49 protein-coding genes and 1 tRNA gene (1 of these 50 running past the window's edge) are annotated in these 57,671 nt (G+C 61.0%); 18 read left to right on the top strand and 32 right to left on the bottom strand.

The features are described from left to right. Window positions 1-226: the start of a precorrin-2 dehydrogenase/sirohydrochlorin ferrochelatase family protein gene (locus tag AC1DWZ_RS23015; RefSeq protein ID WP_477171293.1), read on the bottom strand. The gene continues 698 nt to the left of window position 1, outside the view; 226 of the gene's 924 nt are visible here — the first part of the coding sequence; its start codon is at window positions 224-226; the stop codon falls past the left edge of the window. Window positions 227-434: 208 nt separating this feature from the next. On the opposite strand from AC1DWZ_RS23015, the gene AC1DWZ_RS23010 reads away from it, so the two are divergent. Beyond that, window positions 435-920, top strand: coding sequence for a transcriptional repressor (locus AC1DWZ_RS23010; RefSeq protein ID WP_477171292.1), 486 nt, complete (start codon window positions 435-437; stop codon window positions 918-920). Here AC1DWZ_RS23010 and AC1DWZ_RS23005 read toward each other — a convergent pair. Both AC1DWZ_RS23005 and tmpA read right to left on the bottom strand, forming a co-directional pair. Next, window positions 917-1,459 carry an HD domain-containing protein gene (locus tag AC1DWZ_RS23005; protein WP_477171291.1) on the bottom strand — a complete coding sequence of 181 codons (543 nt, stop codon included), beginning with the start codon at window positions 1,457-1,459 and terminating at the stop codon, window positions 917-919. The genes AC1DWZ_RS23010 and AC1DWZ_RS23005 overlap by 4 nt on opposite strands. Next, window positions 1,456-2,613, bottom strand: a complete 1,158-nt coding sequence (tmpA, locus tag AC1DWZ_RS23000; RefSeq protein WP_477171290.1) for a 2-trimethylaminoethylphosphonate dioxygenase — start codon at window positions 2,611-2,613, stop codon at window positions 1,456-1,458. Before tmpA ends, AC1DWZ_RS23005 begins: the two co-directional genes overlap by 4 nt. 100 nt (window positions 2,614-2,713) lie before the next feature. Here tmpA and AC1DWZ_RS22995 point away from each other — a divergent pair, with 100 nt between their 5' ends. Continuing rightward, a complete protein-coding gene (locus tag AC1DWZ_RS22995; protein ID WP_477171289.1) occupies window positions 2,714-3,661 on the top strand; it encodes a LysR substrate-binding domain-containing protein in 948 nt (315 codons plus the stop codon). Here the strand turns inward: AC1DWZ_RS22995 and phnY are convergent. From phnY to AC1DWZ_RS22980, 3 genes are read right to left on the bottom strand one after another with little or no spacing between them, the layout of a single operon-like run. Continuing rightward, on the bottom strand, window positions 3,627-5,054 hold the full coding sequence (phnY, locus tag AC1DWZ_RS22990; protein WP_477171288.1) for a phosphonoacetaldehyde dehydrogenase: 1,428 nt from the start codon (window positions 5,052-5,054) through the stop codon (window positions 3,627-3,629). The two genes, AC1DWZ_RS22995 and phnY, sit on opposite strands and share 35 nt — an antisense overlap. An 11-nt stretch (window positions 5,055-5,065) precedes the next feature. Continuing rightward, window positions 5,066-6,316 (bottom strand): phosphonoacetate hydrolase, encoded by a 1,251-nt coding sequence (gene phnA / locus AC1DWZ_RS22985; protein WP_477171287.1) that lies wholly within the window; start codon window positions 6,314-6,316, stop codon window positions 5,066-5,068. Window positions 6,317-6,327: 11 nt separating this feature from the next. Next, window positions 6,328-7,458: a 2-aminoethylphosphonate--pyruvate transaminase gene (locus AC1DWZ_RS22980; RefSeq protein ID WP_477171286.1), complete on the bottom strand. Its 1,131-nt coding sequence runs from the start codon at window positions 7,456-7,458 to the stop codon at window positions 6,328-6,330. Between the two features lie 110 nt (window positions 7,459-7,568). Here AC1DWZ_RS22980 and AC1DWZ_RS22975 point away from each other — a divergent pair, with 110 nt between their 5' ends. From AC1DWZ_RS22975 to AC1DWZ_RS22960, 4 genes are all read left to right on the top strand, one after another. Beyond that, window positions 7,569-8,462, top strand: coding sequence for a LysR substrate-binding domain-containing protein (locus AC1DWZ_RS22975; RefSeq protein ID WP_477171285.1), 894 nt, complete (start codon window positions 7,569-7,571; stop codon window positions 8,460-8,462). Beyond that, the gene (locus AC1DWZ_RS22970) at window positions 8,449-8,922 is read left to right on the top strand and encodes a hypothetical protein (RefSeq protein WP_477171284.1); all 474 of its coding nucleotides are present in this window, start codon (window positions 8,449-8,451) and stop codon (window positions 8,920-8,922) included. Before AC1DWZ_RS22975 ends, AC1DWZ_RS22970 begins: the two co-directional genes overlap by 14 nt. Before the next feature lie 108 nt (window positions 8,923-9,030). Further along, window positions 9,031-11,361, top strand: coding sequence for an aminotransferase class III-fold pyridoxal phosphate-dependent enzyme (locus tag AC1DWZ_RS22965; protein WP_477171283.1), 2,331 nt, complete (start codon window positions 9,031-9,033; stop codon window positions 11,359-11,361). A 216-nt stretch (window positions 11,362-11,577) separates the two neighbouring features. Further along, a complete protein-coding gene (locus AC1DWZ_RS22960; RefSeq protein ID WP_477171282.1) occupies window positions 11,578-13,599 on the top strand; it encodes an SPFH domain-containing protein in 2,022 nt (673 codons plus the stop codon). Window positions 13,600-13,692: 93 nt separating this feature from the next. On the opposite strand, the gene AC1DWZ_RS22955 is transcribed toward AC1DWZ_RS22960, so the two are convergent. From AC1DWZ_RS22955 to tpiA, 5 genes are all read right to left on the bottom strand, one after another. Then, the gene (locus tag AC1DWZ_RS22955) at window positions 13,693-14,862 is read right to left on the bottom strand and encodes an acyl-CoA dehydrogenase family protein (RefSeq protein WP_477171281.1); all 1,170 of its coding nucleotides are present in this window, start codon (window positions 14,860-14,862) and stop codon (window positions 13,693-13,695) included. 107 nt (window positions 14,863-14,969) lie between these two features. Continuing rightward, window positions 14,970-15,815: a 3-deoxy-8-phosphooctulonate synthase gene (gene kdsA / locus AC1DWZ_RS22950; protein ID WP_477171280.1), complete on the bottom strand. Its 846-nt coding sequence runs from the start codon at window positions 15,813-15,815 to the stop codon at window positions 14,970-14,972. Between the two features lie 105 nt (window positions 15,816-15,920). Then, entirely contained in the window at window positions 15,921-17,549 is a 1,629-nt protein-coding gene (locus tag AC1DWZ_RS22945; RefSeq protein WP_477171279.1) for a CTP synthase, read from the bottom strand. A gap of 80 nt (window positions 17,550-17,629) precedes the next feature. After that, window positions 17,630-18,037, bottom strand: a complete 408-nt coding sequence (gene secG, locus AC1DWZ_RS22940; RefSeq protein ID WP_477171278.1) for a preprotein translocase subunit SecG — start codon at window positions 18,035-18,037, stop codon at window positions 17,630-17,632. A gap of 79 nt (window positions 18,038-18,116) precedes the next feature. After that, window positions 18,117-18,896, bottom strand: coding sequence for a triose-phosphate isomerase (gene tpiA / locus AC1DWZ_RS22935; RefSeq protein ID WP_477171277.1), 780 nt, complete (start codon window positions 18,894-18,896; stop codon window positions 18,117-18,119). Between the two features lie 202 nt (window positions 18,897-19,098). On the opposite strand from tpiA, the gene AC1DWZ_RS22930 reads away from it, so the two are divergent. The 3 genes from AC1DWZ_RS22930 to AC1DWZ_RS22920 are packed head-to-tail and all read left to right on the top strand — an operon-like array spanning window position 19,099 to window position 23,082. Continuing rightward, entirely contained in the window at window positions 19,099-20,985 is a 1,887-nt protein-coding gene (locus AC1DWZ_RS22930) for a peptidylprolyl isomerase (protein WP_477171276.1), read from the top strand. 28 nt (window positions 20,986-21,013) lie between these two features. After that, a complete protein-coding gene (trpE, locus tag AC1DWZ_RS22925; protein WP_477171275.1) occupies window positions 21,014-22,528 on the top strand; it encodes an anthranilate synthase component I in 1,515 nt (504 codons plus the stop codon). A 20-nt stretch (window positions 22,529-22,548) separates the two neighbouring features. Then, window positions 22,549-23,082, top strand: coding sequence for a PAS domain-containing protein (locus AC1DWZ_RS22920; protein ID WP_477171274.1), 534 nt, complete (start codon window positions 22,549-22,551; stop codon window positions 23,080-23,082). Between the two features lie 7 nt (window positions 23,083-23,089). Here the strand turns inward: AC1DWZ_RS22920 and AC1DWZ_RS22915 are convergent, their stop codons facing one another. Genes AC1DWZ_RS22915 through AC1DWZ_RS22905 form a run of 3 tightly spaced genes read right to left on the bottom strand, consistent with a single transcriptional unit; the run spans window position 23,090 to window position 26,786 of the window. Continuing rightward, window positions 23,090-23,611 carry a GNAT family N-acetyltransferase gene (locus AC1DWZ_RS22915; RefSeq protein ID WP_477171273.1) on the bottom strand — a complete coding sequence of 174 codons (522 nt, stop codon included), beginning with the start codon at window positions 23,609-23,611 and terminating at the stop codon, window positions 23,090-23,092. A gap of 14 nt (window positions 23,612-23,625) precedes the next feature. Beyond that, the gene (locus AC1DWZ_RS22910) at window positions 23,626-24,918 is read right to left on the bottom strand and encodes a divergent polysaccharide deacetylase family protein (RefSeq protein WP_477171272.1); all 1,293 of its coding nucleotides are present in this window, start codon (window positions 24,916-24,918) and stop codon (window positions 23,626-23,628) included. A 2-nt stretch (window positions 24,919-24,920) separates the two neighbouring features. Continuing rightward, window positions 24,921-26,786 carry a hypothetical protein gene (locus tag AC1DWZ_RS22905; RefSeq protein ID WP_477171271.1) on the bottom strand — a complete coding sequence of 622 codons (1,866 nt, stop codon included), beginning with the start codon at window positions 26,784-26,786 and terminating at the stop codon, window positions 24,921-24,923. Window positions 26,787-26,897: 111 nt separating this feature from the next. Between AC1DWZ_RS22905 and AC1DWZ_RS22900 the strand changes: the two genes are divergently transcribed. Genes AC1DWZ_RS22900 through AC1DWZ_RS22880 form a run of 5 tightly spaced genes read left to right on the top strand, consistent with a single transcriptional unit; the run spans window position 26,898 to window position 31,059 of the window. Beyond that, complete coding sequence (locus AC1DWZ_RS22900; RefSeq protein WP_477171270.1) at window positions 26,898-27,500, top strand: anthranilate synthase component II; 603 nt, start codon at window positions 26,898-26,900, stop codon at window positions 27,498-27,500. Beyond that, window positions 27,497-28,543 (top strand): anthranilate phosphoribosyltransferase, encoded by a 1,047-nt coding sequence (gene trpD / locus AC1DWZ_RS22895; RefSeq protein WP_477171269.1) that lies wholly within the window; start codon window positions 27,497-27,499, stop codon window positions 28,541-28,543. The genes AC1DWZ_RS22900 and trpD overlap by 4 nt, the downstream gene beginning before the upstream one ends. Beyond that, window positions 28,540-29,364 carry an indole-3-glycerol phosphate synthase TrpC gene (gene trpC, locus AC1DWZ_RS22890; RefSeq protein ID WP_477171268.1) on the top strand — a complete coding sequence of 275 codons (825 nt, stop codon included), beginning with the start codon at window positions 28,540-28,542 and terminating at the stop codon, window positions 29,362-29,364. Before trpD ends, trpC begins: the two co-directional genes overlap by 4 nt. Window position 29,365: 1 nt before the next feature. Next, window positions 29,366-29,842, top strand: a complete 477-nt coding sequence (gene moaC, locus AC1DWZ_RS22885) for a cyclic pyranopterin monophosphate synthase MoaC (RefSeq protein WP_477171267.1) — start codon at window positions 29,366-29,368, stop codon at window positions 29,840-29,842. Further along, window positions 29,842-31,059, top strand: a complete 1,218-nt coding sequence (locus AC1DWZ_RS22880; RefSeq protein WP_477171266.1) for a molybdopterin molybdotransferase MoeA — start codon at window positions 29,842-29,844, stop codon at window positions 31,057-31,059. The genes moaC and AC1DWZ_RS22880 overlap by 1 nt, the downstream gene beginning before the upstream one ends. A 9-nt stretch (window positions 31,060-31,068) precedes the next feature. On the opposite strand, the gene AC1DWZ_RS22875 is transcribed toward AC1DWZ_RS22880, so the two are convergent. Then, window positions 31,069-31,539, bottom strand: a complete 471-nt coding sequence (locus AC1DWZ_RS22875) for an aminoacyl-tRNA deacylase (protein ID WP_477171265.1) — start codon at window positions 31,537-31,539, stop codon at window positions 31,069-31,071. Between the two features lie 370 nt (window positions 31,540-31,909). On the opposite strand from AC1DWZ_RS22875, the gene lexA reads away from it, so the two are divergent. Further along, complete coding sequence (gene lexA, locus AC1DWZ_RS22870; protein ID WP_477171264.1) at window positions 31,910-32,650, top strand: transcriptional repressor LexA; 741 nt, start codon at window positions 31,910-31,912, stop codon at window positions 32,648-32,650. Here the strand turns inward: lexA and AC1DWZ_RS22865 are convergent. Then, window positions 32,607-34,934 carry a ComEC/Rec2 family competence protein gene (locus AC1DWZ_RS22865; RefSeq protein ID WP_477171263.1) on the bottom strand — a complete coding sequence of 776 codons (2,328 nt, stop codon included), beginning with the start codon at window positions 34,932-34,934 and terminating at the stop codon, window positions 32,607-32,609. The two genes, lexA and AC1DWZ_RS22865, sit on opposite strands and share 44 nt — an antisense overlap. 153 nt (window positions 34,935-35,087) lie before the next feature. On the opposite strand from AC1DWZ_RS22865, the gene gltX reads away from it, so the two are divergent. Then, on the top strand, window positions 35,088-36,488 hold the full coding sequence (gltX, locus tag AC1DWZ_RS22860; RefSeq protein ID WP_477171262.1) for a glutamate--tRNA ligase: 1,401 nt from the start codon (window positions 35,088-35,090) through the stop codon (window positions 36,486-36,488). Between the two features lie 7 nt (window positions 36,489-36,495). After that, entirely contained in the window at window positions 36,496-37,176 is a 681-nt protein-coding gene (locus tag AC1DWZ_RS22855; protein ID WP_477171261.1) for a hypothetical protein, read from the top strand. A gap of 62 nt (window positions 37,177-37,238) precedes the next feature. Here AC1DWZ_RS22855 and gabD read toward each other — a convergent pair whose 3' ends face one another. The 6 genes from gabD to AC1DWZ_RS22825 form a co-directional block, all read right to left on the bottom strand. Further along, a complete protein-coding gene (gabD, locus tag AC1DWZ_RS22850; RefSeq protein ID WP_477171260.1) occupies window positions 37,239-38,726 on the bottom strand; it encodes an NADP-dependent succinate-semialdehyde dehydrogenase in 1,488 nt (495 codons plus the stop codon). A 107-nt stretch (window positions 38,727-38,833) separates the two neighbouring features. Then, window positions 38,834-39,613 carry a GNAT family N-acetyltransferase gene (locus tag AC1DWZ_RS22845; protein ID WP_477171259.1) on the bottom strand — a complete coding sequence of 260 codons (780 nt, stop codon included), beginning with the start codon at window positions 39,611-39,613 and terminating at the stop codon, window positions 38,834-38,836. Then, window positions 39,610-40,860 (bottom strand): hydroxysqualene dehydroxylase HpnE, encoded by a 1,251-nt coding sequence (gene hpnE, locus AC1DWZ_RS22840; protein ID WP_477171258.1) that lies wholly within the window; start codon window positions 40,858-40,860, stop codon window positions 39,610-39,612. The genes AC1DWZ_RS22845 and hpnE overlap by 4 nt, the downstream gene beginning before the upstream one ends. Next, window positions 40,847-41,683: a presqualene diphosphate synthase HpnD gene (hpnD, locus tag AC1DWZ_RS22835; protein WP_477171257.1), complete on the bottom strand. Its 837-nt coding sequence runs from the start codon at window positions 41,681-41,683 to the stop codon at window positions 40,847-40,849. The genes hpnE and hpnD overlap by 14 nt, the downstream gene beginning before the upstream one ends. Beyond that, window positions 41,680-42,534 (bottom strand): squalene synthase HpnC, encoded by an 855-nt coding sequence (gene hpnC / locus AC1DWZ_RS22830; protein WP_477171256.1) that lies wholly within the window; start codon window positions 42,532-42,534, stop codon window positions 41,680-41,682. The genes hpnD and hpnC overlap by 4 nt, the downstream gene beginning before the upstream one ends. Beyond that, complete coding sequence (locus AC1DWZ_RS22825; protein WP_477171255.1) at window positions 42,531-43,763, bottom strand: glycosyltransferase; 1,233 nt, start codon at window positions 43,761-43,763, stop codon at window positions 42,531-42,533. Before AC1DWZ_RS22825 ends, hpnC begins: the two co-directional genes overlap by 4 nt. 292 nt (window positions 43,764-44,055) lie before the next feature. Here AC1DWZ_RS22825 and AC1DWZ_RS22820 point away from each other — a divergent pair, with 292 nt between their 5' ends. Next, a complete protein-coding gene (locus AC1DWZ_RS22820; RefSeq protein WP_477171254.1) occupies window positions 44,056-45,267 on the top strand; it encodes a PAS domain-containing sensor histidine kinase in 1,212 nt (403 codons plus the stop codon). Between the two features lie 69 nt (window positions 45,268-45,336). Here AC1DWZ_RS22820 and rpoC read toward each other — a convergent pair whose 3' ends face one another. The 10 genes from rpoC to AC1DWZ_RS22770 form a co-directional block, all read right to left on the bottom strand. Next, complete coding sequence (gene rpoC, locus AC1DWZ_RS22815; RefSeq protein WP_477171253.1) at window positions 45,337-49,506, bottom strand: DNA-directed RNA polymerase subunit beta'; 4,170 nt, start codon at window positions 49,504-49,506, stop codon at window positions 45,337-45,339. 64 nt (window positions 49,507-49,570) lie between these two features. Next, window positions 49,571-53,761 (bottom strand): DNA-directed RNA polymerase subunit beta, encoded by a 4,191-nt coding sequence (rpoB, locus tag AC1DWZ_RS22810; RefSeq protein WP_477171252.1) that lies wholly within the window; start codon window positions 53,759-53,761, stop codon window positions 49,571-49,573. 286 nt (window positions 53,762-54,047) lie between these two features. Continuing rightward, window positions 54,048-54,419 carry a 50S ribosomal protein L7/L12 gene (gene rplL / locus AC1DWZ_RS22805; RefSeq protein ID WP_374308942.1) on the bottom strand — a complete coding sequence of 124 codons (372 nt, stop codon included), beginning with the start codon at window positions 54,417-54,419 and terminating at the stop codon, window positions 54,048-54,050. A gap of 64 nt (window positions 54,420-54,483) precedes the next feature. Next, window positions 54,484-54,999: a 50S ribosomal protein L10 gene (gene rplJ, locus AC1DWZ_RS22800; protein ID WP_477171251.1), complete on the bottom strand. Its 516-nt coding sequence runs from the start codon at window positions 54,997-54,999 to the stop codon at window positions 54,484-54,486. A 249-nt stretch (window positions 55,000-55,248) separates the two neighbouring features. Next, window positions 55,249-55,950 carry a 50S ribosomal protein L1 gene (gene rplA / locus AC1DWZ_RS22795; RefSeq protein WP_477171431.1) on the bottom strand — a complete coding sequence of 234 codons (702 nt, stop codon included), beginning with the start codon at window positions 55,948-55,950 and terminating at the stop codon, window positions 55,249-55,251. Next, window positions 55,947-56,381 (bottom strand): 50S ribosomal protein L11, encoded by a 435-nt coding sequence (rplK, locus tag AC1DWZ_RS22790; protein WP_477171250.1) that lies wholly within the window; start codon window positions 56,379-56,381, stop codon window positions 55,947-55,949. Before rplK ends, rplA begins: the two co-directional genes overlap by 4 nt. A gap of 124 nt (window positions 56,382-56,505) precedes the next feature. After that, window positions 56,506-57,036 (bottom strand): transcription termination/antitermination protein NusG, encoded by a 531-nt coding sequence (gene nusG, locus AC1DWZ_RS22785; RefSeq protein WP_320502490.1) that lies wholly within the window; start codon window positions 57,034-57,036, stop codon window positions 56,506-56,508. A gap of 5 nt (window positions 57,037-57,041) precedes the next feature. Continuing rightward, complete coding sequence (secE, locus tag AC1DWZ_RS22780; RefSeq protein ID WP_477171430.1) at window positions 57,042-57,239, bottom strand: preprotein translocase subunit SecE; 198 nt, start codon at window positions 57,237-57,239, stop codon at window positions 57,042-57,044. A gap of 83 nt (window positions 57,240-57,322) precedes the next feature. Next, window positions 57,323-57,398, bottom strand: a tRNA-Trp gene (locus AC1DWZ_RS22775). A 125-nt stretch (window positions 57,399-57,523) separates the two neighbouring features. Next, window positions 57,524-57,671: EF-Tu C-terminal domain-related protein (locus AC1DWZ_RS22770; protein WP_477171429.1), on the bottom strand; the 148-nt coding region annotated here is incomplete at its 5' end.

Genomic DNA, 57,671 nt, shown 5'->3' with positions numbered 1-57,671 from the left:
CCAGATTGTGGCCGACGATATCGGTGGCAACGAAGTCCCTTGATTGCCAGTCCAACTGACCATCGGCGATCAGCACAGCGATCTCCGGTACGACCGCAGGCGAAACCAGTGTCACAGCGGCATGGGCCGACAGCAACAGGCGCAATTTCGCCGCGGCCATCTCACCGCCGCCGACCAGCAAGACGGGTCGCTTCTCAAGCCGCACAAAGAGCGGAAACGCACGCATCTTGGGCCTATTCACACAAGTGAAGTGGGATATATCCAGACTTCTTCTGGATTGTTATTGCCTGATATATACCGCTGTCCGACACCGTCAACGCAATTCTACACTGTAAAATTATTATTCACACTAGTGTGAGATATTTTAACACCGCGACCACCTGAACCCAAGCCGCTATAATAGTATCTGACTCGACCGAATGGACGTTGCGAAGATGGACAGATCAGCCAGCCGTGCCACGGCGCCCCACGACCATGCGCATTGCCAAAGCGAAGCCCTCTCGCGCGCGGAAACCCTGTGCGATGAGCGCGGCGCGCGCCTGACCCCGCTGCGGCGGAAGGTGTTGGAGCTGATCTGGAACAGCCATCAGCCGATCGGCGCCTATGCCATTCTCGATCATCTGCGCGAGGGCGACCGGGGTGCGGCACCCCCCACCGTCTATCGCGCCCTGGATTTCCTGATGGAACAAGGGCTTATCCATAAATTGGAAAGCCTCAACGCGTTCATCGGCTGCGATCATCCGGAAAACCGGCATGTGAGCCAATTCCTGATCTGCACCAAATGCCATGGCGCCGTAGAACTCCAGGACCAGGGGATCTCGTCCGCCGTCAAGAAGAGTGCCGCCACGGCCGGTTTCACCGTCAGCCGCCTCACCATCGAATTGCAGGGCCTGTGCCCCAATTGCAGCAAGGCCGCCTAAGCGTTGCGGCACTGCTCGATGTAAAGGTCGAAATGGCTGAGGTCGGGTACTGCCATGCCTGCGATCTTGCCCTCATCGTCCCAGCGCCGCAGCTGAATGCCGTCGCGATAATAGGCTTCTCGCTCGAAGGCTGCGATCTCAGCCTCGTTCATCAGCCAGCCTTGCAGCTTCAGCGATAGCACCGAGGCTTCGGAAAGCAGCTCGAAATAGCCCTTCTCCTTCGTGGCGAGATAGCGCTTGGCCGGCACATGGAGGCGGACGGGTTCTGAAACCTCCGGCCCGAAATGCTGGGAGAGCCAGGCAGAGCCCAGGCTCTCATGCTGCGTATCGACCCCGTGATCTGCGATGTCGTCCGGGAGGTCATGCAGCATGTGGCCGATATCGTGCAGCAAGGTCGCAACCACCATCGCCGGTGTTGCCGCGTCGCGCTCGGCGCACAGGCCACATTGCAGGGCATGGTCGAGCTGGCTGACGCCTTCGCCATAACTGTCCTGGCCCCGCTTGTCGAACGCCGCGCGAATGGCCCGCATCGTGTTCATGCGGCAACTTCCTTTTGCTCGGCGAGACGCCGGCGCAGCACCCGTGCCCGGCTGTCCATACCGTCCTTGTCGACATAACATCCCTGCAAATGACGGCGGCCGCGTGACGGATCGAAGGCGGTCCGGCCATGCAGCGCGCGATCATTCTGCATCACCACGCAATCTCCGGGCTCCAGGCGGAAGATGAGTTCACCCTCCGGCCTGTGCAAAATGTCGGCAAGCTTGCGATAGGCCGCAAACCAGGGCTCGACCATCTCCGACGGTGCATCCAGCCAATCCAGCGAACGGTTGTTGAAGTGAACGCCGACAATGGCGCCATCCTCATCGACCGAGATCAAGGTCTGCCTGGCATTGAGTTCGGCATCTTCGGCACGGAAGCGAAAATTGACCGGGATCCTGGTCAGCAGATCGAAGGCAGCCGGATCTTCACGGCGCAGGATGGTCGCTGCGTTAAAGCCGTCGACCAGCAACGTGTCGCCGCCCGGCGCATCCGATTCCAGACAATGCAGCAGCTGCACGCCCGGCGTCGGATCGCGATAGGGATTGTCGGAATGAACACCAAGGCCTATGGGCGTGAAGGCTAGGTTGTTGGGGTTGGGCACCGACATCACATCGAACAGCGCGCCGTAATTGGTGACGCGCACGAAGCCCAGATGATTGCCGATGGCGAGCACGGTTTCCGGCACAGTCGGCGCATGGCGGATGAGACCGAACCCATGGGCGTGATAGGCATCGAGAAACGCCAGTTCAGCAGCAGGGTTGGTCACCATCTGCCGCCAATCGCCGACCGGCTTGGCGTTACCGATGCTCTTGTTCCACAGAGTCGGCTTCTTCTTGCGCGCCTTGCGGGCCGCGGCCGAGAGATCGTGCTCGACGAGCCAAGCCTCCGAGAAGCTCGTCACGTGATTGTCCGGCGCCCAAACGATCTTGATGCCGCCGTCACTCTGACGGGTGGCCTCCTCGATCTTCAGGGTAGCCGGCAGATCGGTGATTTCGTAAAGCCGCTGCCCGTTGCCGGGATGCCGGCAGACGGCGCAACGGCAATTGTCGCGCAGCCAGATCGCGGGAAAGGTGACCGTTTCGCCGCCTTGCCAGGTGACGGTCAGCGCCGCACCGGTATTCGCCAGATTCGCGATCATATCCGCCCCGCTCATGCCAAGTTCTCGCAACATGATGATCAAGATTGCCGCATCAGACAAATGAGCCTAACTTGGTCCATCATTAAGTACCACTAATAGATAATCCTATCCGTACATGCGCCCTGCCCCACCCCCTTTCCCCTGGTTGCGCGCCTTTGAGGCCACTGCCCGCCATCTCAGCATGACGCGGGCGGCGGCCGAGCTCAATATCAGCGCCTCGGCCGTGAGCCAGCAGATCACGTCGCTCGAAGCCTATCTCGGCCGCGCCTTGTTCAAGCGCGCCAACCGGCGGCTGACATTGACCGCCAGTGGTGCGCTGATGGCGCCGAAACTGACCAACGCCCTTACCCTGCTGCATGAGGCTATTGACGATTCCCTCCCATCGCGCCGCGGCCAGACGTTGAATGTGAAGGTGACGACCTCCTTCGGCAGTCAGTGGCTGATGAACCGGCTGGATGGCTTCCGCGCGCATCACCCGACTCTCACTGTGCAGGTGTCGGCAACGGCGGAACCTATTGAAAGCGACCGCTCGACCGCCGAAATCGAAATTCGCTACGGCAGCGGCGATTGGCCATATCTCGACGCCACCCTGCTGGTCGCGGAGCGGATCTTTCCGGTCTGCCACCCGGACCTCCTCAAACGCAAGCCGGCCCTCAAGACGCCCAAGGATTTGGCGCGACACGATCTCATCGACGTGCCGGGCTATGCCCAGGGCTGGTCCGACTGGCTGACGGCGGCCGGCATTGCTTTCGACTGGATGCAGCATCGGATTGCCGTCGATCAGTCGGTGATGGCGATTCAATTGGCATTGGAGGGTCGCGGCGTGGCGCTCGGCCGTTCACCCCTCATAGAACGTGAGCTGGCGGATGGCAGGCTGGTGGCACCGTTCCCGCAGCAAGTCACCACAGGGGCCGGCTACTGGGTGGTGCACCGCAAGCGCAATGCCGAGGCGCGCAAGGTACTGGCCTTCAAGACGTGGTTGCTATCGCAAATCACGCCCCAGCTTGCCAAGCCTGCCAGGGCCCAGATTACCAAGGCAGGGAGTAAGTCTTCACGTTCGTGAAGCACTTCATCGCCTCGATGACGCCTTCCTTGTAGCCAAGGCCAGAATCCTTGATCCCGCCGAAGGGCGACATTTCGATGCGGTAGCCCGGCACTTCACGCACATTGACCGTGCCGACTTCAAGCTCCTTCACGAAGCGCGTGACATAATCGAGACGGTTGGTGCAGACACCCGATGAGAGGCCATAGGCGGTCGAATTGGAGACGCGAATGGCATCGTCGATATTCTTCACGCGAATGACCGGCGAGACCGGACCGAACGTTTCGATACGGACCAGGTCGCAATCATAGGGCACATGATCGACGACGGTCGGCGAATAGAGCGCGCCTTTGCGGATGTTGCCGTAGAGCAGCTTCGCCCCATGCATCACCGCATCGTTGACCTTTTCTTCGCAATATTTGGCAGAAGCCTCATCGATGACGGTGCCCATATCCGTCTCCGGATCCATGGGATCGCCATATTTGATCTTCTTTGTCTTCTCCAGCAGCAATTCAACAAAACGATCAGCGACGCTTTCTATCACGATCATGCGCTTCACGGCCGTGCAGCGTTGGCCGGAATTCTTATAGGAACCGGCAACCGCCAGGGTCGCCGCTTCTTCGAGATCGGCATCCTCCATGACGATCAGCGGATCATTGCCACCCAGTTCCAGCACCGCACGACGATATCCCATGGTCTTCGAGATATACTTGCCGACCGAAACGCCGCCGGTAAAGGTGATGAGATCGACGTTGGGATCGACCAGCAGCGCATCCGCAATCTCGCGCGGATCGCCGGTGACAACCTGGAACATTTCCTTCGGCAAGCCGGCGTCGTAAAGCACGTCCGCCAGCACCAAAGCAGTGAGCGGCGTCTTTTCCGAGGGTTTCAACACCATGCGGTTGTTGGTGGCAATCGACGGCGCCACCTTGTGTGCCACCTGGTTGAGTGGGTGATTGAATGGCGTGATCGCCGAAATGGCACCCAGCAACGGGTCACGCTGGGTATAGATGCGGCGCTTCTTGCCATGGGGCGTGATATCGCAAGAGAAGATCTCGCCATCGTCTTTCAGCACCAGGCTGGACGCCAGATGGAACACATCATAGGCGCGGCCGACTTCGTAGAGCGTGTCCTTGATGCAGAGGCCGGATTCCGCCGTGATCAGCTCGGCAATTTCCTGCCGGCGGCTGACCAGGATGTCGGCCGTCTTGCGCAGGATCTGGCTGCGTTCTGCACGGCTTAAGCTCGCTTTGTAGTTCTTTGCCGTCTTGAACGCGGCTGCGATATCGTCAAGGCTCGCCTTCGGGCAAGTGCCGATGACATCGTTGGTATAGGGATTGAAGATCTCAAAATGACGATCGCCCGAGGTCGAGCTAGCGACCATCCGCATCTTCTCTTTGCGCAGGATACCCATGATCCGTTTCCTCAGATGGCTTTCTTCTGCGGCTGAACCGCGGAGATGGCATAGTTGCAGGCGAGGTCAAAGGCGCTGAAATTGCGCAGGCGATAGCCGGCCGGCAGCGCTTTGAGCTTGCGGTTGACGATGACCGGCACCTGCTGCTCGGTGAGGCCGCCATGCGAGCGGAGCGGCACCGTGAGACCGGACAGATCATGCTTCGTAACCGCCGTGCCCAAGGCGAAGTTCTTGGCTGACACGGCAATGACGTCGCCGACCCGGTCTTCCGGCAATTCGAAGCGGCGGCAGCCGTCGGCCCGGTCCACCACCAGTTCCATGCCCGGCAGTTTGGCGAGACGCGCGATGATGCCCTTTTGATCGACAGTGTCCGGCAAATAGATCGTCGCGAACGAACCCAGGGCGCCGTGATGCACCACATAGGGGTCGGTGATCGGCAGGATCACGCGGGCAACACCGGCACCCAGCCACTCATCCAGCGTATCCTGCAGATAGATCACCTGCGGCTGCCCGTCGGCACCGTGCTTATCGTTCATGCCATGGTCTGCGGTGAAGACGATGGTGGCGCCCATGGCTTCGATTTGGCCGAGATAGCTGTCCATCATCCGGTAGAATTCATTGGCGACCGGTGTGCCTGGAGCATGCTTGTGCTGGATGTAATCGGTGGTGGAGAGATACATGATATCCGGCTGCTCGCTCTGCATCAGCTTGACGCCGGCGGCAAAGACGAACTCCGACAGGTCCGCGCTATAGACCGACGGCAAAGGCAGGCCAACAAAGGTCAGGGCATTGTCGATGCCATGATCGGCTTTTGTGGTCTCATTGGCCTTTTCGGCTGAGAAACAAATGCCCTTCAGGCCCTTACCCAGCAGCAGCCGCAGTTTGTCCTTGGCGGTGATCACCGCGACCTTGGCGCCCTCACGTGCAAAGGCCGCGAGGATCGTGTCGGCGCGCAGGAATTTTGGATCGTTCATCATCACCTCTTTCCCGCTCTCACGGTCGAAGAGGTAGTTGCCGCAGATACCATGAACAGATGGCGGCGCACCGGTGACGATCGACAGATTGTTGGGATTGGTGAAGCTCGGCACCACGCAGTCGCCGATGAGGTCGCTGCCCATGGCGATGGCGCTCTTCAACCAGGGCATGACGCCGGCCTTCAAGGCTTCCTTGAGATAGTCTGGCTCGCAGCCATCGACACAAACGACGACGATCGGTTCCTGCGGCCAGGCATAGTTCTTCCCGTTGACGGTGATCGATTTCATAAGTTCAGTCCTTATTCCGCCGCTTTGCGGGCAGGTGCGCCGCTGGCGACATTCATGTCGGCAAGAACGGCGGTCACAGCCGCCAGGAAAGCTTTCATCTCAGTTTCTCCCAGACGGCCGATGCACCCGATGCGGAAGGAGTCTGCCACGGTGAGCTTGCCTGGATAGATCACGAAGTTCCGCTCACGCAGCTTGTCGTAGAAGGTCTGGAAGACGAAATTCGCGTCGGCCGGCATATGGAAGGTGACGATGATCGGCGCCTGCAAATGATCCGGCAGCAGGGTTTCGAACCCCATGCGGCGCATGCCGTCGACGAGGATCTTGCAGTTGTTACGGTAACGACCGCCACGGCCGGCAACGCCACCCTCTGCTTCATGCTCGGCCAACGCCTGGTCGAAAGCGACGATGCAATGGATGGGCGGTGTGAAGCGATACTGCTTGGTCTTCTCGATATTCTGCCATTGATCGAAGAGATCGAGGGTCAGCGCATGAGCATTGCCCTGGGTCTTCTCCAGGGCCGAAATGCGGCTCAAGACGAAGCCCAGGCCCGGCACCCCCTCGATGCATTTGTTGGAGGACGCCGCCAGCGCATCGTACTGCACCTTGCGGCTGTCGAGGTCCAGGGCGCCAAAGGCACTCATCGCATCGACCAGCATGCGCTTGCCGGCGTCGGCCACGATCTGCGCCACTTCAGCGACCGGATTCAAGACACCCGACGTGGTTTCACATTGAACGATGGCGACATGGGTGATGTTGGGGTCGCGGGCGAGCGCCAGTTTTACCAGATTGGGATCGACCGGCAGGTCCTCCGCCCACTCCAAGGTTGCGTGAGAACGCTTCGCAACCGCACAGATTTTCTCCATGCGTTTGCCATAGGCGCCGTTGATAAGGATCAGCAGCTTGTCCTTGGGGCCGATGAAGGTGCCAATCATGGCTTCGACCGCGAACGTCCCGCTGCCCTGCATCGGCACGGTCGTAAAGACGCCCTCACCGCCGATGAGCGCCACCAGGCGCTGGCGCATATGGTCGTTGATGGCGATGAAACCGGCATCACGCGATCCCCAATCATGGAGCATCGACTGCTTGACGGTCATGGAGGTGGTGAGCGGGCCAGGGGTCAGCAGCCAGGGATCTTGGGCCATATCGAACGTTCCTCGAGCAAAGGTGGCGAAAGCATACGCCGATTTGTGTTGCAGCAGGATGGCCCGGGCCCTAGCATAAGTCCAATCGCTATATACGATCCGACCTATAGATGACATCAATAAGTCACTCAGCCCTGCGGGCCTTTCATGCGGTTGCGACCGACGGCAGCTTCACCAAAGCCGCCCGCACCCTCAATGTGACTCAGCCGACCCTCTCCGGGCAGGTCAAAGGCCTGGAAGAACAATTCGGCGTCCGCCTGTTCGACCGCAGGAAGCGCAAGATCGAACTCACCGACATCGGCCGCAATCTCCTCGACATCACCTGGCGCCTCTTCGGGCTGGAGGCGGAAGCGGAACAGGTGCTGACCGCCGCCAAGGGCCTGAAGCGCGGGCATCTGCGGATCGGGGCCGACGCGCCCTACCATTCCATCCCGTTCCTCGCCGCCTTCAACCGGCGCTACCCCAATGTCCGGCTTTCCATGTCGATCGGCAATTCGGCGGGGCTTAAATCGGACCTCATCGACCAGCGTTTCGATGTCATCATTGCGGCCGACATCGGCGGCGACAGCAAGCTGTTCGCCTTCCCTTTTCAGGAAGACTACCTCATCGCCTTCGTCGACCGCGCACATCCCTGGTCCAGGAAACGCAGGATCCGCCTGGAAGAGCTCGCGGGCCACCGTCTGGTCCTGCGCGAGCCAGCCTCGACCACAAGGCGCGCCTTCGATGCGGCTATCCTCAAGGCCGGTATCCAGACCGGCGAGGTGCTGGAGATCGGCAGCCGCGAGGCGATCCGTGAAGGCGTTGCCGCCGGCCTTGGCATCGGCATCGTTGCACGCTCGGAATTCGGCGATGATATGCGGCTGAAAGCGCTGGAATTCGAAGGCCCGCGCATCAAATCGACCGAATTCGTTGCCTGCCTCACCGACCGCCGCACGACACCGCTGGTCAAGGCCTTCCTCGAGGTTGCCAAGGAGACTGCCGGTGATAGCCGTGGCACGCTTTAGTTTCCTGCTCGCCCTGCTGCCTTTCCTGGCACAGCCTGCCGCTGCCCAGGACGCCGCGGAATGGGAACGCAACAGCGACAAGAACGTCGTCTATGCAAATCTGGTGACCGGCAAGAACGAGCTCTTTGGCTTTTTCTGCCGCAAGACCCAGACCGGCTATGTCGGCGGCATTGTCATGCGCATGCCGAGTTTCCGCATCCTCATCCGCGATGACGAGCATTATTCCCTCAATATCGTCATCGACGGCAGTCGCGACAGCGTCACCCTGAAGGCGAAGGATGTCGATCTGTGGTTCGAGGCCACCGACCTCAATCAGCAGATGGCGCTCGGCCGCATCTTCGACAGCGTCAAGGCAAGCCATCAACTGGAAATGGCCATCTCCGCCATCGGCTGGCGCGAACGCTATACCTTCTCGGATGCTGCCACAGCCTTGGATGGGCTGATGGAGCATTGCCTCTAAGTCAGGACGCCGCCATGCGTTCTGATCCCACCCCCTCCCACACTCCCATACATTGACGCTGCCGGGGGCGGCCCCTTAGGCTGCGCCGCCAACCGGGAGTATCCAATCATGAAGTTCCTGCGCGCCAATGCGCCGCATTTTCCGATCACTGCAATCGAGCAACTGGCCCAGCAGCATTTTGGCCTGACGGGCATGCTTGAGCCGCTTTACAGCGAGCGTGACCAGAACACGCGCCTGCGCGAGGCCAATGGCAAAGCCTGGGTCGTAAAGATCGCCAATGCGGCGGAAGATCCGGCCATCATCGATTGCCAGATAGAGACTTTGCTGCATATCGCCAATGTCGATCCCGACCTGCCGGTACCACGGGTGCGCCGCACCACAAGCGGCGCCACTCACGTCCACATCCAGGCAGCAGACGGCACGACGCACCTCTTCCACGTCCTCTCTTTCCTGGAAGGCCAGATCGCCGGCACGGCCACACTGGATGAAGTGCTCTATGGCAAGATCGGTACCATCGTGGCGCGGCTGGGAAAAGCCATGCGCGGCTTCTTTCATCCGGCGGCTGGTGGCCGCGATTTGCTGTGGGACGTGCGCATGGCGCCGCGCCTGCTGCCCCATGTCGATCTGCTCAAAGGCCGGGAACATCCTGAGATCGCCCGTGACATCCTCACTCATTTTGCCGAGAAGGTCCTGCCCCGCCTCCCCCATCTCCGCGCCCAGCTCATTCATGGCGATGTCCACGAACATAATCTGATCCTCACCCATGCGGCACCGCTCGAGATAGCCGGCATTATCGATTTCGGCGATATGATCCACGGGCCGTTGATCATGGATGTCGCGGACACGGTCGCTGACTTTGCCGTCAACCCCGCGAAGGTTCTCGACGTCCTGCATGCCATCGTCGCCGGCTATCACGCCGTAACCCCGCTGGAACCGGCCGAAATCGAGCTTGTCTATGATCTGGTCCTCACCCGGCTGCTGCTGACGCCGCTCACCAACGCGGTGCGCGCCAAGGAAACGCCGGACGAGCCCAATTACATGGCTGAGTATGGCGAGGCTGGCCTCGAGGTCTGCGCGGAAATCCGGCGCATCGGCCGCGACGCCTTCACCGATGCCGTGCGTGCGGCTTGCGGGCTGCCTGCCCGCCGCAACGCGGCCGATAGTGTCGATACCCTCATCGACCGGCGCAAGGCTGCGATGGGATCGCGTCTCTATGTCTTCTACGATCCGCCTCTGCACATGGTGCGCGGCGAAGGTGTGTGGCTGACCGATGCCGGCGGCCGCCGCTATCTCGATTGCTACAACAATGTACCCCATGTCGGGCATTGCCACCCGCATGTGGTCGAGGCCCTCACGCGCCAGATCCGGACGCTCAACACCAATACGCGCTATCTGGGCGAACAGGTACTGGACTATAGTGAAAGGCTGGGCGCCACCCTGCCTGGCAAACTCAAGGTCTGCGCCTTCGTCAATTCTGGCTCCGAAGCCAATGACATCGCCTGGCGCATGGCCAAGGCCTATACCGGCAACCCTGGCGGCCTCACCATGGAATATGCCTATCACGGCATCACGGAGGCGATCGACGCCTTCTCGCCGTCGGGCAGCCTCACCGGCAAGCTCGCGCCGCATATGCGTACACTCGTGGCACCCGACGGCTATCGCGGCGCGCATCGTTACGGCACGCCGGACCTTGGGCTTCGCTATGCGGCCCATGCCGACGAAGCCATTGCCTCGTTGGCCGCTGCGGGCATGAAGCCTGCCGCTTTCATGGTCGATTCCGCCTTCATGACCAATGGCGTGCTGGAGCCGCAGAAAGACTATCTCGCCACCGTCTTTGCCAAGGTGCGCGCTGCCGGTGGTCTGTGCATTGGCGACGAGGTGCAATCCGGTTTCGGCCGCATGGGCAGCTTCATGTGGGGCCACACCCATCATGGCGTCGTGCCGGACATCGTCACCATCGGCAAGCCGGCCGGAAATGGCCATCCGCTCGGTGTCGTCATCACGACGCCTGAAATCATGGAATGCTTCCTCAAGGAAACTTCCTTCTTTTCCACCTTCGGCGGTAACAATGTCTCCTGCGCCGCCGGCCTGGCGGTACTGGATGTCATCGTGGGCGAAGGCCTGATCGCCAATGCCAGCTCAACCGGCGACTATCTGAAGCAAGGCTTCAAGGGGCTGATGGCCAAGCACGACCTTATCGGCGATGTGCGCGGAACCGGCCTGGCACTCGGCGTCGAGCTGGTCACCGACCGCAAGACCCTGGCGCCGGCAACGGCCGAGACCAAGCGCCTCCTCAACTTGATGCGCGACGAAGGCATCCTCATCGGCAGCGAAGGTGTGCTGGGCAACATCCTGAAAATCCGCCCGCCGATCGTGTTCCAACGCGAGCATGCGGATCTGGCGGTGTCTGCATTGGACCGCGCCTTAGGCAATTTGTAGCCGCCGGAAGCACAGGCCCAAGCGGCCAACCCTCGGGATATTGCAACGCAGTCGCAGTCGCAAAGATTGCTGTTCTTTCGTTACGTAAAATTATGGATACACCGTATTGAAGCGTGGGGTTGAGTATCCCAAATCGAATTCTCACCCCGGGCGAGTGCCTGTTGAGCACACGCCCTTCCGTCGGGCCGGATTTTGCCCCCTGAGGTTCCTTCTATCATGAACGAACTAATTCCCTACGTGCCCGGCTGGCTGCTGCCCGCCGGTGGCGCAGTGCTTGCACTCATCTTGATCAGCGTGGCGGGCGTGGTCCGCTATATTCCGAACAACGGCATCGCCATTGTCGAGAAGCTATGGAGCATCAACGGCTCAGTCGAATCCGGCTTGATTGCGCTGAATGGCGAGGCGGGTTATCAGCCGCTGGTCCTGCGCGGTGGTTTCCATTTCTTCCTGCCGTTTCAATACCGTCTGCATCATGTGCAGCTCGTAACGATCCCACAGGGCCAGATTGGATATGTCTTTGCGCGCGATGGACAATCATTGCCTGCGACCCAGACTCTGGCCAGCAACGTCGCCGCCGACAACTTCCAGGACGCTGAACACTTCCTGGCCAATGGCGGCCAGAAAGGGCCGCAGCGCAAGATCTTGCGAGAAGGCACTTATGCCATCAATCTTGCACTGTTCATCATTCTTACACATGACAAGGTCTATGCGCTTGAACTGGAAGCGCGTGAAACTGAACTGTTTGATCGCATGCGTGCGTTGCTCGACGAGCGCATTGGTTTTGAGCCCGTCGTGATCAAGGACGCAAACGACGCGATCGGCGTTGTCACCGTCCATGACGGCCCGGCTTTGCCGGCCGGCCAGATCATCGCGGCAACGGTTGGCGACAATCAGGCGGACCCAGCCACGTTCCACAACAATTTTCAGGACCCGGAACGATTTTTGGCGGCAGGTGGCTGCCGTGGTCGCCAGCTACAAGTCCTGGTCGAAGGCACCTACTACATCAATCGACTCTTTGCCACTGCCGAGCGCATATCCAAGACCGTGATTGAAGTTGGCCATGTCGGCGTCGTCGTTTCTTACACCGGTGACGACGGCCTGGACACGTCCGGCACCGAGTATCGTCACGGCGAACTGGTCGACCGTGGCAAGCGAGGCGTTTGGAGCGAGCCGCTCCTGCCCGGCAAATACGCTTTCAATACTTACGCCGGTAAGGTGTTGACCGTGCCCACGACCAATTTCATCTTGAAATGGGATCATGCCGCGACCGGCTCGCACAAATATGACGAAAATCTCGCAGAGGTTTCGTTGATTACCCGAGATGCATTCGAACCTACGCTGCCACTGTCCGTGGTCGTTCACATCGACTATCGCAAGGCGCCGCTCGTCGTGCAGCGTTTTGGCGACATCAAGAAGCTTGTCGAGCAGACGCTGGATCCCATGGTTTCCGCCTATTTCAAGAACGTGGCGCAGACCAGAACCCTGATCCAATTGCTGCAGGAGCGCGCAGAAATCCAGCAATCATCGGGCGCCGAGATGAAAAGCAAATTTGCGCAATACAATCTCGAACTTCAAGAGGTGCTGATCGGTACGCCGGCCGCCGGTGCGACCGGGGGCGAACAGATTGAGCGAATTCTCATTCAGCTTCGTCAGCGGCAGATCGCCGATGAACAGGTTGGCACATATGAGCGGCAAGCGATCGCAGCGCAGAAGGAGCGTGAATTGCGTGAAGCCGAAGCACGAGCAAAACAGCAAACCGAAATTACGCAAAGCGAACTCTCGATCAAGATCCAGGAGAACCAGGGTAAAGCCAGCCTTGCCCGCTCGCAGCAGGAGGCGGACCAGACTCGTACTCTGGCACAAGCAGAGGCGGACCGAATCAGCCTGTTGGGCGAAGGTGAAGCCAAGCGCGTTGTCGCAATGGCCAGCGCAGAAGCTGAGCGCGTAACACGCGTAGGCTTGGCCGAAGCGGAGGCGATCGCCAAACAGGTCGAAGCATCTGGCGGTGCACGTTATCAGCTCAGCCGTCAGATCGCTGACCGGTTTGCCGAGGCGCTGGAGAAATCGGGCGTCGATATCGTGCCGCGTATCGCCATCAATGGCGGCGAGTCCGGCGCGGGTGGTGGCAACGTCATGCAGGCCTTGCTTTCCGTGCTGCTCGCCGAGAAGGTGGGCGAACCGACCGCTTCGCTGACCGCCGATCATGCGAAGACAAACGGCGGGCGTAACGCCGCCTGATAGTGTCAGCCTGAGAGATCGCCGGATTGATATGCCATCAGATGATTTTTCATCCGATGCAATCGATCCGGCGAGGCGGGCGCGACCGCCAGTCTACTCCCCCCATCCCGTATAGATCCCCAGCCCGCGCTTCTTGATCTGGCCCGCGATGATCACGCGCTGGATTTCCGAGGTGCCTTCCCAGATACGGTCCACGCGGACGTCGCGATAAAGGCGTTCAACCGGATTCTCGCGCATATACCCGCGACCACCTAGAATCTGCAGCGCCTTGTCCACCACGCGCCCCGCCATTTCGGAATTGTAAAGCTTCAACGCCGAAGCCTTGGCATGCATCAACTTCGGGTCCATGCCCTCATTGAGCTCGGCACCAACGCGATAGAGAAAGGATTTGGCCGCCATGATCTCGACCGCCATGTCGGCCAGCATGAATTCGATCGCCTGGAAATCGCGGATCGGCTTGCCGAACTGGATGCGGCCGGCCGCATAATCATTGGCGATCTCGGTGGCGCGGATGGCCGCCCCCAGGCAATGCGCGGCGATTTCGACGCGGGTCTCCGTGAACCATTCCTTGGTCAGATCGAAACCCTGACCCACCTCGCCCAAGCGCCTGTTGTCGTCGACCTCCACATTGTCGAACACCATCTCGTAATGTTCGTAGAGATAGGAATGCATAAATTGCGGAATGCGCTTGATGATGACGCCCAGCTGATCCATGTCGACGATGAACAAGGTCGGCTTTGCCGGATCGCCATCGACATGGGCATGGACGATGACCACGGTCGAGGCATCGGCCGACGTCACGAACCATTTCTCGCCGTTGATCACCCACTTACCACCCCGCCGCACCACACTGGTCTTCACCAGAGATGGATCAGAACCGGCACCCTCTTCGGTGATGGCGAAGCACGACCGGCCTTTGCCAGCATTGAACGGCAGCAGGAAAGTCTCGCGCTGCCAGGCTGTGCCACGTCGCAACGGCGTTGAGGCCTTCCACACCACAGTCCACATACCGCAGCTGGCCTTGCCAATTTCCTCGGCCACCAGGATCTGCTGCATGGGCGTATAGCCCTGCCCGCCATCCGCGACGGCGTGGATATAGCCGTTGAGCTTATGGGCGATCACCTGCTGGCGGATGCCGACCAACGTGTCCTGGCCAAGCTTGCGCTCGTCGCAGGCGATCTCATGGGGGAATAGATGCTGTTCGGCAAACGCCCGCGCGCGCTGTTGGACGGCGCGTTCATCCGCGCTCAATTTGAAATCCATGAATGCCACTCCCCTAGACCGCGTTCCGAAACGCATCATAGAGGGTGGAATTTGGGCGGGCAATCGCAGCTATATACAGCTGCGCCACCTCACTCAGCGCTCGTTTCTTAACGGATATCGAGTGGCGCGAAGCCCTTGATAAGATCGTCCAGCGCCTTCATCTGTTCCAGGAAGGCGGGCAGTTTCGCCAGCGGCAGCGCGCAGGGACCGTCGCATTTGGCGTTGTCGGGATCCGGGTGGGCTTCGATGAAGAGACCGGCGATACCCACCGCCAAGCCGGCACGAGCCAGTTCGGCAACCTGGGCGCGGCGTCCGCCGGACGCCCCAGCCATGGGATCTCGCATCTGCAAGGCGTGGGTCGCATCGAAAATGACCGGCAGGTTGTTGCTGATCGTCTTCATGGTGCGAAAGCCGAGCATGTCGACCACGAGGTTATCGTAGCCGAAGCTGCTGCCCCGCTCGCAGAGCAGGATTTTCTCGTTACCGCATTCCCGGATCTTCTCAACGATGTTCTTCATCTGCGGCGGGCTCAGGAATTGCGGTTTCTTGATGTTGATGATCGCGCCGGTCCGTGCCATGGCGTCGACCAGATCGGTCTGGCGCGCGAGGAAAGCCGGGATCTGCAACACATCGCAAACGGCAGCGACGGGCGCTGCCTGCTCGACAGTATGCACATCGGTCAGAACCGGCACGCCGAAATGTTTCTTGATATCGCCGAGCAGCTTCAGACCGTCATCAAGGCCGGGGCCGCGGAAGGAATGGATCGACGAGCGATTGGCCTTGTCGTAGGAGGCCTTGAAAATGTACGGAATGCCGAGACGCTGCGTTGCCTCGCAGAAAGCCTCAGCCACGCGGAAGGCCGTGTCGCGGTCTTCCAGGACATTCATGCCGCCGATCATCACCATCGGCTTTTCATTGGCGATGTCGATCTTTCCAACGCGGATTGTGGTCATCTTCGCAACAGCCTATTGGATCTTCTGCCACATTGCGGCGGCAACGCTCAGCAAGAGAGTTACGCTCATGCGTGGCCCCTTCAGAGCCAGCAGTTTAGCCATCAATCAAACCAGACGCGACTGCTGGACCGCCGCCTCGATGAATGACACGAACAACGGATGTGGCTCAAAAAGGCGCGATTTCAGTTCCGGATGGAACTGCACACCGACAAACCACGGATGGTCGGGGATCTCCACGATCTCAGGCAGCACGCCATCCGGCGACATGCCGGAGAATTTGAGACCGACCTGCTCCAGCCGTTCTTTGTAGTTGTAGTTCACTTCATAGCGATGGCGATGGCGTTCGCTGATGGTGAGCTTATCGCCATAGATATGCGACACCAGTGAATCCTTGGCCAAATGGCATTCATAGGCGCCAAGGCGCATGGTGCCACCCAGATCGCCGTCCTTGGCGCGCTTTTCCAGCACATTCCCGCGCACCCATTCGGTCATCAGGCCGACCACCGGCTCCTCGGAAGGGCCAAACTCGGTCGAACCGGCCTTGGTGACGCCGGCCAAGTGCCGCGCTGCCTCGATCACCGCCATCTGCATGCCAAAGCAAATGCCGAAATAGGGAATCTTGCGCTCGCGGGCGAAACGAGCTGCCTGGATCTTGCCTTCCGAGCCACGTTCACCGAACCCACCAGGGACCAGGATGCCATGGACCCCTTCCAGATGCTGGACAGCGTCTTCGCGCTCGAAGACCTCGCTGTCGATCCAGTTGAGGTTCACCTTGGCATGGTTGCTGATGCCGCCATGGCGTAGTGCTTCGGCGAGCGATTTGTAGGCATCCAGCAGGGACGTGTACTTGCCAACGATAGCGATGGTCACTTCGCCTTCCGGCTGGCGGATGCGGTTGACCACCGAATCCCAGCGCGAGAGGTCTGGTGCCGGGGCATTGAGGTTGAAGTGGCGCAGTACTTCGTCGTCATAGCCCTCGGCATGATAGGCGCCAGGCACGGCATAGATCGTATCGACATCGAGCGCCTGGATCACGGCTGAGGGCCGAACGTTGCAGAACTGCGCGATCTTGCGGCGGCTTTCGGCCGGCACTTCGCGGTCGCAGCGGCACAGCAGGATATCGGGCTGGATACCGACCGATTGCAGTTCCTTGACCGAATGCTGGGTGGGCTTGGTCTTCAGTTCGCCAGCCGCCGGAATCCAGGGCACCAGCGTCAAATGCACGAACATCGCCCGCTCGCGGCCGACCTCGTTGCCGAACTGGCGGATGGCTTCCAGGAAAGGCAGGCTTTCGATGTCGCCGACCGTGCCGCCGATCTCGCAGAGGATGAAATCCTCGTCGGTGATATCGGCCTTGATCCAATCCTTGATGGCATCCGTCACATGCGGAATGACCTGGATGGTGGCGCCCAGATAGTCTCCGCGGCGCTCCTTGGCGATCACGTCTGAATAGATGCGCCCCGTGGTGACACTGTCCGAGCGGCGGCTGGAGATGCCGGTAAAGCGCTCGTAGTGGCCAAGGTCGAGGTCGGTTTCGGCCCCGTCATCAGTCACATAGACTTCGCCATGCTGATAAGGGCTCATCGTGCCCGGATCAACGTTGATATAGGGGTCGAGCTTACGCAATCGGACCTTGAATCCCCGCGCCTGCAGCAAAGCACCGAGTGCTGCTGACGAAAGACCCTTGCCGAGAGAGGAGACCACGCCGCCGGTGATAAAAATAAATCGCGTCATGGGAGGTCCTTATGGAACGAGTCGGGGCCTTCCGGCAAGCGCTCTATCGCTGCCGGTGCAAGACCCTGAATTGGCATGGTTTATTGGCCGGACGGCGCGGCCGGTTCGACCGGCGCAGCGGGCTGGGCGGGTACTGTCGTGCTGGCGTTGCCCGAATCACCGGTGGCAGGTGCGTCGCCAGCAGGGGCGGCAGGCGCCGTGGTCGCCGCCGGCGCAGCACCGACCAGCGGTTGGCTCGTGGTGCGATGGCTGTCCGAGAATGCCAGGAACAGGCTGGTGCAGAAGAAGCCCAAGGCCAGCCAACGCGTGGTTTTGGTCAGCAGGTTTGCCTGGGCGCGGCCGGACAAAAAGCCCGCCATGCCGCCAGAGGCGCCACCGCCAAGGCCACCCATCCCGCCCTCATTCTTCTGAGTCAGGATGATGCCGATAAGGAAGACCGTAATGATGACGTGAATCGCCAGGACGATCGGGAACAGGGCTCCCAGCATGGACGTGCTCGCAAGTTCTTGAAATGTCGTAATTCGGCGCGGGTTCTAGCGGTTTTCGATCGGAATGACCAGCGCCAAATTAGCCCACACCGACCGCGCTCCGGGCAGCACCCTCGGCAATGGCCCAGAAATCCTCAGCTTTGAGGCTGGCGCCGCCTACCAGGGCACCGTTTACCTCCGGCACCGCCATCAGCTCAGCCGCATTCGACGGCTTCACCGACCCACCATATAGGATGCGCACCCCGGCCCCGCCAGGGACTCGGGCAGCCAGCAGGGCCCGGATGTGCCGATGCATGATCTCGACATCCTGTGCCGTCGGTGTCTTGCCCGTCCCAATCGCCCAGACCGGCTCATAGGCAATCACCAGATTCGCGGCCGACGCCTCTGCGGGAATCGATTCAATGATCTGATTTTCAACGATTTTTTTCTCTTCGCCCGCATTCCGCTGAGCCTCGGTCTCGCCCACACAGATGATGGCGACAAGGCCAGCGGCCAGCGCGGCCTTGGCCTTTGCTGCGACCAGGGCGGAGCTTTCGCCATGATCGGCCCGGCGCTCGGAATGGCCCAGAATCACCTGGCGGCAGCCAAGGTCCGCCAGCATCGCCGCCGACACATCGCCGGTATGGGCGCCGGAGGCCGCAGTGTGGCAATCCTGCGCACCCAGGCCGATTCCCGTTCCGCCCAGGAGGCCCCCGACCGCAGCCAAATAGGGATAAGGCGGGCAGAGCAGCAGATCGACTTTCAGTGCCGCCTGGCGATGCCGGGCATGGATATCCCCCACCAGGCTGGCAGCCATGGCCAGCGTCCCGTTCATTTTCCAATTGCCGGCCACCAGGGGCCGAATAGCTGGGGTCGTCATCTGGTCTTGCGCCCTTCCCGTCTTAAGATAATCGCTGGTGCCGAGGCCGTATAACATGCGCGCCGGGACCCGCCAATGTGGCGGATTCCGGGCCTTGCCCCACCCCGGGGGGCTCCCTATGATGCGCGCCGCCCCAAAAAGGGGCATATCAGCAAGGCTGGGCGCATTTTTTCCCGGCATAGAAACAGGTTAGTCGGGGACCATGCTCACTTCCATTCGCAAACACGCACGCTCCTGGGTTGTCAAAGCGCTCTTCGCGCTCTTGATCGCGGCGTTTGCCGTTTGGGGTATTGGCGACGTCTTCCGCGGCGCCAAGGCCGCCCGGCCGATTCTCAAGATCGGCAAGAACTTCGAATACACCCAGACCGATTTCGACCGGGAACTGAAGCTGTCGCTGCAACGCCTCTCGCAGATCCAGGGCGTTCAGGTGACGCCGGCCATGTTCGCAGCTTTCGGCGGCGCCAAGCGCCTGGTCGATCAGGCCGAGAGCAAGGGGCTGCTCCAGGCCTATGGCGAAAAGCTCGGCATCGACGTGCCGCAATCGGCCGCCATCCAGTACATCGAGGCCGATCCCGATTTTGCCAACCAGACCGGCCAGTTCGACCGCGCCCGCTTTGAATATGTCCTCCGCCAATTGGGCCAGAGCGAAGCACAGTATGTCGAGACGATCCGCGGTCAGCTGCGCGCCAACCAGATCCTGGTTGCCATGATGGGCGCCGTCCAGGCGCCGGAACCGCTGGTCCGCGCGGTCTATCTCTATACCCAGGAACAGCGGACGGCGGAGATCCTGACCATCCCGACCGCCTCGATCACCGATGCCGGGACACCGGACGATGCCGCCTTGAAGAAATGGCATGAAGATCACGCCGACAATTACAAGGCGCCGGAATATCGTGCTGCCCTGCTCGTGCAGATGGCGCCCGCCGATTTCGTCCAGGACGTGACGGTCACGGATGACGAAATCCAGCAGGAATATGATTCACGCAAAGCCGAGTTCTCGACCCCCGAGATCCGCGACGTCGAGCAGGCCGTGGTCCAGGACCCGGCCGTGGCCGACAAGATCGTCACTGCCGTCAAAGGCGGCAAGGCGTTCGCCGACGCCGTCAAGGAAGCGACCGGCGGCGATCCGGTTGCCCTGGGTCAGATCACCAAGGACAAATTGCCGGCCGACATTGCCGACAAGGTCTTTGCGCTGGCGGCCGATGCTGTTTCTGATCCGCTGAAGAGCCCTTTCGGCCTGCATGTGGTTCATGTGCAGTCGATCATCCCCGGCTCGACCAAGACACTCGAAGACGTGAAGGGCGAGATCCGCAACACGCTGGCGCTTGGCCGCGCCGCAGACGCCATGGAAACGGTCCGCGAGCAGTTGCAGGACGAATTGGCCGGTGGCGCCACCTTGCAAGATGCCGCCACGAAACTGCAGCTGAAGTTCCAGAAAGTGGATGCCATCGACGCCACCGGCAAGGATGCCGCCGGCAACGATCTTGGTATCCCCGCCGATGCTGTCAGCCTGATCTTCAACACCGAGGTCGGCGACCCCGGCGATATCACGGCCCTCAATGACGGGTCCTACGCTGTGGCCCAGGTGACCGGCGTTACCGAGCCGGCCGTGAAGCCGCTCGACGTGGTCAAGGATCAGGTCACCCAGGATTGGATCGCCGGCAAGCAGGCTGAGCTCGCCAAAGCCAAGGCACAGGCCCTGGTCGACAAGCTGAAAGCGGGCGGTGACCTCAGTGCCGAAGCGACTGCGCTCGGCCTCACCATGACCGTCAGCAAGCCGTTCTCCCGCGGCGAAGGCGATGCCGAGAACGGCGTCGACGCTGCTTTGGCGCAGGCTTTATTCAAGCTGAAGACTGGCGAACTGACGATCGGCGATGGCCCCAGCGGACCAATCGTGGCGCGCCTGACCGGTATCATTCCGGCGGCACCCGAGACACATGCCGACGATGTGAAACAGCTGACCGAGCGCGTCGCCCAGTCCCTGGGCGGCGACGTGCAACAGCAATTCTATGACGCCTTGAAGAGCGAGATCCCCGTCGAACGCGACGACGAGCAGTGGCAAAGGTTGATCGATCAGCCGGACCAATAAGCAGCTCACTAGATGCGGGATATCGATCATGAAGGTGGAACCGGAATTCGAGCGATTTGCCACAGGCCATGAAGCCGGCCGGCCGCAACTTGTATGGACAAGGTTGATCGCAGACCTCGAAACCACGATCTCGGTGATGCTCAAGCTGGCCGATGGCAGGGCCAACTCGATCCTGCTGGAATCGGTCGAAGGCGGCGCCGTCCGCGGGCGCTATTCGATCATCGGCCTGAAGCCGGATGTCATCTGGCGCTGCCGCGGCAATGCTGCCGAGATCAACCGCAACGCCCGTTTCGAACCCGACAAATTCGTGGCGGAACAGGCGCCTGCCCTTCAGTCCCTGCGCGCGCTGATCAAGGAAAGCCGGATCGCGGTCCCGGCCGGACTGCCGCCGATGGCCTCCGGCCTCTTCGGCTATCTGGGCTATGACATGATCCGCCAGGTCGAGAAATTGCCGGACTTGAAACCGGACAATCTCGGCCTTCACGACAGCATCTTCCTGCGCCCGACATTGATCGCCATATTCGACAATGTAGAAGATTCGCTCACCATCGTGACTCCGGTCTGGAACACGGATGGCCTTACGGCACGTGCCGCCTACAACCAGGCGCTGGAGCGGCTGAACGATATCGTAGCCGACCTCGATCGCGCCTTGCCGCAGCAGGCAGGTGCCGCGGATCTTGCCGACCTGCCCGAGCCCAAGTCGAACATGACGCGGGAATATTTCGGCGAGATGGTGGCAAAGGCCAAGGAATACATCCTTGCCGGCGACATCTTCCAGGTGGTTCTGTCGCAGCGTTTCTCCCTGCCCTTCAAGCTGCCGCCGTTCGCACTTTACCGTTCCTTGCGGAGGCTAAATCCTTCGCCCTTCCTATTTTTCCTGGACCTTGGCGGCTTTACCATCATCGGCTCCAGTCCGGAAATCCTGGTGCGGCTGCGCGATGATCAGGTCACGATCCGACCGATCGCCGGCACTAGGCCGCGTGGCAAGACGCCCGAGGAAGACAAGGCCAATGCCGCCAACCTGCTGGCCGACGAGAAGGAACTGTCGGAGCATCTCATGCTGCTCGATCTGGGGCGCAACGATGTCGGTCGCGTGGCCGAGATCGGGTCGATCCGGGTCACCGAGAAATTCCAGATCGAAAACTACAGCCATGTCATGCACATCGTCTCAAACGTCGAAGGTAAGATCGACGCCAAATACGATGCCATGGATGCGCTGATGGCAGGCTTCCCGGCCGGCACCGTCTCCGGTGCACCGAAGGTGCGGGCGATGGAGATCATCGAGGAATTGGAGCCGGAACGCCGTGGCGTTTACGGCGGTGCTATCGGTTATTTCGCTGCCGACGGGTCGATGGATACCTGCATCGCACTGCGCACCACCGTGATCAAGGACGGCACGATGTATGTCCAGGCGGGTGCGGGCATCGTCAATGATTCCGTGGCCGAGAGCGAGTTCCAGGAATGCCACCACAAGGCGCGGGCCCTTATCCGCGCTGCCCAGGAAGCGGTTCTTTTTGCGCAGAGTGGCAGCCGCAACAGATAGACAGGTCTAAGGCGGGGTCCATGCTGATCGAGCTCGACATACCCTTCGACCAGGTGACCTCACCCATCGTGCGGCGGTTTCATAGCATCTGGACCACCAAGCGTGGTGACCGGGTCATGCCCAGCTGGCAGGATATCGATCCCGCTGAAATGCGCGCGATCCTGCCGAACATTTTCGTCATCTCCATCGAACAGGCGCCGTTCCGCGTGTTCTACCGGCTGGTCGGCACCAAGGCCGTGGCCTTCCGGCATGAACTGACCGGGCGTTATCTCGATGAGATCACCGAATATTCCGAAGACGTCCGGGTGGAGCTGATCAAGGAATATCGCATGGTCTGCGAGCAGAAGCGGCCGACCTACTCCAAGGACACGCTGAAGACGAAGTTCGGCAACACGCTCATCGTCTACGGCTCGATATTCCCTTTATCGAGCGACGGCAACACAGTCGACCGATGCATTGCCATCGAGGATTATGAAGGCAGCAGCCGACCGGACGATATCGCCCAGTCCGACACAGGGCTCGGCTACGGACCCTGGAAGCCCACAGGCAAGTGACACGCGATCAGCCGCCTTCGGAATTCTCGAAGGGGTCCCCGGGCAGAAACTCGGCCTCAAAGCGCTGCTCGCGCATGGGCCGCCCCCAAGTGTTCGCTTCCTGCTCTTCCACCAGTTTGAAACCAGCCTGCTCGTAAAGCCGGCGGGCCGAATCCAGGCCGGCAAAAGTGTAGAGATAGAGCCGGTAATAGCCGCGTTCCCGGCAAAAGCCGATGGCGCGGTCGAGCAATTGCTTGCCAAGGCCAGTGCGCTGCGCTTCAGGTGCCACGATGAACCAGCGCAGGTGTGCGCCGCGACCGCCATAGTCGCTGCCGTCGATGACGATCGACCCCAGGAACCGTTCGTCCGGCCGCTTGGCCGTCAGCAAAAGATCCTGGCTGGTGTCCATGTTCAAGATGAAGCCGGCCAGGTCGGCGGCCACTTTGGCCTCGAACTTCAACCCGAATGACCAAGTTTGCGCGTAATAGCGCGCATGGGCGCCGAGAATATCGGCGACGATCCCAGGATAATATTGATTATCAAACCGCATCTGCCCTCTCCGCTTTATCCAGCAACACCCTCGCGCTTCTTAATGATGGTGGTCAAGGGCACGATGGCAAAGCCACGCGCCTTTGCATCGACAAGCCAGCGCTTCAAGACGGCAATCGTCGCTGGGTGGGGGTGCCCGATGGCAACGGCATAGCCTTGCTTGCGGGCGATCGCTTCAGCATGGGCCAATTGCCGGGCCACGGCTGCTTCGCTCATATCATCATCGAGGAAGACATCACGGGCGATATGCGTGACCCCCATCTGGGCCGCCAGCGTATCGCCCACGCTGCCGGCAATGGTCTTGGAATCGAGAAACAGCAGGCCGCGGCGCTTCGCTTCGGCGAGCACGACGCGCATGCCCGCCGCGTCCTGCGTGAAGCGACTGCCCATGTGGTTGTTGAAGCCAACATAGCCTGCCAGCCGGTCGAGCCCCCAATCCAGGCGTCGCTGGATTTCCTTGGCATCCATCCCGACCGTCAGAGCATTCGGCCCAGCGCTGATCGCATCGTTCATCGGCTGCATCGGCATATGGACCATGATCTCATGCCCCTTGGCATGGGCCTCACGGGCGAGGGCCGCAGCATTCTTCGCATAGGTCATGATCGAAAGCACAATCGGCGCCGGCAGCGCGATGGCCATTTCCGCATGCTGCGGTGCCACGCCAACATCATCGAGCACGATGGCAATCATCGGCCGGTCACCGGGATCCCGCGACGCCACGGAATTTTGCAGCCAGGCCGGCAATYCCGGTTCCTTGTCGGCAGGACTGGGTAGCGCTGCGACCTGCGGCTGGCCAGTGGCCAGCGGTTCGTCAGGCGGCAAAGCCGTGACCGCGGCCGACTGATGCGCCCCCTCCTCCGCCATAGCCGGAACAGTTGCCGATATTTCTGGCGCAGAAATATCCGCATCGGCGGCAGCCCCTGTCGCAGGTACTGCCGCCGCTGGCGGCGGTGCTGCAGGTGGCGGCACAGCGGGTGGCGGGGCCGCTGCCACGGTTGGTGCCGATTTCTCGACGAGCTTGGGTGGTTGAGCTGCGACGGCGGCGGGCGCCTTCTTGTCGGCTTTGGTGATTTTGACCGGTGGACTGATCTCTTGCTCGATACGGCTCAGCAGCGTCGGCGCCATGGTCGTCAGCGCCAGCCCGATGCCAAAACCAAGCCCGATGCCGATGGCAAACAAAGCCGGCCCGATCGGAATGCTGCCCAACAAGGATTTCAGCGAGGCCAGCAGCCCATTGCGCCGCGCCGGCCGCCGTGGACGTCTCGCTCTTCGAGCCTTTGGTTTGGATGATTTTTTGCGGGGTGCCATGCTTACTCCTCGTCGACCTCATTAGCGGTCGTCGGCACGGCGCGCAAGCCGAGCGAGGACATGGCGAGGATTAGCACAATGGCAACTTCGTAACTGGCAAGATCGCTGTGCGCACCGAGAAGTCTTGGAAAGAAAGCCAGTATGACGGCCGTCCCGAAGGCAACGACGGCGTTGGCCAGGACGACCTGACGATGCCGCGCGGCAAGGCTGAGCAAGTCGACAATCAGCCGCGGATCATGCCTTGCCGTCGCCAGCGCACTGCCAGGCAATTGTTCGACGATCCGCTGGCCGAACGGCAGCACGACGTCACCCGCCGCAAGGCCATCCGGCACGGCGTCCGCCGTTACCAGCAGGAGCGGCCCGTGTTTGTTGCGCAGATTGGTTAGTCCCTCCACGACGTCTTCAGGCTGTTCAGAGATCACACGGTCGATCTTGAGATGCTTGGCCAGAGCCAGATGCGCCGGATCACCAGTTTGTGCAAGCCACGCCGTCTTGAGGCCCAACCGGTGCAGATTCTTCGTGGCTTCGGCCGCACCTGACAGCGTGGGCGCACCAAACGAAATGAAGCCGATGACACGCCGTGCCGGGGTCGCCTCGGCAACCCATCGCAAACGTCGTCCCTGGCTGATGGCAAGCTTGGCTGCGTCATTGAGCGGCAGGCATGACACGCCGCGGCTTTCCACAAACTCCCGCGTGCCGAAGATCGTCTGCTGCCCGTCGATATGCGCCGTGATTCCTTCGCCGACACTGGCCTTATAGTCGGTGGCGGTTTTGAGACGCATGCGATAGCCGACGGCAAATTCGAGTACCGCTTTGCCCCAAGGCTCGTGGCCGAGTTGCGCCACTGCCGCCACGCGCCTGATAAGATCACTGCCTGAAATGCCTTCGACGCATTGCGCGGAGATCAGCCGCAAACGGTCGGGCACCAGAACACCGCGATGCCCTACGACGACCGCGCCGACCCGCCGCAGCCGGTCAAGAATGGCAACGTCGCGAATGTCGATACCCAGGCGCAGCGCCGCGCCGAGGACTTCCGAGGCCGGTGCCGCCAGCACCAGCCCGATGCCAAGTGGTGTCGCCATGGCGATGAGGCGCAAGGCATCGGCAACAGCATCTTGCCCAGCCACGGCATGCACATGGCGCCAGGCCGCCACACCGAGAGCGACAATGAGCATCAAGCAGGCGGTCCAGTTGACGATCCTTTGCACGCGGTCTGGCCGACGCCGATCGATGGCCGTGAGGACATTTGCCGGTGCGCTCCCCACCGACTGGATGGTCAGTGCCCCGTCGCCATTTCGTGCACCTGCATGCACCCGCGTGCCGGTCTTTACGATGATGGGAAAGACATCGTCGGCGCCGGCAGGATCCTGGATCTCGCTTACCCCCTCCAGCACGACTCCATCACATGGGATAAATGCACCCGGTTCAATGACAAGTCGGCCCCGGACCGCCAAGGTGCGCGGTGGTGCCGGCACTTGGCGAGCGCTGCGCTGTGCGATCTCGCCCAACAGGACGACCGCCACCAGACTGGCGCCGAGCGCTGCATCCCGCCAGATGATCAGCAACGCCTCCGGATCGGCTGGAATTGTCAGATGCCGGAATTCCCAGAATGCCAGGGCGAAGGCGGCGCTGGCTCCCGTGACAGCGAGCGTATTCGCATCAACCCGCAGGCGGAGCAGATTGAGCAGCGTGCGCCCGTAGAGCGGGAAGCCGAAGCCGAACTGCACAACACCCGCCAGCGCGAAGGGCAGCCAGATGAACTTCAAAATCGGCTTCAACGGGGACACGCCCCACCAATTACCGGTCATGGCCAGCAGCAAAAGCGGTACCACCAAGACAGCCGTGCTCAGCATGTCGGTGATGGTCATCCCGGTTCTCAATCCCTGCCAGCGCATCTCTTACAACCCAGCCCCCGAATCTTCCGTTCCAGCGACACCCCTGCTAAACTCGCTCACCTTTGGCGCGCGCGGATGACTAAGATGTTCATACTAATCGATAATTACGATAGCTTCACCTACAACCTGTACCATTATCTGGGCGAGTTGGGGGCGGAGATCGAAGTCTACCGCAATGACCAGATCTCGGTCGCCGAGGTCATGGCCAAAGCGCCGCAGGGAATCATCCTGTCGCCAGGCCCCTGTGACCCGGATCGCGCCGGGATCTGCCTCGACCTGATCAAGGGCGCTGCAGGCAAGATTCCGATCCTTGGCGTGTGCCTGGGCCATCAGGCGATCGGCCAGGCGTTCGGCGGCAAGGTGGTGCGCGCCAACAAGCCGATGCACGGCAAGATGTCGAATGTCAGCCATCGCAACAAAAGTGTGTTCCTGGACCTGCCCAACAACTTCGCGGCCACACGGTACCATTCGCTGGTGGTCGAGCGTGATTCGCTGCCGGCGGAACTCGAAATCACGGCCGAGACCGAGGATGGCACGATCATGGGGCTCGCCCATAAGTCGTTGCCCATCGCGGGGGTGCAGTTTCATCCTGAAAGCATCGCCTCCGAACACGGCCACAAACTGCTGGGTAACTTTCTGACGTCCGCCGGGCTCAACAAGCTCAACACGCCAAAGGTCCTGCAGTGAGCTCCAACACCGATCTCAAGGGGCTCATTGCCGTCGTCGCCCAGGGTAAATCACTCTCGCGGGCGGAAGCTGAGACAGCCTTCAACATCATCATGACCGGCGAAGCGACACCGACCCAGATCGGCGGCTTCCTGATGGCATTGCGCGTGCGCGGCGAGACGGTGGATGAAATCACCGGCGCTGTCAGCGTGATGCGCGAGAAGATGACCCGCATCCAGGCGCCGCAGGGCGCCATCGATGTCTGCGGTACCGGCGGTGATGGTGCCGGTACCCTCAATATTTCAACCGCCGTTGCCTTCGTCTGTGCCGCCTGCGGCGTCACTGTCGCCAAGCACGGCAACAAGGCTGCCTCCTCCAAGAGCGGTGCCGCCGATATCCTGGCGACGCTGGGTGTCAACATCGACGCTGACATGAAAGTGCTGGAACATGCTTTGTTCGAAGTGGGCACCAGCTTCCTATGGGCGCAAAAGCATCACAGCGCCATGCGCCATGTTGGCCCCAGCCGGGTCGAATTGGGTACGCGCACGATTTTCAACCTGATGGGCCCGATGTCGAACCCGGCCGGCGTCAAGCGCCAGCTGATCGGCGTTTATTCGCGCCAATGGCTGCTGCCGATGGCCAATGCCTTGAAGTCGCTCGGTACCGAGCATGCCTGGCTGGTTCATGGCGGCGACGGGCTGGACGAGATCACCACCACCGCGCCTACCTATGTGGTCGAGCTGCGCGATGGTCAGCTTCGCGAGTTCGAGATTGCGCCCGAGCAGTTCGATCTGCCGCGTGCCACGATCGACGAGATCAAGGGTGGCGACCCAGCCCAGAACGCTCAGGCGCTCCGTGACCTGTTCGACGGCGCAGTCGGCCCCTACCGCGATATCGTGCGGCTCAATGCTGCAGCTGCCCTGATCGTGGCTGGCAAGGCCAAGGACATGGCAGAAGGCATGGAGCTTTCCGCCGAAGCGCTCGATTTCGGCCGCGCACGCGAAAAGCTTGAAGCCCTGATCCGTGTCACCAATACCAGCGCCGACGGGATTGCCGCGTCATGAGCGACGTGCTGACCCGCATCTGCGACGACAAGCGCCTGCATATTGCGGCGCGTGAGCAAAGCGTGCCGCTGGCCGAGATTCGCGCGCGCGCCGAAGCCAGCCTCGTGCAGGACCCGCCGCGCGGTTTCCTGAAGCGGCTGGAGGGCACGATCAAGGCCGGCCATTTCGGCCTCATCGCCGAGATCAAGAAAGCATCGCCTTCCAAGGGCCTGATCCGCGCGGATTTCGATCCGGCTAATCTCGCCAAAGCCTACCGGGCCGGTGGTGCCACCTGCCTTTCGGTGCTTACCGACATGCCCTATTTCCAGGGCCATGATGATTATCTGGGCGCGGCACGGCGTGCAGTCGATCTGCCGGCCTTGCGCAAGGATTTCATGCTGACGCCCTATCAGATCTATGAATCGCGGGCGCTGGGTGCCGATTGCATCCTGCTGATCATGGCCTGCCTTGACGATGTACAGGCAGCGGAACTGGAAGCCCTGGCTTTCACGCTCGGCATGGATGTGCTGGTCGAGGTGCATGACGCCGACGAAATGACGCGCGCCCTCAAACTGAAATCGCGCCTGCTTGGCGTCAACAACCGCAACCTCAAGACGCTTGCCATCGATCTTGCGACCACCGAGCAATTGGCGGCGATGGCCCCTAAGGACCGGTTGCTGGTCGCAGAAAGCGGCCTCTATGTCACCGCCGATCTTGAGCGCATGAACCGCGTCGGCGCCTCGATCTTCCTGGTGGGCGAAAGCCTGATGCGCCAAGCGGATGTGACGGCAGCAACACGTGCGCTGCTGGGCGCGCGTGCGCCCCTCAACTCGGCCGCCTGAGATGTCAGACCTCACCCATTTCGACGAATCCGGCAATGCCCGCATGGTCGATGTCTCGGACAAACAAGCCAGCGAACGCGTCGCAATTGCAAAGGGTTCCGTGTACATGGCGCCCGCGACCCTGGCCCTCATCCGCGACCGCGGCGTCAAGAAAGGCGACGTTCTCACGGTGGCGCAACTGGCCGGCATCATGGGCGCCAAGCGGACGCCGGACCTCATTCCGCTATGCCATCCCCTGGCGCTGACTTCGGTCAAGGTCGAGTTGGCGCTCGACGAAGCGCGCAATGCCGTCGACATCACGGCGACCTGCAAGCTGGTGGGCAAGACCGGCGTCGAGATGGAGGCGCTGACCGCCGTCTCGGTAGCGGCCCTGACGGTCTATGACATGGTGAAGGCCGCCGACAAGAGCATGCGTATCGGCGATATCCGGTTGGTCCACAAAAGCGGCGGCAAGTCCGGCACCTTTGAGGCCGCGTAATGCTGCCTGTTTCCGAGGCCACCCAGCGCATTCTCGCGAGTGTCTCACCACTCGCCGGCGAAGTAGTCGGAATCGATCGAGCGCTCGGCCGCGTACTGGCCGAACCCGTGGTGGCGAGATTGAGCCAGCCGCCGGCCGCCGTCTCCGCGATGGACGGCTATGCGGTCCGCGCCGCCGACATCGCGCAGCTACCAGCACGCCTTACCGTCACTGGCACCATTGCCGCGGGCACCGCATCTGCGCTGATACTGAAGGCTGGACAGGCCGCCCGCATCTTCACCGGCGCCATCCTGCCGCAAGGTGCCGACAGTATCGTCATCCAGGAAAATTGCGATCGCGACGGTGACACTGTCATGGTGCGCGAAGGCAGCAACACGCTGGGTCAGCACGTGCGTGCCGCCGGCAACGATTTCCGCCTGGGCGAGATCGGCGTCAAGGCGGGCCGCCTGCTCACTGCGCGAGATGTCGCGTTGGCCGCTGCGATGAACTGGCCCTCGGTGACGGTCACGCGCCGGCCGCGCATCGCTTTGCTGTCGACCGGCGATGAATTGCAACATCCGGGCGAGCCCTTGGGTCCTGCACAGATCATCGCTTCCAACGGCATCGGTCTTGCAGCCTTGGTCACGGCCTGCGGCGGTGAGCCGATCAACCTTGGCATTGCGCGCGACAATCTCACCGATCTTCATCGGGCGCTCGATGGCGCGCGCGGTGCCGACCTGCTGGTGACGATCGGTGGCGCCTCGGTTGGTGAACTCGACCTCATCCAGCAGGCCTTGAAGGATAAGGGCGCCAAGCTCGATTTCTGGAAGATCGCCATGCGGCCGGGCAAGCCGGTGATGTTCGGCGAACTCGGCGCCTTGCCGGTGCTTGGCCTGCCCGGCAATCCCGTCTCCGCGCTGGTGACGGCGACGCTGTTCCTGCGCCCCGCGATCGATCGCCTGCTGGGACGGGTGGTTTCCGAAAATGGTCCAACCATGGCGAAGCTCGGCGTCGCACTGAAGGCGAACGACCAGCGCCAGGATTATCTCCGCGCCACGCTCACCAGCGGCACTGACGGCAGCCTCATTGCCTCACCCTTCCCGAAGCAGGATAGCGCCATGCTGTCCCTCATCGCACAAGCCGATGCGTTGATTATCCGCCCGCCCCATGCGCCAGCGGCGCAGGCCGGCGACATGACGGAAATCCTGCCTCTCGTCGGTGGGTGTCTCAGCCTTTAAGATCCGCGCTCAGCTATGGTGGCTGAACCGCGCCCGTTGGGCACCCTGCGTCAGCGTCCGAAAAGCCTCGTCGGTGACGTGGATCAGGCTGCGATGATCGCCGCCCTCAAAATAGAGGTCCGGTTCGTCACCGATACATTCATCAAGGACGACCGGTACACCGTAAGCAGCGCCAATCGGCGGCACAGCCCCAGGTTCACAATCACTAAAGATGCTTGCGATCTCGCGCTCCGTGGCGAGGCCCAGCCGCCGGTCCATGACCGATTGCAGGCTGCCCAATTCCACGCGATGGGTACTTGGTAATACCGCCAGTGCGTAGCCCATTTCGTGATGCACAACGACGGATTTGACCACCCTGGTGCCAGGGATATGCGCCGATTGGGCGGTAAAGCTGCTGGTTGACGTATGCGGATGCGCGACCACGTCGTAACGAATGCCCTTGCCATCGAGATGCTGTTTCAGCCGAGGTGCGATTGTCATGTCCAGCCTCCGTCCTGAGTGAAGCAGGTTTGACTGATCAATCCTTCTCCTCCAGGCGCCGCTTGTCAAAGCAATGCCACCATGGCACCTGCAGTCCGGCCAGGCAATATTCTACTTAAAAGAGCAAAATCTTAATGTTGCGGCGAGAGTGGTCGCCTCGTCCGTCAGAAGGACCCTGTGGGTAACCTCTTGACATTATCATGAACTAAACTAGAACATATGTAGTTGTTGATCGTTTGTTCCGGCCCAATATGTCGGTTCTGGACCAGGACTGACGGGTGTATCGGGACAATCGGGTCGATTTTGGCCGGCCGGCGGCCCTCACTGGGGTGGGGTTCCGGCAGTAACACTGCAAGGGGGTTGAGCGGGCATGCTGACGAGAAAACAGCGGGAATTGCTGCAATTCATCCAGGACCGACTTGGCGACACCGGTGTGTCGCCCTCCTTCGACGAAATGAAGGACGCCCTCGGCCTGAAGTCGAAATCGGGTGTTCATCGCCTGATCACCGGACTTGAAGAACGCGGCTTCATCCGACGCCTGCCGCACCGTGCGCGGGCTCTTGAAGTGATGCGTCTCGCCGAGGATCAGGTCGGCGGCAAGATATCGGCGGCGCCAGCGACACCGGCTGCCGTTGACCGCGAGCCCGCCAAGCGCGGCTTCACACCCAGCGTCATCCATGGTGATTTCACGCCCACTCTGCCCGGCGCCGTTGTGGCGCAGGCTGCACAGACCGTGCAATTGCCGCTCTATGGCAAGATTGCAGCCGGCACGCCCATCGAGGCGCTGCGCGATCACAGCAATTCGGTAGATGTGCCTGCGGGCATGCTCGGTCGTGGTGAACATTATGCGCTGTCGGTCGAAGGCGATTCGATGATCGACGCCGGCATTCATGAAGGCGACACCGTCCTCATAGAACGTTGTGAGAATGCTGAGAACGGCACCATCGTCGTGGCGTTGGTCGACAATAACGAAGTCACGTTGAAGCGGTTGCGCCGCAAGGGCGATTCCATTGCCCTGGAACCCGCCAATCCCAATCACAAGACGCGCATCTTCGGGCCCGACCGGGTCAAGATCCAGGGTCGCCTGATCGGTCTGATGCGTCAGTACTAAGACCACCGTCACCCGGCGCAGTCTCAGCAGGCTGCGCCGGTTTCGGAAAGCGTTGCAGCGCCCAGGGCCTATCGCCGACATCGGCAGCACGCCGCACCGTGAATGTACCGTCGCGATGAATCCAGATTGCATGGGTGCCACGGCGCCAGAGATCGAAGAAATCGATCACCTGTTCCGCTGACTTGCAATAACCCTCGATCGGCTCCAGGCTGATCACCAGCTTTGATGCCTGACAGGCTGGCTCTGCGCCCGCTTCTGTCAACGCCACCGCCACATAACCCATGCGCGTATCGAAGCGGCACCAATCGGCCGTGCAGGTATCGTTGCTGCCGGGCAATGGCAAAGCCGTAGCGGCCGGTCCATGCATGACGTCGATACGGCGCTGGTGGCTGTCCAGCGGCGGCACGAAGGCGGCCACTTGCGGGAACGGCAGGCGCTTTTCCTGTGCATTTCGCCGCAGCCAGGTTTCCGCTGGGATCTTGGCAGCACGAGTCGAGCTGAAACGGTATTGACCTTCGGCGTCCATCACCGCCACCAACCGGCTGCTCTTGCCATCGGCGAAGGCCAGGATATCCGGTGCACGGGTGGTGAGCGGCGTGAGGCAGCCCGCGCCCAGTAGCGCAAGGCCCAGCCATTTCAGCCGGCCGATGATCAAGCACAGCCAGATGAGACCGAAACTCATCACCAGCAGGCCGAGAACAGGCAGGGCCGGAATGAGCACCACGGCACCGGGCCAATCCCCTACCCAATGCGCAATGTCGATGATGAGATCGCAGCCCCAGCCCATCGCCTGCAGCGGCCAATCCTCAAGGCCGAACGGCATGGCGATCAGCGCCAGAACGGCCAGCGGCATGACCCAGAAGCCGGTCAAGGGGACAGCCAGCATATTTGCAGCAATGCCGTAGAGCGTCAGCCGGTCGAAATGATAGGCGGCATAAGGTGCCGTCATCAGGCTGGCGATGAGACTGGTCAGCATCAGGGTGCCAAGCCAGATGCCGCCACGCTCAACGGCGCCAATGATGCGGCCGGTGAGGTCCGGTGCGTCACGGCCGACGCGCCGTAGATTGGCAAACTGAGTGCGCCCACCATCAAATACGCGGATGAGGCCCAGCACGGCCGCAAACGACATTTGGAAACTGGCGCCGACCAATGCTTCCGGCGCCACCAGCAACACGATGATCGCGGCGAAGGCGATGACCCGCATCGAAATGGGCGAACGGTCGAGCAGGATGGCGCAGAAGAAAACGCCGGTCATGACAAGCGCGCGCTGCGTCGGCACCGGCATGCCGGCAAGTCCTGCATAGAAGAAGGCGCCAACCAACGCCATCACCGCCGCCCATTTCTTGATATCAAAGCGCAGGGCGACCGGCTGCACCAGCGCCAGCAGGGCACGCAGACCGAAGAAGAAAATGCCGGCCGCCAAGCCGATATGGAGGCCCGAAATCGAGGTGAGGTGAGCCAGGCCAGAATCCCGCATCGCCTGGACGTCATCGGCGCGGAGTGCCGTCTGGTTGCCGACGATGAGTGCCATCGCCATGGCGCCGGTCGATCCCGGCAATTCAGCCTGGATGCGCTGGCCGATCGTCAGGCGCAACGCATCGAACCAGGCGAGAACCTTGTCCAGCGGCGCAAAACCGACTTGCACCGGGGCTATCTTGACCGGCGCCTGCAAGGAAAAGCCGACGCCGCCCAGCCGCTCGAAATAGGCCTGGCGGCGGAAATCGAAGCCACCGGGGATCGTCGGTGGGGCTGGCGGCTGCAGATCGGCGTTGAGCTTCAACCAATCGCCGATCAGGATCTGATCCGTCACCTTGGCAAGCTTGATGCGGACGCGCGCCGGCAAAACATCTGGCGCCAGCTGCCCGGTCTTTTCGCTGCTGATCGCCAGATGATCGAGCGTCACGCGCAAGCTGCCGGGATAGAGTTCGATCTCGATCACCCGCCCGGTCACCTCGGCCCGATAGAGCGAGCGATTGAGCTGCGGTGCGGACACCCATTCCGCCCGCCAGCTGGCGACCGAAAAGCCAATGGCCACCGCAACCAGTCCAGCCGCAACCACCATGAGCAAAGGCTGCCTGCGTACGGCATAGACCGAAGCGATGGCGGCGATGGTGAGAGCCGGTCCCCACCACAAAGGCGGCTCAAACACGAGGCTGAAATAGAGAGCAATCCCGCTGCCGAGCGCCACCGCCGCCCAACCCGGCCAGTTGGGGCGCTGGGCAGCGAAAAACTCTTCTAGTCTTTGCGCGGGACCTAGTCTTTGCGGGAAATCGGCAGCGGACATTATGCTCGTCGGAATAAGGTTGTATAAAAACCATATCATATCGTTTTAGTGGTGTGAAGCCGTTGCCCGCCGAACCCCGCGCGAAGCATTGCCCGAAGACGGTGGATTCATGCTAGAACCCACCAAAATCAACATATCCTTCGGATTCCCATCATGACCGTCGTTACCCGTTTCGCCCCCTCGCCCACTGGATTCCTCCACATTGGCGGCGCACGCACGGCCCTCTTCAACTGGCTCTATGCGCGCCATCATGGCGGCATCTTTCATCTGCGCATCGAGGATACGGACCGTGTCCGCTCCACCGATGCGGCGATTGAGGCGATCATCGATGGGTTGAAGTGGCTTGGCCTCGATTGGGATGGCGAGATCGTCTACCAGTTCGCCCGCGCACCACGCCATGCGGAGGTCGCGCACCAGCTGCTGGAGGCCGGCAAGGCCTATCGCTGCTATTGCTCGGTCGAGGAGCTCGACGAGATGCGCAAGGCTGCGCAGGCTGCCGGGAAGCCGATGAAATATGACGGTCGCTGGCGCGACCGCGACCCCAAAGACGCACCCGCCGGCGTGAAGCCGGTTATCCGGATCAAGGCGCCGCTCGCCGGCGAGACCGTTGTGGTCGACGGCGTCCAGGGCGAGGTGCGCGTTGCCAACGAGCAGCTCGACGACATGATTTTGCTGCGGTCGGACGGGACACCCACTTACATGCTGTCGGTCGTCGTCGACGACCACGACATGAACATCACCCATGTCATCCGCGGCGACGATCACCTGACCAACACGTTCCGCCAGCGCATGATCTATGATTCGATGGGATGGGACGCCCCGCATTTCAGCCATATCCCGCTTATCCATGGGCCGGACGGCGCTAAGCTCTCGAAGCGCCATGGTGCGCTCGGTGTCGAGGCCTATCGCGACATGGGCTATCTGCCCGCCGCCCTGCGCAACTATCTGCTGCGCCTCGGCTGGGGCCACGGCGATGACGAGATCATCTCGACGGCGCAGGCGGTCGAATGGTTCGACCTCGGTGGCATCGGCCGCTCGCCCTCACGTTTTGATTTTGCCAAGCTCGACAATCTCAATGGCTATTACATGCGCCAGGCTGATGACGCAGATCTTGCGAAGGCCGTGGCAGAAACTCTCGGTAAAGCCGATGACGCCGCAGCGGTGGCGCTGCTGACCCGCGCCATGCCCGGTCTCAAGAGCCGCGCCAAGAATTTGAAGGAACTGGCCGAGAATGCCGGCTTCTACGTCCAGGCGCGGCCCCTGGCTTTTACCGAGAAGGCGAAGGCTGTCCTGGTGACACCAGAGACCATGGCGCTGCTGCCGCAGCTGATCGCGACCTATAGCGCTGCCACGGACTGGCAGGCTGCGGCACTTGAGGAGAAGGCGCGTGGCTTTGCCGAGGCTGCCGGTGTGAAGCTTGGTGCCGTGGCACAGCCGCTGCGTGCTGCCCTTACCGGATCCACGCAATCGCCACCCATCTTCGAGGTGATGGAAATCCTGGGCAAGGACGAAGCCTTGGCCCGCCTGGGCGATGCCTTGAACGTCAAGGGCTGATCCAGCCATGGGACGCGGTGCGGTAGCTATCCTCACCGGTCTTTGCACGACACCTCTGTTCGGCGCCCTCAGTTTCTGGGCGGCCGATCTTGCAGTCGGTCCTGGCAATGGCCCCGATGGATCGATTGCCAACGCCTATCTGGTGCTGCTGATCGCAATTGTTGCCGGCCTCGGCGGTGGCGTGGTTGCCGCCTTCGCCGCAACGTTCTGGTTGCCACCACGCTTTCGACCACATGCATTGATCGGTGACGCCGTCCTTGCCGTCGCCATGATTGCAGGATGGCAAATCTTCATCGCCGACCCAAGCCCCCTGGAATATGACGGCGCCCACCCGCAGCTCGAGGCCGAGATCCGTGTCCCCAAGGCGATGGGCGGTGCCGCTGCTGTCGGCACCGTCATCCTCATCGAAGGGCTGCTCTACACGCGCCATGACGATCAGATCCGCATGGATGGCGATTTCGAGATTCTGCCTTGGGACACGACGCCTTACCGCGTCAAAGAATGGGCCATCCAGATCATTATGCAGAATCACGATATCTGGACGCGCTTCGACCTCGACCTGCCGGCCCGGCCGACAGAGTCGACCGATTGGTCACCCTGGCTGGCACCGAGCCTGCAAGAAGGCTACGACACGCCAAAGGATGTCACACTGCGCTATCGCTTCCGCCTGATCCCCTACGGTCAATAGCAGGCCAACAAAAAACCCCTGCCTTTCGGCAGGGGTTCATGTCGGTCATATGCGGCGTGGTATCAGATACCGCCCATGCACATGTATTTGATTTCGAGATAGTCCTCGATCCCGTATTTCGAGCCTTCCCGGCCATTGCCGGATTCCTTGACGCCGCCGAAGGGCGCCACTTCACTCGAGATAATGCCGGTATTGATGCCGACGATGCCGTATTCAACGGCTTCGGCAACACGCCAGACGCGGCCAAGATCGCGGGCGTAGAAGTATGAAGCAAGGCCGAACTCGGTGTCGTTCGCCATCGTGATCACCTCTTCTTCCGTCTTGAAACGGAAGAGCGGGGCCAGCGGGCCGAAGGTCTCTTCCTTCGCCACCGCCATCTGCGGCGTGACCCCGGTCAGGATGGTGGGTTCGAAGAAGCTGCCGCCCAACGCATGGCGCTTGCCACCAGCAGCGATTTTGGCGCCCTTGGCGACTGCATCGGCGATATGCTCTTCGACCTTGGCAACTGCCTTCATGTCGATAAGCGGGCCTTGCTGGGTCTCGCCCTTCAGCCCGTCGCCGATCTTCATCTTGGCAACAGCCACCTTCAGTTTCTCGGCAAAGGCGTCATAGACGCTGTCCTGCACATAGATGCGGTTGGCGCAGACGCAAGTCTGACCCGTGTTGCGGAACTTAGACATCATGGCGCCTTCGACGGCTGCGTCGAGGTCGGCATCGTCGAACACGATGAAGGGCGCATTGCCGCCCAGCTCCATGGACGTCTTCTTGACCGTGTCGGCGCATTGCTTGATGAGTACCTTGCCGATTTCGGTGGAGCCGGTGAAGGTCAACTTGCGCACGATCGGGTTGCTGGTCATTTCACCACCGATGGCGGTGGCCGAGCCGGTCACGACGTTGAAGACACCTGCCGGCACGCCAGCACGCTCCGCCAGCACGGCGATCGCAAGGGCCGAGAATGGCGTTTGCGTAGCGGGCTTCACGACGATCGGGCAGCCGGCAGCCATGGCCGGCGCCGCCTTGCGCGTGATCATGGCATTGGGGAAGTTCCAAGGGGTGATCGCCGCCACGACGCCGACCGGCTCCTTGGTCACGACGATACGCTTGTCACCCTGATGCGGCGGAATGATATCGCCATAGATGCGCTTGGCCTCTTCCGCGAACCATTCGATGTAGGACGCACCATAAGCGATCTCGCCCTTCGACTCTGCCAGCGGCTTGCCCTGCTCGGCGGTCATCAGCATCGCCAGATCATCCTGCGCTTCCATCATCAGGTTGAACCATTTGCGCAAGATGTTGGCGCGTTCCTTCGCCGTCTTTTTACGCCAGGCGCCCCAGGAGGCATTGGCAGCTTCGATCGCACGCTTGGTTTCGGCGGCACCCATTTGCGGGATCGTGCCCAGGACCTCACCCGTCGCCGGATTGGTGACCTCGATCGTCTTGCCGGAATCGGCATTCAGCCACTGACCGTTGATAAAGCACTGCTGCCGGAACAGATCCTGATCCTTCATCGGCAGGGCGAATTTCGTCGCCTTCATTGCAGCTTGGGTCATGATGACAAATCCTTGTTGGTGTTGAATTTGGCCGGAGTATACGCGCCGCTCCGACATAAGAAAAGTATTCCCAGAGTGGTAGTCCGACAGCCAATAATCTCAGTATTTCAGGGCATTAGATCGATCTGCAAACGTCGATCCACGATGCTGAATCCGAGCCTTTCATAGACGTTGATGGCGGCCTGATTTTCCACGGTCGTGGCAAGGTAGACAGTCCTGAAACCCTGCGCGCTCAGTTGACCGAGCAAGGCACGACCAAGGCTCGTGGCCAGCCCTTTGTTGCGCGCCGACGGAGCCGTGGCGAAATGCCCGATCAACGCCGCCTTCTCACGCGCGCTTTGCACCAAGGTCCCGGCACAGGCGACAAGCTGACCGTCTGCAAAGCTGCCGACGAAAGGCATGAACAGCATATATGGATCGAACGCCGTCTCGGCATAGTGGGTGCGATAGAAGGCCGCAACGATGTCGGCATCGGCCGGACCGAGGTGGCGATGATCGATGGCCGGGCCATCTGCAATCGGCAGCTGGCAACCGAACACCAGCATTTCCCGCGCTTCCTTCAGCCGTGGCTGCGCCTGGGCGAGATAGCGTGACGCTTCCGCTAGCGGCGCGTGAATCTCGACGGTGCCTGGCCAGGCGGCGCAGGCCGCAATGTCCGCATCCTCAACAATGCCATAAGGCGAGAAGACCCCGAGCTCACCGAAGGCGGCCCCGATGATGATGCCCTGCCCGCTTGCGCAGATCCGAGCCAACCGATTGTCGATGCCGCGCGCAAGATCTTCGATGGCGGTCGCCCAGTAGAAGGATAGGACCGGATCAGGCCGCAGCAGCGTGTCGATCTTGGCGCGTTCCCCAAGGGAAAGCTCCGAAAGCCGCCGGAAGGTCATGTGCCAATAGCGGCCGCGGCGGTGAAGCCCGACTGGATGGCACCTTCAATCGTGGCGGGCCAGCCAGTGTCGGTCCAATCGCCAGCCAGTGCGAAATTGCGCCAGGCAGTCTTGGCACCCGGGCGGCGGCGCAGCTGATCCGGGGTCGCTGCAAACGTCGCCCGCTTTTCCTTGACCACGCGCCAAGCCGGCATGGCGGCTTCGCCAAGATCGAGCGCCTTCGCGACATCGGCCCACAGCCGCTGCGCCAGCTCTTCCGCCGGGAGGTCAATATAGGCCTCGGCCGCGGAGGTCGTCGTCGAGACGATACCGGGCTTCACAAACACCCATTCGGCGATACCACCCACCACACCCAGGAAATGGTGGGCCGGGTCGGCGATATCCATTTTGAAATGCGCGTTCACGATGCCACGAAAGGAATCAGGCGCCGAGAGGCTGGGAATGAGGTCGGCTGCCACGGGTGCTGTCACCGCCAGCACAACCTTGTCGCGGGGGCCGATGGCGATCTGCGTCTTGCCGAAATCGAGTTCGGTGACACGGTCGTCGGTAGAGATGATGGCACGCAGGCGATGGCCGAACAGGATCTCGGCACCCTTGGCCTGCAATTGCGCGAGTGCCGGATCAACAAGACTTTCCGACAGCCCCTGATGCGGCATCAAGGGATGCAGGGACGCACCACCCTGACCGAACGTGTCGCGGAACAAGCGGCCCAGCAATTTTGCCGAGGCCCGTTCCGGCTCGGTGTTGAGAGCAGCCACGCACAGCGGCGCCCACAGGCGGCGATAGGCAACTTTGCCGGTATCAAGAATATCGGTGACGACGGCATTCCCGCTGGCGCGGGCCAGGCGTTCGGCATCGAGATAGTCGAACAGCGACGTGCCCTTCACACGGCGGCTGGGCACCAGCAGCCACCAGGGTATTTGTCCCTCGGTCGGCCGCACCTGCCAACGCTCATTGGTCGCCAGGTCGATGAATGGAAAGATCGCCTTGTCAGCGGTCGAGAACGTTGCCTGGGCACCGATCTCGGAGATATAGGCCATGGCAGCAAGATTGCCGCTCACCACCAGATGATTGCCATTGTCGATGCGGCAACCTAGTTCGGCGTCGACATAGGAGCGGCAGCGGCCACCAGCCTGTGCCGCCGCTTCATAGAGCGTTACCTGCCAGCCAGCCCGCAGCAGCCTGGTGGCTGCGGCGAGACCGGCAAGGCCGGCACCGATGACATGGACGCGATCAGAAGAAGCCATAGCGGATCGCCAGCCAGATCTTGCGCCATTTCGGCACTTTCACTTCGGTCGTCAGATCCTGCCAGTCCCAGGAAATGAGACGATCGAGGAGCGCACCATAGACCGCGCCCATGATACGCGCTGGCCGCATCGGTTTCTTGGCGCATTGGCGCATAGCGGCATCAGCCTCGGCAAAATGCCCCTTCGCCACGGCTGCGAGATCGCGGCACACCTTGCGCAATCCGGGATCGTTCCGGATCACCTTCGGGTCGGCACTGTCGATGCCGTGTTTTTGCAGCAGCTCGCGCGGCAGATAGAGCCGGTCGCGACCGGCATCCTCGTCAATGTCACGCAGGATATTGGTCAATTGCAGGGCGCGGCCGAGATGGTAAGCAACCTTATCGGCGATGGTTTCAGTCGCACCAAACGCACGCACCGACAAGCGGCCAACGGCGGACGCCACCCGGTCGCAATAGAGGTCGAGCGTCGTCATGTCCGGTGCCTGGATCGTGTCGGTCGCATCCATCTCCATGCCGTCGATGACCGCAAGGAAATCCTCGCGTCGCAACTTGAAGTCACGCATGGGCGCGAGCAACGCCTGCGAAATCGGCAAGGTCGGTTGTCCGGCATAGAGACGATCGATCTCGGCACGCCACATCGCGAGCCCAGCCTGCTTTTCGGCCTGCGGCGCCTCTTCATCCGCGATATCGTCGACCTCGCGGCAAAAGGCATAGATCGCAAACATTGCATCGCGCCGCGCTTCCGGCAGCAGCCGCATGGCCGAATAGAAGGACGTACCGGAGGCTTTCACCTTGGCGGCAATTGCATCGGTGCCGCTTGTCATCGTTTCTTCGCCAACAGTGACCACAACACACCTTCAATCATCGCTGTTGCAAAGAACAGTTTGGTTGGCTTGACCCGTGCCGCCAGCGGATCGGCACGGCGCAACTGGGCGATCATCTTGTCGGCCAACCGTACGATCGTGGCAGATTCTGCGCGCAGTCGGAAATCCTTCAACCGGCCCGGCAACAGCCGCGCTTCCAGCATCAGCTCGTCGGTCTTGTTGAGGAGATCGTTGAGGCAATGACGCAGGCCGCTGCTGCTGGTTTTCTCGGCCAGCTGACGTGTCTCTGATCCGCGCGCGGCAAGATGGTCCTGCGGCACATAGACCCGGCCCATCTCAAGATAGTCGACGCCACAATCCTGCAGATGATTGATCACCTGCAAGGCCGCGCACAGCGCATCGGATGGGCCGCGTGCAGCAGCCGGCTCGCCATGCAGATCGAGCAGTTGCCGGCCGACAGGCGCTGCCGAATAGCGGCAATAGGTCATCAGTTCGTCCCAGGTCGCATAACGCTGCTTGGTGGCGTCCATGCGAAACGCAATCAGCAATTCGGTCGAGTTGATAGGCGCCACGTTGGACAGCGCCAAGGACCGGCGCAGATCAGCTGCTTGCGGAATGTCTTCGCGCGCCGGGTCGAGCAGAACCTCTTCCATGAGATCGAGCCGTGCCACCTTGTCATCCGGCGACAAGGCCGGATTGTCGGCAATATCGTCGCCCATGCGCGCAAAGCGATAGAAGGCATGTACATGGGGACGCAGATCGGCACGGATCAGCGCTGACCCGACCGGAAAATTCTCGGTGGCGGCGGATTTACCCGAGGGAGTCGCGATGCTGGCAGCCGTGCTGGTCACACAGCCCCCTTGGCGCGCTTATCGCCGCGCTTTGATGATGGTGTTACATTTTCAGCCCGCACATTTTCAGCTTGGGCCCGGCCCTTCCATTGACCGCCCCGCCCACACCAATAGCGCCAGGCCGAGGCAATCGTGGCCAGAGTGTAGTAGCCGGCAACCAAGGGCAGGAACGGCGCCCAGAGTGGTGAGCGCTGATAGTTGGCGAGTGTTGGCAGATAGGCAAAGGCCATCATGGACCAGGCGATGATGCCGAGCGGCCGGATGCCCGGGTTACTGCTGATGGTCAGGAGCGGTGGCAGAAAGTAGGTGAGCGCCATGCCAAGCACCGACCCGATCAACATCAGGGTTGAGTGATTGAGTTGCGTGAAGGCAGACCGGGCGATCAGATTCCAGATATCACGCCAGGCCGGATAGCCGCGCAGGCTCGTGACATTGCTGGCAAGGCCCAGCCAGATTGGTCCCGTTTTCTTGATGGCACGGCCGAGCGCGCAATCGTCGATGAGCGCGCCGCGGATCGCGGCGATGCCACCGATTTCCCGCAACGCGGCAGCCCGCACCAGCATACAACCACCGGCGGCAGCTCCGAGATTCTGTTTCGGATCGCGCACCCAGGCGAAGGGATAGAGTTTCTGGAAGAAGAAGATATAGGCTGGGATGAGCGCCTTTTCGGCAAAGGTATCCGTCTTCAGTTTGGCCATCAGCGAGACGAGATTGTAGCGCCCCTGCTCTGCCCTTCCGACCAGACTGGCGAGACTGTCGGGTGCATGTGCGATGTCGGCATCCGTCAGCAACACATAGCCGGCCTTGGGAGCGATCCGCTGCGCTTCCGCCAACCCCTGATTGACCGCCCATAACTTGCCGGTCCACCCCGCGCTGAGCTTCTTGCCTTTGAGGATGGCAAAGCGGTGCAATGAGCCTGCAGCAGCGGCCGCCTGGGCGGCCGCCTGGGCCTCTGCGGACGTGCCGTCCTCGCTGTTGTCATCGACCAGGATGACGCTGAGGCGACCGGGATAATTTTGGCCAAGCAATGCCCGCACCACCTGCCCGACGACCTCGGATTCATTGCGCGCGGGCACAATCGCCACCACCTCCGGCCACGACATGTCGGTCGCAAGCGGCGCGGTTGCAGGTGCCGCCGGCCGTTCTTTCCAGAAGGCCCCGCGGAACAGCAGCAGGTAAAGCCAGATGCCGGCCGGGACCCCGGCGATGGCGATAAATATCTCGGACATGCGGTTCCTATAGCTGGAAGCCCGCAGCCTTGCCACCCCCTAAAGTCCAGTCCCGATACACCTCGCAGTAGAAAAATATCTTGAACTTCTGCACCCTAATCCATTGATTCTAAATATTTGCCACCTTTTACCTCGCCGAGACAACGAAATGGCGAGCGAAGGTCGCTTGCGCGATGCCGGTTTCTCGCCAATGATTATCCCAGGGGCGGCGGCCACTTGGGCGAAGAAGTGGCCTTTGCAACTGGCGAGAGGATGGCACTTGCCGACTTTCGCTGGTGGGAGGACACGCAACGTGACCAACCACAAACCTTACGGACCGTCCCGCGTAATGGGGCCGATCGCCGTCATCGACAAAGATGCGCTGCCCAATTCGCCGGTTGCCAGCAACGCAACCGGCGATGTTCCGTTCGCCGATTTCGGCATATCCCCTGATCCGCTGCTGAGCCTCTCGCCGGAAGGGATTATCCTCGATGTCAATCAGCGCGCCGCCGACATGTTCGGTTGCCATGTCCGCCTGATGACCGGCGCCCACATCGGCGCCTTCCTAGGCGGCCTGCCCGGTACCGGCAGCGAACCTTCGATCGACAAACTGATCAGCGCGTTGTTTGTCGGCGATGGATCGCCGATCGAGACCGAAGCGCACAAGCTAAATGGCGACAGCTTGCCTGTTGAGATTACGTCGGCCACGCATTTGCGTGATGGCCTGTCGATCATCATCTGCGCGATCCGCGACATCACCCATCGCAAGCACAACGAAAATGCGCTGACCAAAGCCAAGGAGCATGCTGAGCGAGCGAACGTCGCCAAACTCGAATTTCTCGGTCAGCTGTCGCACGAATTGCGCACACCGCTCGCCGCCGCCATCGGCTTTGCCGAGGTAATGCGGGACGAGATGTTTGGGCCGCTCGGTATCAAGCTCTATCAGACTTATGCCGCCGATATCTGCAAGAGCGGCAGGCAATTGGCAGATGTGGTCGAGCGCATCATCGATGTCACCAGGCTGGAAGGCCGCATGGCCATTGCCCACACCCGCATGGCGGATCTCGGCGAGATCGTCGAACGGGTCATGGCACATCATGCGGGCGCGGCCGCAATCCAAGGTATCCGCCTGACGCATAATCTACGTCGTGGCAGCATACCGGTCGTTCTCGACGATGAAACACTGGGGAAGATGATCGGTCACGTGGTCGAGAATGCAATTACCTTCAACCGTTTTGGCGGCCGGGTGGAAATTGCCGGTACGGTCGAGGTGAACCCCGACAACGACATCCAAGAGGTCCTGCTGACCATCACGGACAATGGACCAGGTCTTGCCACCGATCAGTTGCAGCGTCTGCAGCATTCCTTGGACGCAAACCAGCACCAGACCAATGGCGGGCTGGCGCTCTGTGGTGCGTTCCTGCATTTGATCGGGGGACGCCTGTCGATCTGCAGCGCGCCCAATCTCGGCACCACCGTGACCCTTGCTTTCCCGCAGCGCTATGACGGGCGCTGGCATCCCTGAAAAGAAAAACCCCGCTGCATCGGCAGTGGGGTCTTTTATTTAGCAAGAACGCCTTCGGTAGAGGATGGCTTAAGCCACTTCCGCCTTGGGTGTCTGGTCGGTAATCGCCGGGTTCTTTTCGGCGGCGGCCTGTAGTTCCTTGTCGCGGGAGGCCGCGACCTGCTTCAGACGCGCCATGACCGAGCCGGTGCCGGCCGGGATCAAACGACCCACGATCACATTTTCCTTGAGACCGATCAGCGTGTCGACACGGCCCGAAACCGCCGCTTCCGTGAGGACGCGGGTGGTTTCCTGGAACGATGCCGCCGAGATGAACGAACGGGTCTGCAGGCTGGCCTTGGTGATGCCAAGCAGCACCGGCTTCGCGACCGCAAGGCGACCGCCTTCCTTGAGGACCTTCTCGTTCTCGATATCCATTTCCGTACGGTCGATCTGCTCGCCCGCCAGGAACGTGGTATCGCCCGGATCCGAGACCTCGACCTTCTGCAGCATCTGACGAACGATCACCTCGATGTGCTTGTCGTTGATCTTCACGCCCTGCAGTCGATAGACCTCCTGGATCTCGTTGATGAGATAGGACGCCAATGCTTCGATGCCGAGCACGTTGAGGATGTCGTGCGGGACGGGGCTGCCGTCCATCAGAAGGTCGCCCTTCTGCACGTAATCGCCTTCCTGCACCGAGATATGCTTGCCCTTCGGGATCAGATACTCGACCGGCTCGATGCTGGCATCGTCAGAGACGACGACAACGCGACGCTTGGCCTTGTAATCCTTGCCGAATTCGACGCGACCGGCGCTTTCGCTGATGATCGCATAGTCCTTGGGCTTGCGGGCTTCGAACAGTTCCGCGACCCGCGGCAGACCGCCGGTGATGTCACGGGTCTTCGAGCTTTCACGCGGGATGCGGGCCAGCACGTCACCAGCGCGGACATGTGCGCCGTTGTCGACCGACAGAATGGCGTCGACCGACATGAAGTAACGAGCTTCGACACCGTTCGGCAGCGTGATGACGTTGCCCTTGTCATCGCGCAGCGTCACGCGCGGACGCAGATCCGCACCACGCGGCTGCTGCTTCCAATCGACCACGACGCGGCTCGAGATACCAGTGGTCTCGTCGACCACTTCGCGCATCGACAGTCCTTCGACCAGGTCGATGTAGTTCACGATGCCTTCTTTTTCAGTGATGATCGGCAGCGTGTAGGGATCCCATTCCGCGAGCTTCTGGCCCTTGGTGACCTTGGCGCCGTGATCCTGGATCAGCTTGGCACCATAGGGCACGCGGTGACGTGCGCGTTCACGACCCACGTCATCGACAAGCACGATTTCACAGTTGCGGCCCATGACGACGGGGATGCCGTCGCTGTTCATGACGATGTTACGGTTCTTCACCTGGACTTCGCCATTGTAGGTCGCTTCAATCGCCGACTGTTCGGCACCGCGCTGTGCCGCGCCACCGATGTGGAAGGTACGCATGGTAAGCTGCGTACCCGGCTCACCGATCGACTGCGCCGCGATGACGCCGATGGCTTCACCAATATTGACCGGTGTACCACGCGCAAGGTCACGGCCGTAGCAAGCCGCGCATACGCTGGTCTTGGTGTCGCAGGTGAGGACCGAACGGATCTTCACCGTGTCGACGCCGGCACGTTCGATTTCGTCAGCCATCGGCTCGTCGATCAAGATGCCACGGGCAGCGATTGTGCGACCCGACAGCGGATCCTTCACGTCGGCTGCAACCGTGCGGCCGAGGATGCGCTCGGACAGAGCCGAGATGGTTTCACCACCTTCGACGACCGCCTTCACGGTGAGACCGTTTTCGGTGCCGCAATCGAGCTCGGTGATGATCGCGTCCTGCGCGACGTCGACCAAACGGCGCGTGAGGTAACCAGAGTTCGCAGTCTTCAAGGCGGTATCGGCAAGACCCTTACGGGCGCCGTGGGTCGAGTTGAAGTACTCGAGCACCGAGAGACCTTCTTTGAAGTTCGCGATAATCGGCGTTTCGATGATTTCACCGGACGGCTTAGCCATCAGGCCACGCATACCAGCCAGCTGCTTAATCTGCGCAGCCGAACCGCGGGCGCCGGAATGCGCCATCATGAACACCGAGTTGATGCCCTTGCCGGTCGATTCCTTGGACATGACTTTCATCATCTCTTCGGCGACCCGTTCGGTGCAGTTCGACCAGACGTCGACGACCTTGTTGTACTTTTCACCCTGGGTGATGAGGCCGTCCTGGTACTGCTGCTCGTATTCCTTGACCTTGTGCTGCGCATCGGCAACGAGCTTCTTCTTCGCTTCCGGGATGATCATGTCATCCTTGCCGAAGGAGATACCCGCCTTGCAGGCCTGCGCGAAGCCCATGCCCATGATGCGATCGGCGAAGATCACGGTCTCTTTCTGGCCGCAATGGCGATAGACGGAGTCGATCACGTTGGTGATCTCCTTCTTCGTCAACACGCGGTTGATAAGCGAGAACGGCAGGTTCGGATGGCGCGGCAGGACTTCGGACAGCAGCATGCGGCCTGGCGTCGTCTGGACGAGACGCGTGACCGGCGCACCGGTTTCGTCAACGGTCTTGAGACGCGCCTTGATCGGCGTGTGCAGCGTAATGACCTTGGCCTCGATGGCGTGCTGGATTTCGCCGATGTTGGACATGACCATGCCCTCGCCCGGCTCGCCCTTGCCTTCCATCGTCAGGTAATAGAGGCCAAGGACGATATCCTGGCTCGGCACGATGATCGGCTTGCCGTTGGCGGGGCTGAGGATGTTGTTGGTCGACATCATCAGCACGCGCGCTTCCAGCTGCGATTCAAGCGACAGCGGCACGTGGACCGCCATCTGATCGCCGTCGAAATCCGCGTTGAAGGCTGTGCAAACCAGCGGATGCAGCTGGATAGCCTTGCCTTCGATGAGCACCGGCTCGAAAGCCTGGATGCCAAGGCGGTGCAGCGTCGGTGCGCGGTTCAGCATCACCGGATGCTCGCGGATCACCTCTTCCAGGATGTCCCAGACTTCGGGACGTTCCTTTTCGACCATGCGCTTCGCGGCCTTGATGGTCGAGGCCATGCCGTAGATTTCGAGCTTCGAATAGATAAACGGCTTAAACAGTTCGAGCGCCATCTTCTTCGGCAAGCCGCACTGGTGCAGCTTCAGTTCCGGCCCCACGACGATGACCGAACGGCCGGAATAATCGACGCGCTTGCCGAGCAGGTTCTGACGGAAGCGCCCCTGCTTGCCCTTCAGCATGTCGGAGAGCGACTTCAGCGGACGCTTGTTGGCACCGGTGATGACGCGGCCGCGGCGGCCGTTGTCAAACAGGGCATCGACAGCTTCCTGCAGCATGCGCTTTTCGTTACGGACGATGATGTCCGGCGCCTTCAATTCGATAAGACGCTTCAAGCGGTTGTTGCGGTTGATGACGCGGCGATAGAGATCGTTCAAATCCGAGGTCGCGAAACGGCCACCGTCGAGGGGAACGAGCGGACGCAGTTCCGGCGGAATGACCGGGATGACGTCCATGATCATCCATTCCGGCTTGGAACCGGATTCCAGGAAGGCGTCGACCAGTTTGAGGCGCTTCACCAGCTTCTTGCGTTTGGCCTCCGACGAGGTCTCGCGCAGGTCGACCTTCATCGTCTCGCGCTCTTCGGCAAGATCGATGGTCGAGAGCATGCCCTTCAGCGCTTCAGCACCGATGCCGGCCTGGAACGCGTCCTGGCCATATTCGTCCTGGGCGTCGAGATACTGCTCTTCATTGAGCAGCTGATGCTGCTTCAACGGCGTGAGGCCCGGCTCGATGACGACATAGTTTTCGAAATAAAGGATGCGCTCGAGATCCTTCAGCGTCATGTCGAGCAACAGGCCGATGCGCGAGGGCAGCGACTTCAGGAACCAGATGTGTGCAACCGGCGATGCCAGCTCGATATGGCCCATGCGCTCGCGCCGGACCTTCGAGAGCGTCACTTCCACGCCGCACTTTTCGCAGACAATGCCGCGATACTTCATGCGCTTGTACTTGCCGCACAAGCATTCGTAATCCTTGATCGGACCGAAAATGCGGGCGCAGAACAGGCCGTCGCGCTCCGGCTTAAAGGTCCGGTAGTTGATGGTTTCGGGCTTCTTGATCTCGCCGAACGACCACGAGCGGATCCGCTCCGGGCTCGCGATCGAGATGCGGATATTGTCGAAGGTCTGCGGGCCCTGGGGCTGTCCGAAAACGCTCATCAGCTCTTGATTCATTGCCATCTCCTTCCGCTACCCGCCCGACGGGGCGCACCCGTCGGGCATCGGGCAGCTATCCGATTTAGTAATCGTTCTGCGTCAATTCGACATTGAGGCCGAGCGAGCGGAGTTCCTTCACGAGGACGTTGAAGCTCTCCGGGATGCCGGACTCGAAATTGTCGTCGCCGCGGACGATCGCTTCGTAGGTCTTGGTACGACCGGAAACGTCGTCGGACTTCACCGTCAGCATTTCCTGCAGCGTATAGGCAGCGCCATAAGCCTCAAGGGCCCAGACTTCCATTTCGCCGAAACGCTGACCACCGAACTGCGCCTTACCACCCAGCGGCTGCTGGGTGACCAAGCTGTACGGCCCGATCGAACGCGCGTGGATCTTGTCGTCGACCAAGTGATGCAGCTTCAACATATAGATGTAGCCGACAGTCACCTGGCGCTCGAACACGTCGCCGGTGCGGCCGTCGATCAGCGTCACCTGGCCAGAGCTTTCCAGCCCCGCCTTGGTCAGCATCTCGACGATGTCTTCTTCGCGCGCGCCATCGAACACCGGCGTTGCGATATGCACACCACCGCGCAGATTGCCGGCGAGTTCCATCAGCTGATCGTCGGGCAGCTCCATGACTTCGGCCTTGTAGGTCTTCTCGCCATAGATGTCCTTCACCGACTTGCGCAGTTCGGCATACTTGCCGTTGATACGCACCTGATCGACCATCTCACCGACCTGGCGGCCGAGATTGGCGCAGGCCCAGCCGAGATGGGTCTCAAGGATCTGACCGACATTCATGCGCGACGGCACGCCCAGCGGATTGAGCACGATGTCGACCGGACGACCGTCTTCGAGATAAGGCATGTCTTCGCAAGGAACGATGCGCGAGACGACACCCTTGTTGCCGTGACGGCCGGCCATCTTGTCGCCCGGCTGCAGCTTGCGCTTCACCGCGACGAATACCTTGACCATCTTCATGACGCCCGGCGACAGCTCATCACCACGCTGCAGCTTCTCGACCTTGTTCTCGAAGCGCTTCTCAAGGGCGGTGACGCTCTCGTTGAACTGCTTCTTCAAGGCCTCGATCTCGGCCATGCGCTTGTCGTTCTTGATGCCGATCTGGCGCCACTGGCCCGGCGTGAACTCCGAGAGCACCTTGTCGGTGATCTTGGTGTCCGGCTTCAGCGTCTTCGGGCCACCGGCCGCGAGCTGATTGACCAGCAGTTCTTTCAAGCGGCTGTAGAAGTTCCGCTCGAGGATCGCCTTTTCGTCGTCGCGATCCTTGGCGAGACGTTCGATTTCGGCGCGCTCGATGGCGAGTGCGCGTTCATCCTTGTCCACGCCACGGCGCGAGAAGACGCGCACTTCGACGATGGTACCAGACACTCCCGGCGGCAGACGCATCGACGTATCGCGCACGTCGGAGGCCTTTTCGCCGAAGATCGCGCGCAAGAGCTTTTCTTCCGGCGTCATCGGGCTTTCGCCCTTCGGCGTCACCTTGCCGACCAGAATGTCACCCGGCTTCACCTCGGCGCCGATGTAGACGATACCGGCCTCGTCAAGGTTCTTCAGAGCTTCTTCACCGACGTTCGGAATGTCGCGGGTGATTTCTTCCTGGCCCAGCTTGGTGTCACGGGCCATGCACTCGAACTCTTCGATATGGATCGAGGTGAACACGTCGTCGGAGACGATGCGTTCCGAGATCAGGATCGAATCTTCGAAGTTGTAGCCATTCCACGGCATGAACGCGACCAGCACGTTGCGGCCGAGAGCCAATTCACCGAGCTCAGTCGAGGGACCGTCAGCGATGATATCGCCCTTCTCGACAATGTCACCGACACGCACCAGCGGACGCTGGTTGATGCAGGTGTTCTGGTTCGAGCGCTGGAACTTCAGCAGGTTATAGATATCGACACCAGGGACGGCCGAATCCGTCTCGCCGGTGGCGCGGATAACGATACGGGTGGCATCGATCTGATCGACGATGCCAGCACGGCGCGCGCCGATGGCCACACCGGAATCGCGTGCCACGGTGCCTTCCATGCCGGTACCGACGAGCGGCGATTCCGCACGCAGGAGCGGCACAGCCTGACGCTGCATGTTGGAGCCCATCAGCGCGCGGTTGGCGTCGTCGTTCTCAAGGAACGGAATGAGCGCCGCGGCCACGGAAACCAGCTGCTTCGGGCTGACGTCGATGAAGTGGATGTCATCACGGCGGGCCATGATGAAATCGCCACCACGACGGCACGAGATCAGATCGTCGACCAGCTTGTTCTTGGAATCGAACTGCGCATTGGCCTGGGCGATCGTGTACTTGCCCTCTTCCATCGCCGACAGGTAGATCACCTCGTCGGTGACGCTGCCCTTTTCGACGCGGCGATACGGGCTTTCGATGAAGCCGTACTGATTGACGCGCGCAAAGGTCGCGAGAGAGTTGATGAGACCGATATTCGGACCTTCCGGCGTTTCAATCGGGCAGATGCGGCCGTAATGGGTCGGATGCACGTCGCGCACTTCGAAACCGGCGCGCTCACGGGTGAGACCGCCCGGCCCAAGCGCCGACAGACGGCGCTTGTGGGTGATTTCAGAAAGCGGGTTGGTCTGATCCATGAACTGGCTGAGCTGCGACGAGCCGAAGAACTCGCGCACCGCAGCAGCAGCGGGCTTCGCGTTGATGAGGTCATGCGGCATGACCGTGTCGATCTCGACCGAGCTCATGCGTTCGCGGATCGCACGTTCCATGCGCAGCAGGCCCAGGCGATACTGGTTCTCGAGCAATTCGCCGACCGAGCGGACGCGACGGTTGCCGAGATGATCGATATCGTCGATTTCGCCACGGCCGTCCTTGAGGTCATGCATGACCGAAAGGATGGCAAGGATGTCTTCCTTGCGCAGCACGCGCACCTGGTCGTCAGCGCCCTGCGGATCGAAATGATCCGTCGGCAGCACCGAGAGACGCGAATTCATCTTCACGCGACCGACCGAGGAGAGATCATAGCGCTCGAGATCGAAGAACAGGCCGCGGAACAGGGCTTCCGCCGTGTCCAAGGTGGGCGGCTCGCCAGGACGCATGACGCGGTAGATATCGATCAGCGCTTCTTCGCGGCTCGAATTCTTGTCCGCCTTCAGCGTATTGCGGATATAGGGGCCGACATTGACGTGATCGATGTTGAGCGTCGCCAATTCCTTGGCGCCCGTTTCTTCGAGCGTGGTGAGCGTCGCCTGGCTGATTTCGTCGCCGGCTTCGATCAGGATTTCGCCCGTCTCTTCATTGATGACGTCAACGGCCGAGAAGCGGCCGATGATTTCTTCCGGCGTCACCAGCGCGTCCTTGAGACCCGCTTCCTGCAGCTTCTTGGCGAGGCGCGGCGTCATCTTGGTGCCGGTTTCAGCAACGACCTTGCCGGTCTTCGCATCGACCAGATCGGCGATGAGCTTGATACCCTTCGTGCGCTCGGCATCGAACGGCGTGGTCCAGCCCTTCTTGGTCTTCGAGAACACGACCTGCTTGTAGAAGAAGGCCAGAACTTCTTCCGTCGACATGCCGCCGAAACGACGATCGTCTTCGGTGAGCGTCTCGCCCTTCTTCAGCTTGGCGTCGACGTTCTTGTTCCACAGTGCCAGAAGCAGCGTCGTCGCCGGCAGCTTGCGGCGGCGATCGATGCGCACATAGACCAGATCTTTGGCGTCGAATTCGAAATCGAGCCACGAGCCACGATACGGAATGACGCGCGCGGCGAAGAGATACTTCCCGCTGCTATGCGTCTTGCCCTTGTCGTGGTCGAAGAACACGCCAGGGCTACGGTGCATCTGGCTGACGACGACACGCTCGGTGCCGGCCACCACGAAGGTGCCGCTATGCGTCATGAGCGGCATGTCGCCCATGTAGACGTCTTGTTCTTTGATGTCGCGGATGGAGCGCGCACCGGTCTCTTCGTCATGATCCCAGACGACGAGACGCAGCGTCACCTTGAGCGGCGCCGCAAAGGTCATTCCGCGCTGCTGGCATTCCTCGACGTCGTATTTCGGCTCTTCCAGTTCATAACGCACGAACTGCAGTTCGGCCTTCTCGGAGAAATCCCGGATCGGGAAGACCGACCGGAACACTTCTTGAAGGCCGGAATTCTGACGCTTTTCCGCAATCACGCCGACTTGCAGGAATTGATCGTAGGAGCTCTTCTGCACCTCGATCAGATTCGGCATGGTGGTGACCTCGGCGATACGGCCAAAGGTCTTGCGGATGCGCTTGCGGCCGGTGAACGACTTCGACATTGACATCCCTCGTCTCAAACTATGGGGCTAGCGATCAGCGGAAATCCCGATGCTCGCTTAAATCTCTACCGCCTGTCCGGTGACCCGGAACTTTCGCCAACCGATGATATCTATCGGTCCGATGGCACGACGACGGTCGCCGCTACGATCGAAAATGCCGGGCTGAAACCGGTGGGCGCTGATCGCGAAACACCCAAAACGCCTCCAGATTCACTGGATCTCCGGAGGCGCGGAAGCGCCGAGCCTTGCGGCCGGCGCTTCCCACCCCAGAAAACGGCGTCGAAGCTTACTTCAGCTCGACCTTGGCGCCGGCAGCTTCGAGCTTCTTCTTCAGCTCTTCGGCTTCCGCTTTGCCAACGCCTTCCTTCACGGCCTTCGGCGCACCTTCGACGAGGTCCTTGGCTTCCTTCAGGCCGAGACCGGTGATGGCGCGCACTTCCTTGATCACGTTGATCTTGTTGGCGCCGCCATCGACGAGCACGACGTTGAATTCAGTCTTTTCCTCAGCGGCCGGGGCGGCAGCGCCACCAGCGGCAGCGACGGCAACCGGTGCCGCGGCGGAAACGCCCCAAGCTTCTTCGAGCTTCTTCGAAAGCTCAGCAGCTTCGAGCACGGTGAGCTTCGAGAGCTCGTCAACCAGCTTCTGCAAATCAGCCATTTTATTCTCCTAGGCTTAAGTCTTGTTAGGTTCGAACTTCAGTATTGGGTCGCGGATCGGCCTATCAGGCCTCACCCTTCCGGGCGTAAGCGCCAAAAACACGCGCAAGCTGACCAGCAGGTGCTCCAGTGACAACGGCCAAACGGGTGGCCGGGGTCTGCAGCATGCCGACGAGGCGTGCACGCAACTCATCGAGCGACGGCAGGGAGGCCAAGGCCTTGATCCCGTCGGCGTTCAACGTCTGGGTGCCCATCGAGCCCCCGACGATGCTGAGCTTGTCGTTGCTTTTGGCGTACAGCACGGCGACCTTTGCGGCTGCGATCGGATCCGCCGAATAGGCGATGGCCGTCGGGCCCTTGAGGAACTGCCCCAGGTCTTCGTGCTTGGTACCCTTCAGAGCGAGCTGTGCTAGCCGATTCTTGGCGACTTTAAAGCCGGCTCCGGCCGCCCGCATCTTGCGACGCAGGTCAGACACTTCGGCAACGCTCAAACCGTTCTGCTGGGTAACAACCACCAGATTTGCGGTGTTGAGTGTTTCCTGGAGTTCCGTGACCAGCTTCTCTTTGCCAGATCGGTCCACGTTTCGTCTCCGATTACTAATGACCCCTTGTTCCAAGCCTGGAACGCGGGACCGGTTACAATTGGACCTTCCGACCCATCTTCAGCCTTTCCCGAAGGAAAGACGTCCAAGACAGAACCGGAAGTTCCGGTTGACCTGTCCCAGAAGTTCGACCCGAACAGACACATGCCAAAAGGCATCTGCCAAATTTCGGTTCGCCTCTGTCTATTGCAGGCGGGGTTAGCCGGGATGCGGCCGAAAACTCGTTACTCAACCAGCCGCCACCAGATCGGCAACGTCCAGCTTCATGCCCGGGCCCATGGTCGAAGCCAGCGATACCTTCTTAATGTAGGTACCCTTGGCGCCCGCGGGCTTGGCTTTGTTGATAGCGCCGACAAACGCCTTCACGTTGGCGACCAGATCGGCTTCAGAGAAGCTGACCTTGCCAACACCGGCATGGACGAGACCGGCCTTCTCGGCGCGGAACTCGACCTGGCCGCCCTTGGCCGCTTTCACGGCTTCGGCGACGTCGTTGGTGACGGTACCAAGCTTCGGGTTCGGCATCAGGCCGCGGGGGCCCAAGACCTTACCAAGCTTGCCAACGGTCACCATCATGTCCGGCGTCGCGATGACGCGGTCGAAATCCATCTTGCCGGCCTGGACCTGTTCAGCCAGGTCGTCGGCACCGACGATATCCGCACCGGCCTTCTTCGCCGCTTCGGCCTTGTCGCCCTTGGCGAACACGGCGACGCGGACGGTCTTGCCGGTACCATGCGGCAGCGAAACCACGCCGCGCACGTTCTGATCGGCATGCTTCGGGTCGATACCGAGGTTCATGGCGATCTCGACGGTTTCGTCGAACTTCGTCTTGGCACGCGACTTCAGTTCCTTCACCGCATCCTGCAGCGAATAGAACTTGGTGCGATCAATGCCTTCATAGGCCTTTTTAATGCGCTTGCCGGTCATGATTATTCCTCCACAACCTGCAGGCCCATCGAACGGGCCGAACCGCGGATCATTTCCGCCGCCGCGTCGATGTCATGCGCATTGAGATCGGCCATCTTCTGCTTGGCGATCTCGCGGCACTGGGTCATCGTCACCTTACCGACGAACGCGCCGATGCCGGTCGTCTTCGAGCCCTTGTCGATCTTCGCGGCCTTCTTCAGGAAGTAGCTGGCCGGCGGCGTCTTGGTGACGAAGCTGAACGAACGGTCGCTAAACGCGGTGATGACCACCGGGATCGGCATGCCCGCTTCCAATTGTTGGGTCGCAGCGTTGAACTCTTTGCAGAACTGCATGATGTTCAAGCCACGCTGACCAAGCGCAGGACCCACGGGCGGCGACGGATTCGCCTTACCGGCCGGGATCTGCAGCTTAATATAGCCTTCGATCTTCTTTGCCATGATGAAACCTCGTTATGAAGCCTTTACCCGGCTTCCTGGGGTTTTGCGGTCCGGCCCTGGCTGGCCTCCCGCACTCTCATTCCGATGAAACCGTCACCGGGCGGATAAACAGATCGAAGGGCTGTTAGACCTTTTCGACCTGCGAATACTCAAGCTCGACCGGCGTCGCACGACCGAAGATCGACACCGCCACTTTCAGGCGGCCTTTTTCTTCGTCGACTTCCTCGACATGGCCGGTGAAGGAGGTGAACGGACCGTCGTTGACCCGGACCTGCTCGCCCACTTCGAAAATAATCGCGCGCTTCGGGCGCTCGATGCCCTCCTGCACCTGATGCAGGATGCGCTGTGCTTCGGCTTCCGAAATCGGGCTCGGCTTGCCTTTGCCGCCGAGGAAACCGGTCACCTTCGGCGTGTTCATGATCAAGTGCCATGACTCGTCGGTGAGTTCCATGCGCACCAGGACGTACCCCGGGAAGAATTTGCGCTCAGCATTCACCTTCGATCCGCGCCGGACTTCGACCACTTCTTCGGTCGGGACCAACACGTCGGTCAGCAACTCCTCCATGCCCTTCTGCTTGGCCTGATCGCGAATAGATTCAGCGATCTTGCGCTCAAAGCCCGAATAGACATGGACCACATACCAACGATGCGCCATTGCGCTTAGCTCCCCAGACCCAAAACGGAGGTGATGCCCCATGACAGGATGGCATCGACCGCGAGAAAGAACACCGAGGCCACCGCCACCATCACAAAAACCATCGAGGTCGTGATGGTCGTTTCCTTGCGGCTCGGCCAGGTGACTTTCGACACCTCTTGCCGGACCTGCCGGAAAAATTCGATCGGACTTGTCTTCGCCATCGTTCCGGAACCTGAAATCAGCTTCAATTAAACTCTGTACTCTTCGTTCTACCCGCCGATCCTCCGTGAAGCAGGAGGAAGGCTGGCAGGGGCAGCAGGGATCGAACCCGCAACCTTCGGTTTTGGAGACCGACGCTCTACCAGTTGAGCTATGCCCCTAACATCTCCTCAACTACCGGTCCCACCCTGTAACGCCGATCCGGCGACTGCATTTCGCAGCCGCCGGAGCAGCATTTCCGGGCCATTCCGGCAGCGGCTTGCGCCGCCAACCTTTACGGGCCTTCTTACTCGACGATCTTGGCGACGACGCCGGCGCCGACGGTGCGACCGCCTTCGCGGATGGCGAAGCGCAGACCTTCATCCATGGCGATCGGGGCGATCAGGTTGACCACCATCGCGATGTTGTCGCCGGGCATCACCATTTCGGTGCCT

Source organism: Dongia sp. P2_B8 (assembly GCF_056404715.1).
The sequence above is the reverse complement of the archived record's forward strand: the minus strand, read 5'-3'. Positions and strand labels throughout refer to the sequence as shown.

What these genes read in the sequence shown, in the direction of transcription:
- AC1DWZ_RS22880 (WP_477171266.1), top strand. Translation starts at nt 29,842, where the DNA reads ATGCTGCCTGTTTCCGAGGCCACCCAGCGCATTCTCGCGAGTGTCTCA.
- lexA (WP_477171264.1), top strand. Translation starts at nt 31,910, where the DNA reads ATGCTGACGAGAAAACAGCGGGAATTGCTGCAATTCATCCAGGACCGA.
- kdsA (WP_477171280.1), bottom strand. Translation starts at nt 15,815, where the DNA reads ATGACCACAATCCGCGTTGGAAAGATCGACATCGCCAATGAAAAGCCG.
- AC1DWZ_RS22920 (WP_477171274.1), top strand. Translation starts at nt 22,549, where the DNA reads ATGCTGATCGAGCTCGACATACCCTTCGACCAGGTGACCTCACCCATC.
- AC1DWZ_RS22845 (WP_477171259.1), bottom strand. Translation starts at nt 39,613, where the DNA reads ATGACCTTCCGGCGGCTTTCGGAGCTTTCCCTTGGGGAACGCGCCAAG.
- AC1DWZ_RS22905 (WP_477171271.1), bottom strand. Translation starts at nt 26,786, where the DNA reads ATGACCATCACCGACATGCTGAGCACGGCTGTCTTGGTGGTACCGCTT.
- AC1DWZ_RS22975 (WP_477171285.1), top strand. Translation starts at nt 7,569, where the DNA reads ATGACATCAATAAGTCACTCAGCCCTGCGGGCCTTTCATGCGGTTGCG.
- nusG (WP_320502490.1), bottom strand. Translation starts at nt 57,036, where the DNA reads ATGGCGCATCGTTGGTATGTGGTCCATGTCTATTCGGGCTTTGAGCGC.
- rpoB (WP_477171252.1), bottom strand. Translation starts at nt 53,761, where the DNA reads ATGTCGAAGTCGTTCACCGGCCGCAAGCGCATCCGCAAGACCTTTGGC.
- trpC (WP_477171268.1), top strand. Translation starts at nt 28,540, where the DNA reads ATGAGCGACGTGCTGACCCGCATCTGCGACGACAAGCGCCTGCATATT.
- rplL (WP_374308942.1), bottom strand. Translation starts at nt 54,419, where the DNA reads ATGGCTGATTTGCAGAAGCTGGTTGACGAGCTCTCGAAGCTCACCGTG.
- AC1DWZ_RS22865 (WP_477171263.1), bottom strand. Translation starts at nt 34,934, where the DNA reads ATGTCCGCTGCCGATTTCCCGCAAAGACTAGGTCCCGCGCAAAGACTA.
- gabD (WP_477171260.1), bottom strand. Translation starts at nt 38,726, where the DNA reads ATGACCCAAGCTGCAATGAAGGCGACGAAATTCGCCCTGCCGATGAAG.
- gltX (WP_477171262.1), top strand. Translation starts at nt 35,088, where the DNA reads ATGACCGTCGTTACCCGTTTCGCCCCCTCGCCCACTGGATTCCTCCAC.
- AC1DWZ_RS22995 (WP_477171289.1), top strand. Translation starts at nt 2,714, where the DNA reads ATGCGCCCTGCCCCACCCCCTTTCCCCTGGTTGCGCGCCTTTGAGGCC.
- rplK (WP_477171250.1), bottom strand. Translation starts at nt 56,381, where the DNA reads ATGGCAAAGAAGATCGAAGGCTATATTAAGCTGCAGATCCCGGCCGGT.
- hpnD (WP_477171257.1), bottom strand. Translation starts at nt 41,683, where the DNA reads ATGACAAGCGGCACCGATGCAATTGCCGCCAAGGTGAAAGCCTCCGGT.
- phnA (WP_477171287.1), bottom strand. Translation starts at nt 6,316, where the DNA reads ATGAAATCGATCACCGTCAACGGGAAGAACTATGCCTGGCCGCAGGAA.
- moaC (WP_477171267.1), top strand. Translation starts at nt 29,366, where the DNA reads ATGTCAGACCTCACCCATTTCGACGAATCCGGCAATGCCCGCATGGTC.
- secE (WP_477171430.1), bottom strand. Translation starts at nt 57,239, where the DNA reads ATGGCGAAGACAAGTCCGATCGAATTTTTCCGGCAGGTCCGGCAAGAG.
- trpE (WP_477171275.1), top strand. Translation starts at nt 21,014, where the DNA reads ATGAAGGTGGAACCGGAATTCGAGCGATTTGCCACAGGCCATGAAGCC.
- AC1DWZ_RS23010 (WP_477171292.1), top strand. Translation starts at nt 435, where the DNA reads ATGGACAGATCAGCCAGCCGTGCCACGGCGCCCCACGACCATGCGCAT.
- tpiA (WP_477171277.1), bottom strand. Translation starts at nt 18,896, where the DNA reads ATGACGACCCCAGCTATTCGGCCCCTGGTGGCCGGCAATTGGAAAATG.
- AC1DWZ_RS23005 (WP_477171291.1), bottom strand. Translation starts at nt 1,459, where the DNA reads ATGAACACGATGCGGGCCATTCGCGCGGCGTTCGACAAGCGGGGCCAG.
- AC1DWZ_RS22945 (WP_477171279.1), bottom strand. Translation starts at nt 17,549, where the DNA reads ATGACGCGATTTATTTTTATCACCGGCGGCGTGGTCTCCTCTCTCGGC.
- AC1DWZ_RS22855 (WP_477171261.1), top strand. Translation starts at nt 36,496, where the DNA reads ATGGGACGCGGTGCGGTAGCTATCCTCACCGGTCTTTGCACGACACCT.
- phnY (WP_477171288.1), bottom strand. Translation starts at nt 5,054, where the DNA reads ATGGGTATCCTGCGCAAAGAGAAGATGCGGATGGTCGCTAGCTCGACC.
- AC1DWZ_RS22875 (WP_477171265.1), bottom strand. Translation starts at nt 31,539, where the DNA reads ATGACAATCGCACCTCGGCTGAAACAGCATCTCGATGGCAAGGGCATT.
- hpnE (WP_477171258.1), bottom strand. Translation starts at nt 40,860, where the DNA reads ATGGCTTCTTCTGATCGCGTCCATGTCATCGGTGCCGGCCTTGCCGGT.
- AC1DWZ_RS22915 (WP_477171273.1), bottom strand. Translation starts at nt 23,611, where the DNA reads ATGCGGTTTGATAATCAATATTATCCTGGGATCGTCGCCGATATTCTC.
- AC1DWZ_RS22930 (WP_477171276.1), top strand. Translation starts at nt 19,099, where the DNA reads ATGCTCACTTCCATTCGCAAACACGCACGCTCCTGGGTTGTCAAAGCG.
- tmpA (WP_477171290.1), bottom strand. Translation starts at nt 2,613, where the DNA reads ATGAGCGGGGCGGATATGATCGCGAATCTGGCGAATACCGGTGCGGCG.
- AC1DWZ_RS22900 (WP_477171270.1), top strand. Translation starts at nt 26,898, where the DNA reads ATGTTCATACTAATCGATAATTACGATAGCTTCACCTACAACCTGTAC.
- AC1DWZ_RS22980 (WP_477171286.1), bottom strand. Translation starts at nt 7,458, where the DNA reads ATGGCCCAAGATCCCTGGCTGCTGACCCCTGGCCCGCTCACCACCTCC.
- AC1DWZ_RS22825 (WP_477171255.1), bottom strand. Translation starts at nt 43,763, where the DNA reads ATGTCCGAGATATTTATCGCCATCGCCGGGGTCCCGGCCGGCATCTGG.
- AC1DWZ_RS22965 (WP_477171283.1), top strand. Translation starts at nt 9,031, where the DNA reads ATGAAGTTCCTGCGCGCCAATGCGCCGCATTTTCCGATCACTGCAATC.
- AC1DWZ_RS22960 (WP_477171282.1), top strand. Translation starts at nt 11,578, where the DNA reads ATGAACGAACTAATTCCCTACGTGCCCGGCTGGCTGCTGCCCGCCGGT.
- AC1DWZ_RS22955 (WP_477171281.1), bottom strand. Translation starts at nt 14,862, where the DNA reads ATGGATTTCAAATTGAGCGCGGATGAACGCGCCGTCCAACAGCGCGCG.
- rpoC (WP_477171253.1), bottom strand. Translation starts at nt 49,506, where the DNA reads ATGAATCAAGAGCTGATGAGCGTTTTCGGACAGCCCCAGGGCCCGCAG.
- secG (WP_477171278.1), bottom strand. Translation starts at nt 18,037, where the DNA reads ATGCTGGGAGCCCTGTTCCCGATCGTCCTGGCGATTCACGTCATCATT.